Below are 57671 nucleotides of genomic sequence, written 5' to 3'. Positions count from 1 at the left end.
ACTCCAAGCCCTAGGTTCTCCAAGCCCTAGGTTTTAGAGGGAAAAGTCCCACAAAATATTAGGAGGTAAAGTCGAAATGTCTTTTAAAAGTGATGTTGAAATCGCCCAAGAGGCGAAGATGTCTCTAATTGTTGATGTAGCGAAAGAACTAGAAATCCCTGCAGAGGAACTTGAACTCTATGGTAGCTACAAAGCAAAAGTTTCCCTTAAAACCTGGGAACGCATCAAAACCCGCCCAGATGCTAAGTTAATCCTGGTAACCGCCATTAATCCGACTCCGGCGGGCGAAGGTAAAACTACTACTACAGTTGGCTTGGGTGATGCTCTACGGAAAAAAGGTAAAAAAGTAGTTATCGCTTTACGCGAACCATCCCTTGGACCTTGCTTTGGCGTTAAAGGCGGCGCTGCTGGCGGCGGCTATGCCCAAGTAGTTCCAATGGAGGACATCAACCTTCACTTCACTGGTGACTTTCATGCTATTACCACTGCTCATAACCTCCTTGCAGCAATCATTGACAATCACCTTCATCATGGCAATGCTCTTGGTATCGACCCTCGCCGTGTAACTTGGCGCCGGGTGCTTGACCTTAACGAGCGCGCGCTCCGTTTCATCGTTTGCGGCCTTGGCGGCAAAGCCAATGGCGTACCGCGTGAAAACGGCTTCGATATTACCGTTGCTTCTGAAATGATGGCAATTCTCTGTCTGGCTAAAGACCTTGACGATATGAAAGAGCGTATTGGCAAAATTATCGTTGCCTATACCATGGACGGCAAACCGGTAACTCCGAACGATCTAAAAGTAACCGGCGCGTTAACCCTGCTCTTCAAAGATGCCATTAAACCTAACCTTGTTCAAACCCTCGAAAACACTCCGGCCTTCGTACACGGCGGCCCATTCGCTAACATTGCTCATGGCTGCAACAGCGTATCTGCTACCAAATATGCTATGAAACTTGCTGATGTTGTTGTAACAGAAGCTGGTTTCGGTGCTGATCTTGGCGCTGAGAAATTCCTTGATATCAAATGCCGTTTTGCTGGATTCAAGCCTGCAGCAGTTGTTATCGTTGCTACAGTCCGTGCTCTCAAAATGCATGGTGGTGTACCTAAGACCGAGCTTGTTGGTGAGAACATGGCTGCCCTTGAAAAAGGTCTTGCTAACCTTACTAAACATATTGAGAATATGCAAAAATACGGTCTGCCTGCTGTTGTTGCGATCAATGCATTCCCGACTGATACTGCTAACGAACTCAAGTTCGTTGAAGAAAAATGCAATGCTATGGGTGCAGAAGTTGCATTGTCTGAAGTTTGGGCTAAAGGCGGCGAAGGCGGCCTAGTGCTTGCTGACAAAGTTTTGGCAGCTTGTGAAAAACCGAGCAACTTCAAATTCATCTATGATGAAAAGGCTCCTATTAAAGACAAAATTAACGCTATCGCCACAGAGATCTATGGCGCTGATGGCGTAAACTATACTCCTGCTGTTGAAAAGACCATTCAAGAGCTGACTAACCTTGGTTATGACAAAACTCCGATTTGCATGGCCAAAACTCAGTACTCCCTGAGCGATGACATGGCTAAATTAGGTCGCCCAACTGGCTTTAAGATCACTGTTCGTGAACTGCGTGTTGCAGCTGGCGCTGGCTTCCTGGTGGCTATCACTGGCGAAATCATGACCATGCCTGGCCTGCCGAAGGCTCCTGCCGCTGAAAGAATGGATATCGACAATTCCGGTAAAATTGTTGGCTTGTTCTAATTCAGTAAAAATTATTAATATATTGAAAATTTTTCATAATCCTTGCAGGTATTCGCCCACCTAAGGGCGAATACCTGTAGATAGAGTTTGTGAAAAAATCCTCATAATCCCCAATGACCCTGAGTAGCTAAGCTCCTTGTAAGCGAATTCACCTGAAAAACAACTATGATGAACATAGGGAGGAAAAGAAGAATGTCCGAACACAAAACAATCGACATGGCTGCGATTCAAATGCTGGATAGAGCCAAAGAAATTGGTTTCCTGACAACATTTGACCGCGCCAAAGCCCAAGAGCCACGTTGTACCTTCGGCAACACTGGTATTTGCTGCCGTATCTGCCTGCAAGGCCCTTGCCGTATTCTGCCCAAAAAGCCTGGTGGTAATAAAGGTATTTGTGGTGCCGCTGACTACACCATCGTTGCTAGAAATACCGTTCGTTACATTGCAGGCGGCGCTGCTGCCCACTCAGACCATGGACGTGAAATTGCAGAAGTTCTTCTAAGTGTTGCCGAAGGTAGAGTGCATGACTATAAAGTCACTGATGCCGATAAACTCGTAAAGGTTGCGAAAAAAATCGGTATTGAAACCGAAGGCCGCGAAGTAATGGCTATCTGTAAAGATGTAGCTACTGCAGCTCTTGCTGAATTTGGCCGTGTTGATGAAACTAAAGAACTTACCTGGATTAACGCTTATACAAATGAAGAAAGACTTAACATTTGGCGTAAAACCGCAATAATGCCTTCTGGTATTAACTTAAGCCTTGCAAAATTACTTCATCAAACTCATATAGGTGTTGACTCTGACCCTGTTAACATTATCTTTGGTGGTCTGAAAGCTGCTCTGTGCGATATCGACGGTCAGCATCTTGCAACTGACTTATCAGATATTCTCTTCGGTACTGGCGTTCCTGTAGTAACCGAAGCTAACCTTGGAGCCATTAAGGAAGATAAAGTTAACATCGCTCTCCATGGACATAATCCACTTCTTTCCCAAATGGTTGTTAAAGCTGCTAAAGAGTTGCAGGATGAAGCTAAAGCTGCTGGTGCTACAGGCATTAATCTTGTTGGTATCTGCTGCACTGGTAACGAGGTTCTGACTCGTGAAGGCGTTGCTATCGCTACTAACTTTGCTACCCAAGAACTTGCTATTATGACCGGCGCTATGGACGCAATGGTTGTTGACGTTCAGTGTATCATGCCGACCTTACGCTCTGCAGCTGAATGCTTTCACACTAAGATTGTTACTACAATGCCAATCATGAAGATTCCTGGATCATACCATTTCGCATTTGATGAGCACCATGCTGTTGACAGTGCTAAAGAAATTATCCGTTTGGCTATTGATGCATATAAGAATCGTGATAAAGCTAAAGTTTGCATTCCTAATATTAGAAACAAAGTTGTTGCCGGTTTCACATTAGAAGCTATGTACAACATCTTCGCCAAAGTTAATCCGGAAAATCCAATCAGAGTTATTGTTGATGCGATTGAGGCCGGAGAAATTAAAGGTGTTGCAGCACTTATCGGTTGTAACAACCTTAAAGGGACCCATGACCACAATCATACTACCATAGCTAAAGAATTGGCTAAAAACGATGTTCTTCTTATAGCTACTGGCTGCTCAGCTCAGGCTCACGCTTTGGCGGGTATGATGAACGGCGATGCTGTTAAAGAATATGCTGGAGAAGGTCTGAAGAAGTTCTATGCTCGTCTGAATGCCGTTGCTGGCTTAACTGAAGAACTGCCATTGATGTTCCATATGGGTTCTTGCGTTGACAATAGCCGTTGCCAAGACCTAGCAACAGCTCTAGCTACGGAAATGGGCGTAGATTACGCGCAAGTTCCATACGTTGTTAGTGCACCAGAAGCAATGTCTGAAAAGGCAGTTGCGATCGGTTCCTGGAACGTAGCTTATGGTAACCCGACCCATGTTGGTGTAATTGCTCCGACTGTCGGCAGCCAACTTGTTAATGATGTAGTTACCAAAATTGCTGAAGACGTATTTGGCGGCTTCTTCTTCTGGGAAACTGATCCAGTGAAAGCATCTGAAAGAATGGTTGAGATCCTGGAAGAACGTAACTGGAAGAACGCAATGCGCAAAAAAGCTAACGACGCTAAAGAAGCTAACTAATAGAAAGTCTTTAGATCAATCGCAAATAGCTACTCTTATATATTGAGAAATTGACTCTATGAAGGAGGACGAAAAATAATATGTCAATGGAGCTTTTTAAAGGCGCCTACGAAGGTGCTGTTACAGCTACCAGCTACGCGGAAATTCTTCTGGCAAAAGCCATTAAGGAATACGGTGCTGACTGCCCAGTTAAATATCCCGATACTGCCTACAGACTGCCGGTAATTACTGCCCTTAGCGGTGAAGAAGTAAATACTATTGGTGATCTTGCTCCTATTCTTAACCGGGTTCGTACTACTAACATCCGGGAAGAACTGAATTTCGAAAACGCTAAACTGAACGGTGAAGCAACCCTTTATGCTGCAGAAGTTATTGAAGCTTTGCGCTACCTTAAAGGTGCAAAACCTGATAAATACCCGTATTGCGGCTTCATCTCTGACCCTATTCTCCGTAAGTTCGGCGTGCCCTTGGTTGACCAAACCATCCCAGGTGTTGCCGTTATCGTTGGTAAGGGTAAAGACAGCAAGTCAACTGCCAAACTGGTAAAAGACCTCCAGTCCAAAGGCATCATGATCTTCTTGGCCAATGAAGTCATTGAGCAATGTATTGAAGAAAATGTTAAAATCGGTGCTGACTTCATTACCTTCCCTGTTGGTAACTTCACGCAGGTTATCCATGCTGTTAACTTTGCTTTCCGTGCCGGTCTTGCCTTCGGTGGTATCCCGGCCGGTCAACGTCAGCGTGCGATTGAATATCAAGCCAAACGCGTTCTTGCGTTTGTCATTCAGCTTGGACCTAATGACATAGTTAAATTTGCGGCTGAATTTGGTGCCATCTTCATGGGCTTCCCAATTGTTACCGATCAGCCGGTAGCCGAGGAAATTCCTGACTGGTATCAATCTGAACCAGATTATGAAAAAATCGGCAAACTTGGTCTTGAGATGCGCGGCATTAAAATCAAGATCGTTGATATCCCTGTACCTATCACGATTGGACCTGCTTTCGAAGGCGAAACCATCCGTAAAAAAGATGCACACGTTGAGTTCGGCGGCGGTCGTTCCACCAGCTTCGAGCTTGTCCGTATGTGTGAAGCCGATGAGGTTGAAGACGGCAAAATCGAAGTTATTGGACCAGAAATTGATGAAATGCCAGAAGGCAGCGTCTTCCCGCTTGGCATCATGATTGATGTCTATGGCCGTAAGATGCAAGAAGACTTCGAAGGCGTGCTTGAGCGCCGTATCCACTACTTCGTTAACTATGGTGAAGGTCTGTGGCACGTAGCCCAGCGTAATATGATGTGGGTGCGTATTGGCAAAAATGCTAAAGAGCTAGGCTTCAAAATTAAAGACATTGGCGAGATTCTTATTGCCAAATTCAAATCTGACTATCCGGCTATTATTGACCGTGTACAAGTCACTCTTGTCACCGATAAAGACATCATTGAAGAAAAAATCAAACTGGCAATGGCCAAATACTCTGCCCGTGACGCCCGTCTCAAAGGCCTCACTGACGAAGCAGTCGAAACCTGGTACACATGCACACTCTGCCAGTCCTTTGCACCTAACCATGTGTGTATTGTAACGCCAGAGCACGTAGGCTTGTGCGGTGCTGTTAGCTGGCTGGATGCCAAAGCCTCCAATGAAATTACCCCAACCGGCCCCAATCAGCCGGTTTTAAAAGGCGAATGCATAGATCCTGTAAAAGGTCAATGGCAAAACCTTAATGATTTCTTCTATACAGGCTCCAACCGGACGATAGAAAAGGTTAATTTTTATACCATGATGGAAGATCCGATGACTTCCTGCGGATGTTTCGAAGCTATTATGGCGATACTACCGCTGTGTAATGGTGTCATGGTCACCACGCGTGAACATACTGGCGATACCCCTTGCGGTATGACCTTCTCCGGTTTGGCCGGTACTTGCGGCGGTGGTGTTCAAACCCCTGGTTTCATGGGATTGGGCCGTCGTTACCTCTGCAGCGCTAAGTTTATTCCAGCAGACGGTGGTCTCGGACGTGTTGTCTGGATGCCGAAAGAACTCAAAGAATTCTTGGGTCAAGATCTGATAGACGCTGCTGTAGCTGCAGGCCTTGGCGCTGACTTCGTTGATAAAATTGCCGACGAAACTGTTGGCACCGATGAAGAAGCAATTCTACCGTTCCTTGAGGAGAAACAACATCCTGCTCTCGCAATGGATCCAATGATGTAATTAAGCCCAGTTACTTAATTTAAGGATGAATTCGGGACACATCTTGGGACTGTAATTTTGTAAGGTTCGGATGTGTCCCGGTTCTCATATTATTTGAAGTGCTTATATTCGAAAGGAGAAGAGAAAATGGCATTAACAGGTTTGGACATTTTCAAACAACTACCTAAAACAAACTGTAAAGACTGTGGTTCACCTACCTGCTTGGCTTTTGCAATGGCAATGGCCAATGGTAAAGCATCTCTCGACATGTGCCCACATGCAACTGAGGCAGCGAAAGAAAACCTCGGAGCAGCAACTGCACCGCCTGTACGTACTGTAAAAGTAGGCGTAGGCGAACAAGAAATCGTAATGGGTGACGAAACCGTCCTCTTCCGTCATGACAAAACCTTCTATCATCCGACAGCTATTGCTATTCAAATTCCAGACACTCTGTCTGGCGCTGAATTAGATGCTAAGATTGAAAAAGTAAATGGTCTGGTAATGGATCGTGTTGGTCAAAAAATCGCAATTGATATGGTTGCAATTGTTAACGCATCTGGCGATGCTGCTACCTTTAAGGCTGCTGTTGAGGCTGTAGCTGCTAAAGCTAACTTTGCCCTCTTGCTAGCTGCAGATGTTGCTGGTTTGGAAGCTGCTGTTCCTGCTGTAGCTGCCAAGAAGCCGCTGCTGCATGCTGCAACTGCTGAAAACTGGGAAAAGGTTGTAGCTCTTGCAAAAGCTAATAACTGCCCAGTAGTAGTAAAAGGTAATGGACTTGATGACACTGCTGCTTTAGTAGAAAAAGTGGCTGCTCAATATAAAGAACTTGTTATCGACTTCGGCAATACCCAACAGGCTAAAACCTTAGCTGAAATGGTGAATGCCCGTCGTCTGGCAATCAAGAAAAAATTCCGTCCATTCGGCTATCCTATGCTTGCTTGCACAATAGCAACTGATGCGAAAGAGGAGATCGTTGAAGCTGCTACATATGTTGCTAAATATGCCAGCATCGTTTGCATGAAGGTTGATGAGAAGCCCCTATTGCTGCCTCTTATGGCATGGCGCATGAACATCTATACCGACCCACAAAAACCGATGACTGTTGAATCTAAAAATGTATATGAGATTGGTGCTGTTGGCCCGGATTCTCCTGTATACGTTTGTACAAACTTTGCTCTTACTTACTTTGCTGTTGAAGGCGAAGTTGTAGCCAGCAAAATCCCTGGCTATATCGTGGCTGTTGACACCGACGGCGCATCGGTTCTTACTGCTTGGGCCGCAGGTAAATTCGTTGCTGAGCCTATCGCCGAGTTTGTTAAGAACATCGGTATTATGGACAAAGTTAACCACAACACCATCGTTATCCCTGGTTATGTTGCCATTATCAGCGGCAAACTGAAAGAAAAATCCGGTTACGAAGTTGTTGTTGGACCGCAGGAAGCTGCTGGTATTCCGGCTTTTGCTAAAGCTCGTTACCCGCACCTCATGAAATAATTATTGTCTAGAACTTGTTATTTGAAATAAGAATTGACAGCCTTGCTCAACGAATCAGGAGGGTAATTCAGCATGAACAAACGGTTCGTAACATTTCTTCCCGCAGGAGTCAAAGTTGAGGTAGATCCAGGAACTGATTTACTTACTGCCGCAGGTAAAGCTGATATTGAGATAAAAGCCCCTTGCGGTGGTGACGGTACATGCGGTAAATGCGCTGTTCACATTAAGAGCGGTGCTGCAAAGGCTAGACGAGACAGCCATTTGGCAGCAAGGCTTGCTGAGAAGGGATTCAATTTAGCGTGCCAGACATTAGTTCAAGATGAGGATTTAGTGGTAGAGATACCTAAAACCTCGGCCATGAGCAAACATCAGGTGCTGGTTGATCACCATCAGGTAAACAGTGGTATGTCAGAAGCTTTGAGCAACTATTTACTGCACGTATGGCAGCTTAAAGAGCTGTTTCTGGAAAAACAGGAAAGCCCGCTTAACGGTTATCCGCTTAATCCACTCTGTCGGCGTATCAGGCTGACTTTGCCTGTGGCTAATCTGCAGGACAACCGTGATGACCTTAATCGGTTGACTTTGGCTCTTAAGAAAGAAACGAAGTGTACGGACATCAATATTTCCCTCGCGATCATTCGTAATTTGGGAGAAATCCTCAGGGCTGCACATTTTAAAGTGACTGTACTGCTATCTGAGGTTGGTGGTAAGGCTGAAGTAATTGCTGTTGAGCCAGGCCATGGCCATCAGCCTCTATACGGTTTAGCTGTCGATATTGGCACTACTACCGTAGTAGCCTACCTCCTTGACCTGGAAAAAGGTAGAGTTATTGATACTGCAGGAACGCATAACCGTCAGGCTCGTTTTGGCGATGATGTCATTAGTCGCATTGTATATGCCGTTGATGAAACTGACGGCTTGAAGACCATTCATCAGTGTATCATTGATACCATAAACACATTAATCATGGACTTACTGGTGAAACAAAGGCAGATTAAAGAATCGGATATCCGCGTAATCATGACAGCCGGTAACACAACCATGGCGCACTTGTTCCTGGGGATTAACCCCAAGTTCATCCGTCTGGAGCCATATATTCCGACCGCTAACTTCTTTCCCGTTGTTAAGGCTCAGGAAGTAGGGCTGAGAGTGAACCCTGACGCTCTGGTATTTAGCTATCCGTCAGTGGCTAGTTATGTGGGCGGTGATATCGTTTCAGGAACCTTGTTTACTGGCATGGGTAATGCTGATGCGCCAATATCGCTCTTGATTGATATCGGTACAAACGGTGAAATGGTGTTAGGCTCTGGTGATTGGTTAGTAACTTGTTCCTGTTCAGCTGGTCCAGCCTTTGAAGGATCAGGGATAACTTATGGTATGAGGGCTATGCATGGTGCAATCGAGCGCCTGGAAATAGATCCTCAGACATACGAAGTATCTTATACCACCATCAATAACGGTAAGCCGATTGGCATCTGCGGTTCAGGCCTGATCAATTGCCTGGCTAAACTTAGGCGCACCGGAATTATAGACCGGGCTGGAAAATTTCAGACCAGTCTATCAACTGAACGGATGCGCATTGGCGAGACGGGGCCAGAATACGTCTTGGTTTGGCGAGATGACACAGACCTTGACCGGGATATTGTCATAAGTGAAGCCGATGTCAAAAACCTGCTCAGGGCTAAAGGAGCAGTGTTTGCCGGAATTCGCTCGCTCTTAAATGTGGTCGGCTTTGAATTAGAAAGTATCGAAACCATTTATGTGGCAGGTGGATTTGGCAATTACCTCAACATTCCTGATGCGATTACTATTGGTTTGTTGCCTGATATACCTATTGAAAAGTATAAGTATGTCGGTAATACTTCAGCCAAAGGTGCCTGTATGGCGTTGTTATCGCAGGAGGCTTGGATGGAAGCCAATAGTCTGGCAGGAAAAATGACTTATATTGAATTGTCGGTTGGTAACCTGTTTATGGACGAATTTGTCTCATCATTGTTTATCCCACATACTGATTTGACGTTATTCCCCAATGTCAGTCTTTAAGTTGACATTAAAGCTGTAGTTTTGGGTGTATTGAAAGGAGTTTAAGTTATGGCAAAGCAAATAGCAGTGGCAGGTAAAGGCGGAACCGGTAAAACATCTTTTACTGCGTTATTGATAAGGTATCTGGTGAAAAACAACAAGGGCTCCATTCTGGCGGTGGATGCTGATGCTAACGCCAATCTGAACGAAGCCTTGGGTATGGAAGTAGAACAGACTATTTCCGAGTTAATAACCAGTACTAAAAATCCGAAGAACATTCCTGCCGGTATGACACAGGAGACGTATATTGAATATAAACTCCAAGCCTCATTAGTTGAATCAGACAATGTTGATATGCTGGTGATGGGAGGGCCCGAAGGTCCTGGTTGCTACTGCTTTCCTAATAACCTTCTGCGAGGTTATATGGATAAACTTGGCAAGAACTATGGCTATGTACTCATGGATAATGAGGCCGGTTTGGAGCATATTAGCCGCCGGGTAACTCAGGATATTGATTACATGTTTGTAGTTAGTGATGCTTCGGCACGTAGCATTCGTTCAGCCGGTCGTGTCAGGCAGCTTGTTGACACACTGAAATCTGACGTTAAAAACATCTATTTGATTGTTACCAAGACACAAAATGATGAGGACATTGCCGCTTTACAAGGCGAGATTGATAAAACTGGCCTTGAGTTAATCGGTGTAATCCCCTATGATCCGTTGGTAGCCAAATATGATTTATTGAGCCAGCCGCTGTTTGATTTACCTGATAACGCGGTGGCAGTACAAGCGGTTAACGCTATATGTAAAAAAGCAGAAATCTAGAAGTTTGGAAGGAGCGTAACTATGGCAACTAATATGTTGAAAGAAAAATATTCCGGTAAAATCAATACCGTTACCCTTGGTGCAACCAAAGAACAGGGTGGCACTCGTACCAGCACCGTAACTGTTGGCGGAGAATCCACTATGCCGTTCCTTCAGTTCGAAGGCGACATGCCCCTAAAGCCTGTAGTTGCAATGGAAATTCAGGACATTAATCCTGGTTGGCATCCAGTTCTGAATCAAGTGTATGCTGAAGTTATGGACTGCCCTGTTGCTTGGGCTAAAAAGTGTGTAGAATTCGGCGCAGATATGATTTATCTCAAGCTTGCCGGTGCTCATCCTGATAATGGTGACAAGAGCCCTGAAGATTGCGCCAAAATCGTTAAAGACGTACTCGCCGCTGTCGGCGTACCTCTAATTGTCGTTGGTTGTGGCGAAGACGAAAAAGACAATGCTGTTCTGCCTGTTGTTGCAGAAGCTGCTGCTGGTGAAAACCTGCTTATCGGCTGCGCTAAGCAAGACAACTACAAGTCAGTTGCAGCTGCTGCAATGGTTCATAAGCACAAAGTACTTGCTGCTAGCCCACTCGATATCAACATCTGCAAACAGCTGAACATTCTTATCTCTGAGCTAGGCTTGGCTGCTGATAATGTTCTTATTGACCCGAGCACTGCAGCTCTCGGCTACGGTATTGAATATACCTACTCCATCCTTGAGCGCGGCCGTCTGGGCGCTCTCTCAGGTGACAAAATGTTGTCCCAACCGGTAATCTGCCAAGTGGGTTATGAAGCATGGCGCGCTAAAGAAGCTGTTGCTACTGAAGAAGATTTCCCCAACTGGGGTAACCAAGCAGATCGCGCTATCCTTTGGGAAGCAATGACTGCTACTGGTCTCTTACAGGGCGGCGCTCATGTAATGGTTCTTCGTCATCCGGAAGCGGTTCGTCTTGTTAAGAAAAATGCCGAAGAATTAATGGTTAAGGCCGAAATTTAATTCTTAAGCAATTTCGTGTAAATATGGGTATTCCGTTAAACCATCATCATTAACGCAAGGTTTCCTTAAAAAAATATAATAATATCGAGGGGGATTACTAATGATTCTCATTGGCGAAAGAATTAATGGTATGTTCAAAGACATCGGTAAAGCAGTTCGGGAGCATGATCCTAAGCCTCTCCAAGAATGGGCTGTCAAACAAAAAGAGGGCGGCGCTCATTATCTTGACGTTAACACCGGACCTAACTCCGAAGATCAAACAGTAGACCTGCCTTGGATGGTTAAAACCGTTATGGAAGTTAGCGATTTGCCTCTCGCCATTGATACTACTGACTATGACGCTATGGAAGCAGCTCTTATCGCTTATGGCAAGCCCGGCGCACTCATTAACTCCATTGGTTGCGAACAAGAAAAAATTGACCGCGTTTTCCCAATGGCAGCTAAGTATCAAGCCGATGTTGTTTGCCTCTGCATCAGCAAATCCGGTATTCCTAAGAGTGCCGAAGAGCGCGTAGCTCTTGCTATGGAATTCGTTGCCAATGCTGAAGTTTACGGACTTCAACCAGACAACCTTTTCATCGACCCGATTATCCTCCCGGTTAACGTAGCACAAGAGCATGCGGTTGAAGCATTAGAAACCATCCGCCAGATCAAATTACTTTCGAATCCAGCACCGCTGACTACTATTGGTCTTTCTAACGTTTCTCAAAAGACCCCGCATCGTCCGCTTCTTAACCGCACCTTTGCTGTTATGGCTATGACTGCTGGTCTTGATTCCGCTATCCTTGATGCTAATGATGATATGATGGTTGACGCTATCGCTTCGGCTCGCGTTATCCTGAACAAAGATATTTACTGCGACTCCTACGCTAAGGTGTTCAGACAGCGGTAATACCGCTGGGTTTACGCCAGGAAAGGAGGTCAATGATGTCAACGGTGAACCAACCCGCTAAGGGTAAAGCTTCTTTCTGTCAGGAAATCGAGGAGAAATCTCATCAGCCCATTTCATCATGCTATCATTGCATGAAGTGTGCTGGTGGCTGTCCGATAAACTTTGTCATGGAACATAACAATTACGAGATTTTACGGATGATTCAGCTGGGGGAAAAGGATAAGGTCTATCAGTCCAATACTCCATGGCTCTGCGTTGGTTGCAAGACTTGCGCAGTACGTTGTCCGAACGGAATTGACACATCTAAAGTCATGGACACCATTAAAATGGAGACTATTGCTGAAGACAAAATTCCGGCAAGTCATTACAACGTAAAGTTGTTTTACGAGTTGTTTCTTGATTCCATGAAAGGTTTCCCAATTATCGGCGGCGAAGGCCGCGGGTATGAACTTGGACTCATGGGACTTTACAAATTGTGTACAGGAACTTATTTGGCAGACATGGATCTTGGCAAGGAAATGACTAAACGTGGTAAGATGCCATTCTTGCCACATAATGCCCTCAAGCGGCGCAAGGGCGAAGTCAAGAAAATATTCCAGAGAGCAAAGGAGAAAAAGGCGCGATGAAACTAGGATATTATCCAGGATGTTCACTTCACTCCACAGCGGCCGAGTACAATATGGCCACCGAGGCTGTATTTGATGCATTAGGGTTGGAGCTGGCTGAACTTCCCGAGTGGAATTGCTGTGGAGCTACCGCAGGTCACTCCACCGACAGATTTCTCGCACTTGCTTTGCCGCTCAGGAATCTTGTTATTGCTGAAGCCGAACAGCAAAAAGAACTTGTCCTGCCATGTGCCGCCTGCTATAACCTTGTAAAAGGCGCTGACCATTACTGCCGTGAAGGTACTACGGAAGCAAAAGATGCTAACGAAGAACTCAAAAGCATAATGGGCGCGTCATACAATGGTACAGTTCATGTTACACACCCGCTGGAAGTTATCATGAGAAAAGAGTATTTGGGCAAAGTTAATGAGAAGGTTAAAAAGCCGCTTAACGGCCTAAAGCTGGCCCCATATTATGGTTGTCTTCTTACACGGCCTACTTACGTCGCCTTTGATGATGTTGAACAGCCACAAGCTATGGATCAGCTGATGAAGTTGGCCGGAGCTGATGTGAAACGCTGGTCATACAAAACTGACTGTTGTGGCGGTAGCTTAACAGTGCCACGTACTGATGTCGTATATGAGATAACTAAAAACTTGGTAACTGCGGCTCAACGAGCAGGTGCCGATGCGATTGTGACAGCATGTCCGTTATGTCAGATGACTTTAGAAACCCGGCAGAAAGAAATCCAAAATCCTATACCAATCTTTTTCTTCACCGAATTGCTGGGGATTAGTTTTGGACATCCTGAAGCAAAAAAATGGATGAAGAAACATATTGTTGATCCCATACCGCTCTTGACATCATTGCACTTGTTGTAACCTATTCAGAGAAACCGGCAGAACTATTATATAGCTATGTCCGGTTTCTCTGTGGTTATACCACGCCTAATTAGTAATGATGGTGAAGAAAAGATATTTTATCGAAAGGCAGTGAGAGCCATGCAAAAGGATGTGCTCGTTATTGGCGGTGGCATTGCCGGTCTGCAAGCGGCTCTGGAATTAGCTGGGGCAGGATACCCCGTTCATCTGGTAACAGATGAAGCAAATCTTGGCGGGAAGTTAGTAGATTCTTCAGAGCAAAGCGGTCAAGCCGCCTGCCCATGGGGAGATCAAGTAAACATTTCTGCTTTGTATTTAGGCGGTAACCTTCATGCATCCAGTACGGTATTGGGGTCACTCATTACCAGAGCCTGCAACAATCCGCTTGTTCATGTCTACACCAGCAGCAAACTGGTTGAATTACAAGGGGATGTAGGTCATTTCCAGGCTACCGTCAGCGATGTCGCAACAGGCAAGCGCACTCAAAAAGTCGTCGTCGGAGCGGTTATTCTGGCAGCCGGTTTCAGTATGTATGACGTCTCCCAAAAAGGCGAATACGGATATGGTTACTACAAAAATGTTGTTACCAGCTTAGAATTTGAGCATTTATTATCTGAAAGCCGCTATCGCTCAGACTGTATCAGACGCCCGTCAGACGGAAAATGTGCGGAAAAAATTGCTTTCATACAGTGCGTAGGTTCCCGGGATGTAGTATCCAAGGGCGAATATTGCTCGGCTATTTGCTGTATGTTTACTGCCAAAGAAGCTATATTGGCCAAAGAGTTTGCCCCGAAAACCGATGTCACGGTATATTACCTTGACTTAAGAGCGTGCGGCAAAAACTTTGACACCTTTTTGGCACGTGCTCAGGAATTAGGTACTAACTATGTACGTACCATGATTTCTGAGGTTAAAGAAGATCCTGTAACTGAAAAATTGTCAATTAACTATGCGGCTGCTAGCAAACCAGTCAAAGAAGAATTTGATTTGGTAGTGCTTGCCGCAGGTATTCGTCCGTCTACCCGTTTAAAAGAAACTGCCGGAATTTTACAAATTCCTCTGAACCAATTTGGTTTTGTTCAGGTTGATCCCCTTGAACCAGTAACTACCAAGCGCCCGGGTATTTTCTCGGTTGGTGGTAGCCAAGGCCCGCTTGACGTTCCTGAGACCATGTCTCTGGCTAGTGCGGCAGCAGCAGCTACTACTCGCGCGTTGGGAAAAGCGGAAGGTCGTCCAGGCCGGAAACCAACTCCTGAGCGTGACATTAGCCAAGAGCCCGTACGGGTTGGCGTATTCCTCTGTAAAGCCGGCTTAGCTGCTATGGGGGCAGATGTCAATACCGTAACTGCGGCAGCTAAGAATCAAGCTGGTGTAACTGTTGTTGAGTGTGAACAAACGGCTTGTCAACCTGAATCTATTGCTAAGCTTCAAAAGCTTATTGCAACTCAGGGTCTTAACCGTATTGTTGTTTCACCCTGCGTTCTAAAGCATAACCTAAATCTATTTCAGGAAACAGCACAGGCGGCCGGTTTGAACCGGATGCTTGTCGAAATGGCAGCTGTTCCAGCCAAAGTTTGGGACAACAATGCTGATAAGGCCACTAAAGCAGCTGTTGCTGTAACTGCCCGTGCGGTGAGTGATGTAAAAGCATTTAAACCGCTTAGATGGCACGCAGAACCAGTGGTATCGCGTGCCCTTGTAGTTGGCGGCGGTGTTAGCGGTATGGCTACTGCTTTGGCGCTGGCTGATCGCGGTTTTGGCTGTACTATTGTCGACAAAGCCTCTGTACTTGGGGGCTATGTCCGTGACCTTACCGGCAGTTTAGAAACGCAAGACCTCAAGCAGACAGTGGAAGACCTGGAAAAACAGGTGCGGAAAAACGATAAGATTGAGGTTCTGCTTAATTCGGAAGCAGTTGAGTTTAGCGGTCGTCAAGGCCACTTTATCACTACTGTTGCCACCGGACAGGGGCAAGTGAAGACAACTAAAAAGGTTGAGCATGGCGTAGTCATTCTCGCCACTGGTACTACTACCTATGTTCCTTCAGACTATTTATTTGGTCAGGACCAGCGAGTAATTACTGGTGTTGAGGCTATGTATCGTCTGGCTGATGGCCGTTTACCTGCTAAGGGTGCTTCTACATATGTCTTTGTACAATGCGTTGGTTCCCGTAATGAGGAGAATAAATACTGCAGCCGCACCTGCTGTGGCGAAACAGTATACGCTGCTACCAAGATCAAAGAGCAGAACCCTGAAGCTAAGGTGTATGTACTGTCGCGTGATATTCGTACGCCAGGTTATCTTGAACTCAAATACCGTGAAGCACGTAAAGCTGGCGTAGTGTTTGTTCATTACGATGAAGCTGACAAGCCTGTGTTAGCAAAAGATAATGCCGGCAACCTCACTATGGCAGTGGCTGATCCGCAATCAGGTCTTACGCTGAATCTAAAACCTGATCAAGTGATTCTGGCAGTTGCTCAAACAGCATCTTTGGAAGCCAAACAGCTTGCTGACTTGTTTAAGATTCAGGTTAATGCTGACGGTTTCCTTTCAGAAACCCACTCCAACTTCGGTACAATTGCCTTCCCGGGTGGCGGTATCTTTATTTCCGGTGCGGCCCATGGGCCGAAATCAGTCGTAGATTGCCTGACTCAGGCCAAAGGTGTGGCTGGTCGTGCAGCCCGTATTTTGGCTCAGCCTGCGCTTATGATGGGCGGTATGGTGGCTGAGGTAGAATGGGAAAAATGCGCAGCTTGCTTGACTTGTGTACGAACTTGCCCATACACCATTCCACAAATCACCAGAGATAAGAAGGAAATGGGCGCTGCCTATATCCCTCCTGCTGATTGTCGTGGCTGTGGTATGTGCGCCTCCGAATGTCCTAATAAGGCAATTTTTGTACATCATTACCAGGACGATGAGGTGCTCGCACGGGTTGAGACCGCGTTGACGGAGGTGGGTTAATAATGAGTGAAGTTAAAGTAGTAGGATTTGTTTGTCGCTTGTGTGCCTTAATCAGCTCTGACCTTGGCCCTCCAGCCGATGTTAACGTTAAGATCGAGACTGTCGAGTTGCCTTGTGCTGGTAAAGTTGACGGCAGACTGTTGTTAGAGGCCTTTGAGAAAGGCGCTGATGCTGTATTTGTCGCTGGCTGTCCTGAGCATGAGTGCATGAACGTGAAAGGCAGCTCCCGCGCCCGGAAACGTTTGGAGCATATAAAAGAAATACTGGATCAAGTTGGAGTTGGCGGAGAACGTTTAGTGATGTATAACGTATCCGGCACCCATGGTCCACGTTTCGCCCAGATCGCCCGGGATATGGCCGGACTGCTTGAAAAAATGGGTCCGAGTCCGCTTAAGGCCCGGAAGGCCTAGAAAGGAGACGAGTCAAGCGATATGATAGTTGCAGAAATCAAGCCGATTGAAGAAATTGCCGAGGCCATAAAAGGCGCGAAAAAAGTTCTGGTTGCCGGTTGTGGCGGTTGTGTTACTGTATGTCTGTCTGGCGGACAGAAGGAAACCGATATTATGGCCAGTGCTCTTCGGATGAAGATGGAAGTTGACGGTCAGCCTATGCAAATCGAAACGGCTACCTATGAGCGTCAGTGTGATCCTGAATATGTTGTTAGGTTTAAAGAGCATCTCAAAGATGTTGATGCAGTTGTGTCCATGGCCTGCGGTGTTGGTGTGCAGTTTATGGCAGAGAACTATCCTGAGATTATCTTTGTACCTGGTCAAAACACAAAATTTGCAGGTGCTGCGATTGAACATGGCATCTGGGAAGAACGCTGTATGCTGTGCGGCGAGTGTGTACTTGCCAAGACCGGCGGCGTATGCCCAGTTATCCGCTGCTCCAAGAGCCTGATGAACGGACCATGCGGTGGTTCACAAGGTGGAGTGTGCGAAATCAGCAAAGATACTCCCTGCGCATGGCAGCTTATCTATGATCGCCTCAAAGGTCAGGGGCGCCTAGATATGATGACAGAAGTACTGCCGGCTAAGAATTGGTCGAAGAATAGAGACGGCGGTCCCCGCAAAATTGTGAGGGAGGATGTGCGGTTATGAGCGAAGCAGTAGCTATTGATAAACAAGCTGTTTTAAAGACAGAAAGCAAACTAGAGAAACTGTACTCCTTGGGGCATTTTGTGGTAACAGGTGAGCTTGGACCACCCCAACATTCTGACGGTCATGAATTAGAGCATCATGCTCATGAGCTGAAAGATATTGTTGATGGTTTCAACCTTACTGACAACCAAACTGCTATTGTGCGGTTGTCCAGTATTGCTGCCGGTGTTCATGTACTTAAGGGCGGCGGGGTTCCGATTATTCAGATGACTTGCCGGGATCGTAACCGTATTGCCATGCAAAGTGATTTACTGGGTGCCTATAGCCTAGGAATTCGCGATGTATTATGCTTAAGCGGTGACCACCAGTCTTTTGGTAATCATCCGACAAGTAAAAATGTGTATGATGTTGACTCTGTTCAACTGATTGACATGGTCAGAAAAATGCGGGATGAAAAGAAGCTTCTATCTGATGCTGCTATAAAAACCAATGAACCACGGTTTTTTATCGGTGCAGTAGAAAATCCTTTTGGCGACCCGTTTGAATTCCGGGCCATCCGTCTTGAAAAGAAAGTAAATGCCGGTGCTGACTTCATCCAAACGCAGGCAATATTCGATATCGAGAAATTTGCCCGTTTCATGGAGATGGTAGTTGCGCGTGGTATTCACGAAAGAACAAAAATTACTGCTGGTATCTTGCCGGTTCGCTCGGTTAAAGCACTGCAGTATATGAAGAAAGACGTCGCCGGCATGGAAATTCCTGACAGCCTCATTGAGCGCATGAAGAAAACTGAAGATCCGAAAAAAGAGGGTATCCAGATTGCTATCGAAATGTGCAATGAGCTTAAGAAAATCCCAGGCGTAGCCGGTATTCACATCATGCCTGTTGGCTGGGAAGCTGCACTGCCTGAGATTGTAAAAGGCGCAGGTTTCCTGCCACGTCCTAAAGTTTAATATTGATGATATTCCCAATTACCGGATATAAGTGGTAGCTTTATCCGGAGCAAACTCAGGGAGGTATGGGGTCAGCTGGGAATACTGGCTGGCCCTGTATTATTTTTGCAATTTAATATCAGCTTTATTCCCCGTAGCCTTAAACGGTCATAGGAAAGGGTGAGATAAAAAGCATGTGTTCAAAAGTCACAAAAGATCAAGCATTGCAAATTATTGGAAAATACGAACAAGTCTTGGGAATCATTAATAAGTATGGTAAAGCTAAAGAACAACTGTTATCTATTCTCCTAGATATCCAGTGTGCTTCTGGCGAAAACTATGTAGCTGAAGAATGGGCTGAAGTGGTGGCCTGCCAATTAGATCTGCCAATAAGCAAAGTTTATGATGTTCTTACATTCTATGCTATGTTTAATACTAAACCGCATGGTAAATATGTTATTGAGATCTGCAAAAGCACACCCTGCCATGTAACAAAAGCTGACGCCGTAGTAAAAATGTTTGAAGAAGTATTGGGCATCAAACTTGGCGAGACTACTCCTGACAACCTCTTTACCTTGATGCACACTAGCTGTGTTGGCGCCTGTGACATCGGTCCGGTAGCCAAAATCGGTGATGAAGTATATGGTAACCTGACAGCGGCTAAAGTAGCCGAGGTTGTTACTAGTTACCGGGGGGTGTCCTCATGTCAAAAATAAATAAACTTATTTCCAGTAATTGTGGCGTAATTAGCCCTGATTCTGTTGAAGATTATGTAAAAGCTGGCGGTTATGAGGGGTTGAAAAAGGCTTTCACTATGAAGCCCGAAGAAATAATCGGCGAAGTTAAGAAAGCCAAACTATTAGGACGCGGCGGCGCTGCTTATCCGGCTGGTTCCAAGTGGGAACAACTGCTGGAAATCCCCGAGTTCCCGAAATATATCGTTATTAATGCTGACGAGGGCGAGCCAGGTACTTTCAAAGATAAGCTGCTGTTAGGTCAAGATCCGCTGAGAGTAATCGAAGGTATGACCATTTCTGGTCATGTTTTCAATTCCCATGATGGTTACATTTATATTCGCGGCGAATACCGGGCTATCCAAAAAGTGTTCCAGAGCGCCATTGATAATGCTGTGAAAGCAGGATATCTAGGCAAGAACATTATGGGCACTGGTTTTGAATTCAACATTCATATTATGACCGGTGCTGGTGCCTATGTATGCGGTGAAAACTCCGCGCTATTGAATTCTATTGAAGGCAAGGCCGGACGTCCGCGTATTAAACCCCCTCATTTAGCTGAAGTCGGACTATTCCTAATGCCGACACTGGTTAATAACGTTGAATCAATTTCCAATATCCCGACAATTGTTCTGGATGGCGGCGATAAATACCTGAGCTATGGCACTAAAGACAGCGGTGGTACAAAATTGATTTGCCTGTCAGGCAATGTTGTTAATCGTGGCGTATATGAGATTCCTTTTGGTGTAAACCTGCGCGATGCCATTTATGACCCCGAATTGGGCGGTGGTATTCCTAATGGCAAAAAGCTTAAATTTTTCCACCTTGGTGGTCAATCAGGTCCTATAGGGGCTGAAGCACAGTTAGACACCATGTACTGCTACAAAGCGCTTCGTAACGCCGGCTTAAGTGTTGGTTCAGGCGCAATTGTGGTAATGGATGAAGATGTCTGTGTTATTGACTACTTAAAAGGTGTAACCGAATTCTTCATCCACGAGTCCTGCGGTAAATGTACTCCTTGCCGGGAAGGTAACAAGCAAATTTATGCAATACTTTGCAAACTTTCCGAAGGTGAAGCGACCAAGGATGATATGGTAGTCCTCAAGCGCATGATTGATACCATGACTAATGCCTCGTTCTGCGGCTTGGGTCAATCGGCGGCAGTCGCCTTGAATACCTGCTGGAAGCTCTTCAAAGATGAATTTGAAGACCACTTGAATAAGAAGTGTCCGGCACAAGTTTGCTTTACTGAACAGGAAAGAGGTGAGTAGTGATGGGCCATCATGCATCAGATCCAAATAAAATAGTCAACATTACAATTGACGGCATTCCCGTATCGTGTCCTGAGACCACACTTATCCTGGACGCAGCGAAAATGGTTGGTATAGATATTCCTGTGTTATGCTATCATCCTGACCTTAAAGTACGCGCTACCTGCCGTGTGTGCGTAGTAGAGATGAAAGGCCAGAAAAAACTAAAGACTGCTTGTGGTAACGAGGTATGGGACGGTGCTGAGTTTATCACCAATAGCCCGTCAGTACGTCAAGCCAGAAAAGATGTTCTTGAGCTTATCTTGGCTGAACATCCCCAAGATTGCTTAAAATGTGTTAGAAACACTAACTGTGAGCTGCAGCGGCTAGCGAATGACTTTGGGATTAGCAAACCGCTGTTTGAAAATCAGCCTAAACAAATCCCTATCGAAGACTCTAACGGCGTAATTGTTCGCGATATGTCCAAGTGCGTAAAATGCGGACGCTGTGTTGAGATGTGCCAAGAGGTTCAAACCGTTGGTGCCATCAATACTGCTCACCGTTCAGTTGAATTCGAAGTTACCACTGCGTTTGACCGGCCGCTCCAAGACACTACCTGCGTATACTGCGGCCAATGTATTTCGGTCTGCCCGGTAGGAGCATTATATGAAAAAGATGATAGTGAAAAAGTATGGCAGGCAATTACCAATGCTGACAAGCATGTTCTTGTTCAAGTAGCTCCGGCTGTCCGGGTAGCCTTAGGTGAAGAATTTGGTATGGGCTCTGGCAGTATTGCTACAGGAAAAATGGTAGCTGCCCTCCGGCGCTTGGGCTTTGACAAAGTGTTTGATACCGATTTTGCCGCTGACGTCACTATTATGGAAGAAGGCAGCGAGCTGCTAGAGAGAATGAGCCACGGCGGCGCACTGCCGCTTATCACCTCTTGCAGCCCTGGTTGGATCAATTTTGTCGAGGGTTTCTATCCTGAACTCTTACCTAATGTGTCAAGCTGTAAATCGCCACAACAAATGTTTGGCGCGCTGGCCAAGACCTATTATGCAGAAAAAGCAGGCATTGATCCCAGTAAAATAGTATCAGTGTCCATAATGCCTTGCGTTGCTAAGAAAAACGAAAGTGCTCGGCCTGAGATGAACGGCAGCGGTTATCGCGATGTTGACGTTGTGTTGACCACTCGCGAATTGGCTCGTATGATTAAGCAGTCTGGAATTGACTTCAACAAGCTAGCTGATGAAGAATTTGACGCTCCGCTTGGTATTTCTACCGGTGCGGCTGTTATCTTCGGTACTTCAGGCGGTGTTATGGAAGCGGCGCTTCGTACTGTCTACGAAGTTGTGACAGGCAAAGAACTTGCTAACATTGATTTTGAAGGCATTCGGGGTATGACAGGTGTTAAAGAAGCTGAAGTCGATCTTGAGGGCACAAAAGTCAAAGTGGCAATTGCCAACGGCTTGAAAAATGCCCGCGTGATTCTTGATAAAATCAAGGCTGGCGAGTGTGACTATCAATTTGTGGAAATTATGTGTTGCCCTGGCGGCTGTATTGGCGGCGGTGGTCAACCTTGGGGTACCACCAAAGCAACTAAAGAGGCCCGGATGGCTGGTCTCTATCAGGCTGACCGCGAAACTCCAATTCGGCAGTCGCATAAGAACCCGGCAGTTAAAGTCTTGTATGAGGAATTCTTGGGTAAACCGCTTAGTCACAAATCCCATGAACTTCTCCATACTCATTATCATCCCCGCCATAAGTAAGAGATTAAAAGCGAGACTGCTTCACGTGCGCTCGCAATGACATGGGATGAACTAACCTATCTAGCGTCATTGCGAGCATAGTGTGGCAATCCACGTAGCCAATGTTGGTTTGTAAATGAGGACGGCTTCTATCATAGCCGTCCTCATTTATTAAATATAATCCAATCGCAGTTTGTCTATACGAGACAGGCTGTGATAAAATATATATGGGGCTTATTGCCTTTTAACGAGAACATGCTGAGGAGGAACTGAAGCTTGATATTAATGATAGACAACTACGATTCCTTTGTATATAACCTCGTCCAGTACCTTGGCGAAATGGGAGAAGATATCCGGGTTTTTCGAAATAATAAATTGACAGTTGCTCAAATCGAAGACATGCGTCCTGACCATATTATTCTCTCGCCTGGCCCTTGTACTCCCAATGAAGCCGGTATTAGCCTCGAACTCCTCAAGTATTTTAAAGGGAGAATACCCATGCTGGGCGTTTGTCTTGGCCATCAGGCCATCGGCCAGGCGTTTGGCGGTGAGGTTGTGCGTGCTCCACGCTTGATGCACGGCAAGACCTCATTGGTATACCATGACGGTAAAGGTGTTTTTGCCGGTTTAAAAAGCCCATTGGCAGCTACCCGCTATCATTCACTCATTGTCAAAAAAGAAACATTGCCTGACTGCTTCGAAATTACTGCTGAGACTGATCTTGGTGAAATTATGGGTATTCGCCATAAAGAGTACCTAATTGAAGGTGTACAATTTCATCCAGAATCTATTCTGACTGAAGATGGACATGCGATGCTCGAAAACTTCCTTGCTATGAACCCAACATGGACAACCAAGAGGAAAGGGGCCAGCCGGTAAATGAGACCGACACCAATTATTCGAGAGATAAACCTGACATTGCCGCCTGCAGAAGTGTTTGCGTTATTTGCCCAACAGCCATATAGTGTTTTTTTAGATAGCGGCATGGATAAAAATGGTATGGGGCGCTATTCGTTTATTGCCCGTGACCCATTCCTGGTATTTTCCAGCAAAGAAAAAACAATACATATTGAAGATAAGAGTGGCCGCAAGACCTTTGAGGGTAATCCCTTCAATGAGCTTAAACGGCTGCTCAGTATATATAAAACCCAAAAAGTACCTGGGTTACCCCCGTTAACTGGCGGTATTATCGGCTACTTCGGCTATGATATGGGATATCTTTTAGAGATAATTCCCGGTTTGAGTACAGATGACCTGAATAATCCTGACTGTTTTTTCGGTTTTTATGATACGGTGTTGATTTTTGATCACCATACCAATAAGACCTACATTGCCTCTAATGGCTTCCCTGTGCAAAACGAACCGGCCCGGTGCAAACAGGCTGAAGCACGTATTGCTGAACTAGCTGCTTTAGTAGCCGAAGCTAAGCCATTGCCTGAGCCTAAGCCACAGATACCTGAAGGCCAGTATCAATCTAATTTTACCCGTGAAGGGCATTGTAATATGGTGCAGCAAGGCATAGACTACATTGCTGCCGGTGATATTTTCCAGGTAAACCTGACACAGCGGTTTAACGCCAAAGTGACGGTACCTCCCTATGAACTGTACCGCTATCTCCGGCATATTAATCCTGCGCCGTTTGCCTCTTATTTGAATTTTGGCGAAGTCATTGTCGCCAGTGCCTCACCTGAACGTTATCTGCTTGTAACTGATAGAATGGTGGAGACAAGACCGATCAAGGGAACAAGACCGCGTGGGAAAGATCCGGAATCTGATAAGCAGCTCGGTGAAGAACTGTTTGCCAGTGAAAAGGACCGGGCTGAGTTGGTTATGATTATTGACCTTGAACGCAATGACTTAGGCCGGGTGTGTGAGTTCGGCAGTGTCCGTGTGCCTGATCTAATCCGGCTGGAACAATATGCGACAGTATTTCATCTTGTGTCAACTGTAGTGGGAAAACTGGCAGATGGCAAAGATATTATTGATCTGGTAACCGCCTCTTTCCCAGGCGGCTCGATTACGGGCGCTCCTAAAGTACGCGCAATGGAGATCATTGACGAGCTTGAGCCGGTGCGACGGGGCATCTATACCGGTTCCATCGGTTATATTGATTTCAACGGTGACTCCGACCTTAATATTGTTATCCGCACATTTATTATTAAAGGAGATCGTGCCTATTACCAGATGGGGGGCGGGATCATAGCCGACTCTGTACCTGAGCTTGAGTATGAAGAAAGTTTGGATAAAGCGCGTGCACTTATGAAAGCCCTGGGTTACCAGGTGTAAAAGGCTTGGGCGGGTGACATATGATTATTTATTTTAATGGCCGGTTGGTTTCCAGCGAAGAATGTATTGTTTCACCGTTAGATCATGGTTTTCTCTATGGTCACGGTTTGTTTGAGACTATGCGCGCTTATAACGGTAGGATATTTCGGCTCCAAGACCATCTAAAACGCCTTGAAGAGGCTGCTGAATATCTTGGCTGGCCTGAAATCCCCAAAAGAATGGAACTTGGTAAGGCCATCGATAGTGTTCTGAAGGCGAATCATCTGCACGATGCTTCGGTACGTCTGACCTTATCACGGGGCATTGGGACAGCGCGCCCTGACCTTGCCAGCTGCGGTCAGCCGACTGTTGCAGTGTTTGCATCGCCATTGCCGCAACCACTGCCGCCTGAGGGCTGGCAAGTCGCTATAGTCAAATTACGGCGTAACTTATCTTCACCACTTGTCAGAATAAAATCAGCCAACTATCTTGACAATATGTTAGCCAAAGCGGAGGCTAGGCGCCATAATGCCCAGGAGGCCATTATGCTGAATACAGATGGCTTTGTGGCAGAAGGTTCAATGAGCAATATATTCTTTGTTACAGGTAACCAACTAGTTACCCCCGACGATAACAGCGGCATATTGCCAGGGGTCACAAGGCGGATTATTATTGAATTGGCACAATTGGCAGGGATACCTGTTGAGATACGCCAAGTCAACCCGGAAGAACTTGCCGGGGCTGACGAGATATTTTTAACAAGTTCTATTATGGAGGTTATTCCGGTAACGGCAGTTAATGGACAGCCTATTGGCGATAAACCTGCCATAGGGGCGATGACTGCCAAACTGCAGATGCTGTATCGGGAGCTTGCCGAAAAGGAGTGATCAAATGGACGCACTCAAAGGAACGGCCCAATATCAGGTTATCAAGGTTCGAGGGCAGGAGATATTAAAAACTGAAGAACCAGTTGTTGAAGAGATACCGCTTACTATATATTTAAACGGTAAAGAACTTGTAACTATGTTAGCCGCAGCTGGAGAAGAAGAGTACTTAGTAACAGGTTTTTTAGCAACTGAAGGCATTATTCAAGACGTTAAAGATATTGCAACCCTTACCGTGGATATGCAGCAGGGTGTAATACATGCCACAACAGTGTCAGGCGAAACAGCAGCCGAAAAGATGTTTTTGAAGCGTTATCTTACTGCCTGCTGTGGCAAAGGGCGGAGTGCTTTTTACTTTGCCAATGATGTTTTAACAGCTAAAATTGTGAATACCGAGATCAAGCTAACACCGCAGGAAGCTATGGCTTATTCTGAAATGTTGGAAGCAGCATCGGAGACATTCAGGTTAACAGGAGGAGTTCATGGCGGCGCGTTGGCGGCAGAAGGTAAGTTAGTCTGTTGGAGTCAGGATATCGGGCGTCACAATGTGTTCGATAAATTATATGGACGCTGCCTAAAAGAAGGGATCAGTACACAAGATAAAGTGTTGGTTTTTTCCGGCCGGGTCTCATCTGAGATTATTTTGAAGGTCAGCAAAATGAATATATCTGTCATTATTGCTCGTTCAGCGCCAACGAGCTTAGCACTTGATATGGCTGAAGAACTTGGTGTTACAGTAATTGGTTTTGCCAGAGATGAACGGTTGAACGTATATACTCATCCGGAGCGAATTGTAGGCTGATAAAAGTAACTCTTCCGAAGGCAAACCTTCTTCCGGAAGAGTTTTCGTTGTTTCATTTTATATTTTTTAACTGGAATATTTTTTGAAGTGGTTAACGTGCAGAATTGGTTATGCAGGAGGAGAAGCAAGTGGCGTTAAAGAAAGTGCGGGTAAGTGAAGCGGTTGGCATGGTGTTGGGGCATGATATGACCAAGATTGTACCAGGTGAATATAAGGGACCAGCATTTAAAAAGGGGCACATTATTCGCCAGGAAGATATACCTCATTTACTTAATATTGGCAAAGAGCATATATTTTTGCTTGAGTTAGGTGATGACCAAGTCCACGAAAACGATGCCGCCCAGCGAATTGCCTGTTTGGTAGGGGGAGCAAATACTTATTTAACAGGACCGGCCGAAGGAAGGGTAAATATTTTAGCTCAATATGATGGGTTATTAAAGGTAAACCGGGGCGCAGTAACTAGGATTAATTCTGTTGATTACACTGTGTTATCTACTTTGCATGGGAACAGACTTGTTAATGCAGGCGAAATTTTGGCTGGAGTAAAGGTAGTACCATTGATAGTAGCAGGCGAAACAATTGATCATGTAGAGAAGATAGCTGGCGAATATCAAGATATTGTGTCAATAAAACCATTGCAGCCATTGAAAACAGCAATAATTACAACAGGCAACGAGGTTTTTTATGGGCGAATTCAGGACAAGTTCGGCCCTGTACTAGAAGAAAAAATCAAAACCTATAAGGCTGCTTTTAGCGGGTTGAGTTTTCAGCCGGATGATAAAGAGAAAATTACTCAGGCTATTCTGGACTGCGCACATGCGGGTGCTGAGGTAATCGTTATTACCGGAGGGATGTCGGTTGACCCGGACGATGTGACTCCGGATGCTATCCGCGCAACCGGCGCGGAAATTATTACTTACGGGACTCCGGTATTGCCGGGAGCTATGTTTATGCTGGCATATCTTGATAATATAGCTATTTTAGGATTGCCGGCTTGTGGCATGTTTTCAAAAATCACGGTATTTGATTTAGTGTTTCCAAGAATACTTGCTGGTGAAAAGTTAAGCAAGCAGGATTTTGCTGAAATGGGATACGGCGGTCTATGCATGGGCTGCAAAGAATGTTTCTATCCTTGTTGCCCGTTTGGAAAGTGAAGGAGGAATGTCCGATGTCAGTTAAATTAGAGATAGCTCAGGAAATCTTATTGAATTTAGTAACAGTAATGCCTAAGGAAAAAGTAGTGTTGAGTGAGTGCTGGCGTCGAATTTTAGGGGAAACCATCGTTTCTGACATTGATTTTCCGCCTTTTGATAGATCACCGCTTGACGGTTACGCGCTAATTGATGAAGAAGTGGCTGGTGCAACCCCGGAAAACCCGGTAATTCTGCAGCAAACTGACTATATTCCGGCCGGCGGGATTCCAAATAAACCTGTCATTCCTGGAACGGCATGCCGTATTATGACAGGTGCGCCCTTACCTCCGGGAGCTACCGGCGTAATTCGTTTGGAAGATACGATTGTCGATGGCGATAAAGTGACAATTCTGGATGGCAGAGGTGCAGAAAAAAATATATGTCTACGAGGCGAAGAGCTTTTTAGTGGTGAAGAAGTCATTGCGCAAGGGACTGTCATAAATGCCGGAGTAATGGGAATGTTAGCTGTATTAGGCAAGAGCCGGCCGTCTGTTTTCTGTAAACCACGTGTGGCACTCATTGCTACAGGCAGCGAGATTGTGCCTGTCGATTTTCCATTGACACCAGGGAAAATTCGTAACTCCAATAGTTTTATGCTGAGTGCACAAGCGGCCGAGGCTGGGGCACAGACTGTTTTGCTGGGCAATGCATCAGATAATGTTGATGAAATTGCGCATTTATTGGAAACAGCTGCCGATTGTGATGTATTCATCACTACTGGTGGCGCTTCTGTGGGGGATTTTGACTTTATTAGCGAGGTATATAAAAAATTAGGAATTACTTTACTGTTTGATAGAGTGAGTATTAAGCCCGGAATGCCGGTTTTGGCAGGTATTCGCGATGGAAAACTCTATTTTGGCTTATCCGGCAATCCTGCAGCTGCAGCTATTTCTTTTGAACAGTTGGTACGTCCTGTATTGATGAAGCTGGGTGGGCGTAAAGTCTGGTGGAGGCCGCATGTTAAGGCTATATTGGCATCTCCATTTAATAAAAAGACAGGTGCCAAACGTTTTGTGTGGGCACGGTGCTGGCAAACAGATAATGACATCTTAGTTGAGCCGTCACGGGCGCAAGGTAATGGTATGCTTAAATCAGCAATGGGGGCAAATGCTTTGATGGTTATTCCTGAGAATTCACCACCATTGCCGTTAAACGCTGAAGTCGAGGTTATTCTGTTAGCAGATGCCTAGTTTTGATCCACAAATGAATTTAACCCTCAACATTAAAAAGTGAGGCTTATGGCATGAGTAGAACCTGCCATAAGCCTTACTTTTAGGTGAATCTCTAAGAAATATTTTATTAGGTTACTTTTTACCAATGATGTTTTCCACTAGAAAATCAGCCATAGGAGCCGGATCATCTAACGAGAAATGTGGTATATCTTCATAGATAACTGTGTCGGAAGCTATGGCTAATAATTCGTCTTGTAAGCACAGCGGGCTTTCACAAACTTCTTTCCGAAATACTTCAATCCTACGTTTGCTTTCACGTTTATAGCCTTCTGTAAAAATAATATCTACACCATCAATATGGGCGACGACTTCTTCAAGCAAGAGTTCGTTGTCCACTTTTTTTATCATTGCCATTTTTTGTGGCGAAGAGATGCATACAATATCCGCGCCTGCCTGTGCATGACGCCAGGTATCTTTGCCTGGTCTGTCAATATCAAAGCCATGAACGTCATGCTTAATCGTAGCTACCTTATAGCCGCGGTTTTTGATTTCTCGTATTAATTTCTCCAGATAAGTAGTTTTGCCGCAATCGGAACGTCCTACGATTGAAATTACCGGAATCATAGTGCGATTACCTCTTTTCTTTCATTATTTTTTAACATATTATTACTGTTCATTATAAATGTATATTCAACATAAGCGCAAGCAGAGTAAATAGGAAAATACTTTGTGAAATTTTTTTCAAATCATGCAGGAGTTTTCTGAAAAAGATGGAATAATGTCAGAAGATTACAATTTGTATCTTAGAGGCACTAAATCGCTACTGAAATGCATGAAAGGCCTACTCAAGTGCAAACACAAAATTTAATTGGAGGGAGCAATTTGGAGAAAGTTTTAACAGTATGCCCGTATTGTGGCGCTGGCTGCCAAATGTATCTGTTGGTCGAAAACAATAGAGTCATAGGCGCTGAACCTGCAAACGGACACATCAACGAAGGCGAGCTTTGTTTAAAGGGTCACTATGGCTGGGATTTCCTGAACGACACCAAGATTCTGAGCAAACGATTGACAAAACCATTACTCAGGTATGACAGGAACGAGGATTTCCATGAAGTAGAATGGGACGAAGCCTTGGATTATATTGCTGATAAATTGAAGGCCATTAAGGAGAAATATGGCCCAGATGCAATTATGGGTACAGGTTCAGCCCGGGGTATGGGAAACGAACCTAACTATCTCATGCAAAAATTTATGCGCGCCGTGATCGGTACCAACAATATCGACCATTGCGCCCGTGTTTGACACGCTCCCTCTGTAGCCGGTCTGGCTACTACATTTGGCAGTGGAGCGATGACAAACTCCATACCCGAGATTGAAGATGCTACCTGTTTATTGATCTTTGGCTATAATGGCGCAGATTCTCATCCACTGGTTGCCCGTCGTATTCTCAAGGCTAAAGAAAAAGGTGCTAAAATTATTGTTGTTGATCCCCGCAAAACGGAAGCGGCTAGGATTGCCGACATCTGGCTGCCGATCAAAAACGGTTCAAATATGGCGGCGGTTAACAGTTTTGCCAATCTTATTCTAGCCAAAGGTTGGGAAAACAAGGAATATATAGAAAATTATACTGAAGGTTTTGAGGAATACAGAAAAACTGTTGCTAAATATACACCTGAGTATGCACAAAAAATCTCTGGTCTTGACCCTAAGCTTGTGGAACAGGCTATGGGAATTTATGCAAAATCTGAAAGATCGTTCATTCTCTACGGCATGGGCGTGTGCCAATACAATCAGGCGGTGGATGTGGTCAAGGGACTGGGTGGATTGTGCCTGTTGACCGGACAAATTGCCAAACCCAGCTCCGGCATTGGTCCGGTGCGCGGGCAAAACAATGTACAGGGCGCTTGCGATATGGGCGCGCTGCCTAATGTATTCCCCGGCTATCAGCCAGTCACTGACCCTGCTAACCGCAAGAAGTTTGCGGAGGCGTGGGGTGTGGAAAGCTTGCCGGAAAAAGTGGGCTATATGCTGACAGATGTTCCTCATTGCGCCGAAGAAGGAAAATTAAAAGCCTTCTATATTATTGGCGAAGATCCGGTGCAGAGCGACCCAGATGCCGCCGGCGTGAGAAAAGCACTGGATGAACTTGAGTTGGTTGTTCTGCAGGATATATTCATGAACAAAACAGCCCTGCATGCTGATGTCATTTTGCCAGCCACCTCCTGGGGGGAGCATGGCGGCGTATTTAGCGGTGCAGACCGCAGGTTCCAGCGCTTCCGCCAAGCTGTGGATGCTAAAGGAGACGTTAAGGACGACTGGGTAATTATTTGCGAATTAGCGAAACGTTTCGGTTATGAAATGAACTATAATGATACCGAAGAAATCTGGAGTGAAATGATTAGCTTATGCCCGAGCTTTGCCGGCGCTACCTATGCGAGAATTGAAGAGTTAGGCAGTATTCAATGGCCGTGCCGTACCGTGGAAGATACAGGTACTCCGTATCTGTTCAAGGGTAACGTATTCCAAACTCCCAGCAAGAAAGGCAATTTCTTTGCTGCAGAGTGGCGTCCGCCGGTTGAACAGCCTGATGCCGAATATCCGCTGGTATTGTCTACCGTACGAGAAGTAGGTCACTATTCGTCCCGTACAATGACAGGAAACTGCTGGGGTCTTGCCAAACTGGCTGATGAGCCAGGCTTTCTCCAGATTAATCCGGAAGATGCTGATAAACTTGGTATTGTTGATGAGGAGCTTGTACGTGTGACTACACGGCGCGGATCGGTTGTAACCAGGGCTCTGGTGACTGACCGGGTGGGTACAGGTGTTGTATATATGACGTATCAATGGTGGGTTGGGGCTTGCAACGAACTTACTATTCATGTAGTTGACCCCATTTCCAAAACACCTGAGTATAAGTACTGTGCAGTCAAAGTAGAAGCTATCGAAGACCAGAAAAAGGCTGAAGAAGACCTTATCGCAGCATACAATGATCTTAAACGTAAAATGGGTGCTATTGTTTCTTAATAAAACAGGATGAGAAGCGCGGCTTCTTGAAAGGGAGGTAATCATGGAGAAGTTAAGCCCATTTGTTGTTGGCGATGGGACAAAATGCATTGGCTGTAAAGCTTGTGAAGTTGCCTGCCATGTGTCCCATAATGTAAACGGTATTACGGCGGGAAATATTGATACTCCGGTGTTTCCCAAGTTGTTTGTCACGCGAGTAGAAGAAGTGACTATGCCGGTTCAGTGTCACCATTGTGAAGATGCGCCCTGTGCTCAGGCTTGTCTTGAGAAAGCTATTTACTTCGATGGCGACAAAGTGTTGATTAATACGGCCAAATGCAAAGGTTGCAAAGATTGTCTGGTAGCTTGTCCGTTTGGTGCAGTAGAACTTGTTCCAATGTTTGTTAGAGGTGAGGAAGTAATACAAACCAATTTGGAAAAACCACTGATGTATGGCAATAAATGTGATTTGTGCTATTCCAGGAAAAGCGGACCCATTTGCATTGAAGCGTGCCCGGAAAAGGCACTGCGTCTAGTAGAACCACATAAGGAAAAAAAAGAAAAAAATAGAAAAGCTGTTGCCACTATTGTTGGCATGTTTAAAAAATAGGAGGTGAATAATATGCAATATACAATTGAAATTGATCAGGAATTGTGTACCGGATGTCACCGCTGTATTGAGGTTTGCCCAGTCGGAGCTATTGGCGGACCTGAAGGCATGGCGGTAGAAATCAACTATGATAAGTGCTGTTTCTGCGGCCAGTGTGTTCAGATTTGCAGCGCTTATCAGGAGTATAAATCGGAAACTACGGCGCCGCGCGAAACCAAGATGAAGGATCGTGGCTTATTGGCTAGTGTCAAGGAACCGCTATTTGCGGCGCACAACATGGGACACGCGCAGAAGGTATGGGAAGCGCTCAATAATCCTAATGTAGTAACTATGGTCCAATGCGCGCCAGCTGTTAGAGTTGGCTTGGCAGAAGATTTCGGTATGGAATCTGGTGAACTGGTTGCTGGTAAAATGATTAGCGCTCTCAGAAAGCTGGGCTTTGATCGGGTCTATGATACCAACTTTACTGCTGATTTGACCATTATGGAGGAAGGCAGTGAGTTAATCAAACGGATTCAAGAAAACGGTGTTTTGCCCATGTTTACTTCCTGCTGTCCGGCATGGGTTAAATACGTAGAGCAAGAACAGTTTGATCTTCATGAAAACCTATCCACCTGTAAATCTCCCCAGCAAATGGCTGGCGCACTGTTTAAGACTTACGGCGCACAGGTTGACAAACTCGAGCCTAAAAAAATAGTCAGTGTATCAGTGATGCCCTGTACTGCTAAAAAGTTCGAGGCGTCCCGGCCGGAAATGAACTCGAGCGGCAGTCAGGATGTTGATATTGTTTTGACAACCAGAGAACTGGCTAATCTAATTAAACACGCAGGTATTGATTTTAAAAATCTTGAGCCAAGTCAGCCTGACTCTGTGCTGGGCGCTTATACTGGCGCTGGTCATATATTCGGGGTTACCGGCGGGGTAATGGAAGCTGCTCTGCGAACAGGTTATGAATTGATTACTGGCAAAGCGCTTGACGATATTAATATTTTAGATGTACGGTACAGCCAAGGAGTAAAACGCGCTACTATTCAGGTGGGCGATTTGGCTGTAAAAACGGTAGTGGTGGCCGGACTGGCCAATGTAGCGCCTATTATTGAAGAAATTAAAAATGGTACTGCCGATTTCCATTTTGTCGAAGTTATGGCTTGTCCTCAAGGCTGTATCAGTGGCGGTGGCCAACCCAAGGTTCTGTTAGAAACTGAACGAAAAGAGGTTTATGCCAGCCGGATGGCTTCCATGTACAAACATGACGAGGAACTGCCGCTTAGAAAATCGCATGACAACCCCGAGGTAACAAAGATTTATCAAGAATTTTTAGGCAAGCCACTGGGACATAAATCTCATGAATTATTGCACACTCATTACATACGGAGGGGATAAGATAATGATGAATACTGCTTTTGTTATCGGAAACCCTGACTTATGCATTGGCTGTCGGACCTGTGAAATTGCATGTGTTCTGGCCCATACCAAAAAAGAGCTAGGCACAGAAGAAATTAAGGATGTGCCATTTGTACCCCGCTTGTCTGTGGTAAAAACCGAAGATATCAGTGTTCCTGTGCAGTGTCGTCAATGTGAAGACGCGCCTTGTGCTGAAGCCTGCCCGGAAAAGGCAATCGTGCAGCGCGGCCAAACAATTTACGTGCTTGCCGACAAATGCGTCGGCTGCAAAAACTGTCTAATGGCTTGTCCGATCGGTGCTGTCTATTTAACCCGAATTGAGGATAAGCCGTGTCAAAAAACTGCCTATAAATGTGATTTGTGTATTGAAGTTACCGATGGACCACAATGTGTTAAAAAATGTCCAACAAAAGCGTTGGCAGTAGTTTTACCCGAAGATATTGAAACAAGTATTAAACAAAAGCGCACAAGTGCGGTAAGAGCTGGGTAAAGACTGCCTGTGGTAATGTGTCAGTAATAATTGAGTAGAGTCCTTTTTTAATAAAGAAAACACGGCTTGCGCCGAGCCTCTGGCGAAAGCGGAAGCCGATGTTGCCCTTATCCAGACGGAAAGTTATACTTTCTAACAAGACAAGAAATCTGTGGCGCTCCGGAGAGTGCCACAGATTTCTTTTAATACTACTTATTATTAATTAGCGGTTACTATTTTTTCAACTTTTATAGCACATACTTTATACTCATAGGTTTTTGTTACCTTGTCAACAGCGCTGCTGGTAATTTCGTTAGTCGGACATGCTGCAAAGTGGAAGGACATCCAAATTACTCCCGGTGGGACGCGGTCTGTTACCCAAGATTTAGCTTGTACCTGGCCCCGGCGGGATGATATTTTTATGGTTTCCATGTCCTCAATATTTAGCCGTTTAGCATCGTCCGGATGGATCATAACCCGTTCTTCTGAACGATAATCAGTGAGAGTTTTCGAGTAGCCTGGCGTAGTAATATTATAATGATAGAGAATACGCCCAGTGCTCAGCAAGAAGGGATATTCAGCATCAGGTGATTCACCAGGAGGCTGATGCTCTATAGCTTTAAACACGCCTAATCCGCAGGCGAATTTACCGCCATCATGAAGGTATTTTGTACCTGGATGTTCTTTGTGAGGAACAGGCCATTGCAAGCCCTGCTCATCGATACGTTCATAAGAAACACCGGCATATATTGGACTTAATGACGCCATTTCATCCATAATTTCACTTGGATGGTTGTAAGTCATGGAATAGCCCATCTTGTTTGACAAATCTCTAATAATCTGCCAGTCAGGGCGGCTATTGCCGATCGGATTAATGGCTTGGCGGACACGTTGCACCCGGCGTTCGGTATTAGTGAAAGTACCGTCTTTTTCGGCAAATGAAGCACCTGGAAGTACGACATCAGCCAATTTAGCTGTTTCTGTCATAAATAGATTTTGTACTACTAAAAATTCGAGATGTTTAAGGCCTTTTACTACATGGTGAGCATCAGAATCCGTCAATACCGGATCTTCGCCCATGACGTACATGGCTTTTAGTTTTCCGCTAATAGCCGCATCAAACATATCAGGAATCATCATACCGACTTTCTCTGATAGCTTTACGCCCCAGGCTTTTTCAAATTTTTCATGGGCAGCTGGATCGTTAACTTTTTGATAACCAGAGAAAACATTCGGCAACGCGCCCTGATCACAGGCTCCCTGTACGTTATTCTGACCGCGCATGGGGTTAATGCCAGCATTAAGCTTGCCAATATTACCTGTCATCATAGTTAAGTTAGCCAAACTCATAACATTATCAGTACCGCAAACATGTTCGGTAATACCCAAGGTATAGAATATTTGAGCCCGTTCAGCAGTGCCATAGATTCTTGCTGCTTCTCTTAATAAATGCTGAGGTACACCTGTGATATTTTCTACATATTCAGGCGTGTATTTTTCCACAGTTTCGGCTACTTTATCAAAGTCAACAGTGCAGGACTCAATAAACTTTTGATTGTGCCAGCCGGACTTAAGAATAATGTGCATTATACCGTTAATTAGCGCAATATCGGTACCTGGCTTCAGCCGCAGCCATACGTGGGCTTTACCGGCAAGTTCGGTTTTGCGCGGATCAACGACAATCAATTGAGCTCCTCGGCGGAGCGCCTGACGCATTTTTGCTCCGATGACGGGATGCGCTTCTGTTGGGTTGGCACCAATAACAAATAAAACCTTACTATCAGGTATTTCATTAATCGAGTTAGTCATTGCTCCGGAACCGAATGAAGTGGCCAGACCGGCCACAGTGGGGGCGTGTCAGGTACGGGCGCAGTGATCAACATTGTTGGTACCAATCACTGCGCGCATAAATTTTTGCATCAGATAGTTTTCTTCATTAACGCAACGGGCCGAACTGAGTGCAGCCAGCGCATCGCCACCATGGGTATCTTTAATCTCGGTAAACTTGGTTGCGATTAAATCCAGCGCTTCATCCCAAGTTGCTTCCACAAACTCACCATTTTTCTTGATTAACGGTGTGGTCAAACGCTCTGGACTATGGATATAATCAATGCCAAAGCGACCTTTCACACAAGTTAGGCGGCCGTTGACTACACTGGTCAGATTAGAAGTTACACCAATTACTTTATCTTCTTTTACATTGAGGTCGAAGTTGCAACCAACACCGCAGAAGGGGCAAGTGGTTTTGACTTTTTTATCTGGCAAACCAGTATTTCTCATGGGTTTTTCCGTTAAAGCACCTACTGGACAAGCTGATACGCAAGTCCCGCAAAAAACACAGCTGGATTCGGGCATTGTCTCGTCAAAAGCTGGCGCTATCTTGGTATCAAAGCCTCGATTAGTCCATTCAAGGACATCGCAGCATTGTACTTCCTGGCAAACCCGGACACACCGCCCGCAGAGGATGCATTTATTGTTGTCCCGAATGATGAAGGGGTTGCTGCTATCTTCGATAGCATATTTTCGACGCTCACCATCGAAACGGATTTCGCGAATACCCAGAGTGTTTGCCAGTGTTTGCAACTCACAGTCCAGGTTGCGTTGACAGGAAAGACAATCCTGCGGATGGTTAGCTAACATGAGTTCAACTACACTTTTGCGTGCTTCGCGGATAACTGCTGATTGGGTGCGGACAACCAGTCCTTCCGAAGCTGGGTAGGTACAGGCTGTGACTAGCCCGCGCGCGCCTTGTACTTCAACAACACAGACACGGCAGGATCCTTCTGGGGTTAGGTCAGCAAGGTGGCACAAAGTGGGAATCTTTACGCCAGCCTTATGGGCAGCCTCTAATACTGTAGTTCCTTCAACGGTTTCAATAACTTGCCCGTCAATTGTTAATCTGATCATTGACTTGTATTCACACTCCTTATGATAGAATAATAATGCTAAGCTGAACATTTAGAAAATTAAGGGTTGTTGTTAAAACTTTTGTGTTGTCTCAATGCCAATTGATTTTACTTTAATAAAATATTGCGGCTTATTATTGCAAGAGTAGAAAGTTGGATTTTTTAACAGATGACTATAGTTTTTGTGATTTGTAGTCTGACTAAGTTTGTTTCTGTTTTTTCGGCGCATAATCTACACTCAAGGGGGTAGGGACATAATAATTACTCATTTTCAGTCCACCTTTTATATATTTGACTTTACCTTGTAGTTTTCCTCCTTTCTCTGCATTTTTGGCATTATTTATAATTTTATCAACTGCTTCACGTAAATGATATTGAATTATTCTGAATGGCAAGAATATTACACCGAAACGATGCGGGTAGTAGCTGATTTGTAACAGGACTTCATGTTGCTAATTGAAAAAAGATACTGGATAATGAGACATCAAGACAGGGGAGTATATAGGAATCTTGACTTTACTAGTACCAATTATTATAATAATACAAAATGTCTACATATGGGATGGAGCGCTGGTTTAATTGAATCAATTAAAGGATGACCCCAGGTGGTGGAATATGATTACTCCGTTTATATTGTCTGGAGGGAAAAGCCGGCGAATGGGGACAAATAAATCTTTTGTAAGATTAGGTGGCAGGCCGTTAATTGAAATTGTTAAGGAAAAAGTAATCGAAATCTTTGATAAGACTCCGATTATCATTACCAATCATTTTGCCGATTATGAATATTTAGGTTGTGATATGGTCGCTGATATTGTCAAAGATAAAGGCCCATTGGGTGGCATTCATGCAGGACTGGTTAGTTCACCAACGCCCTATATATTTGTTTTTGCCTGCGATATGCCCTTTATTGAAAAAGCCTTCGTCCATTATATGTTAAATCGTTTGGGGCAAGAAGATATTCTAATTCCACACAACGGGGAAAGCGTGGAACCCTTGCATGCCATTTATTCGAAGCAGTGCTTGGGAGCAATTAAGGCGCATCTGCATGAAGACAGACGTTGTGTTCAGTCTTTTTTTCAAGATGTAAATATTGCCTATGTTAATCAAAACGAAATGCACAGGCTAAATCTTTTAGATTGCTACTTTTTGAATGTTAATACAGTGGAAGATCTGCAGAGGGCTGAGAATTGCCTTAAAAGGGTAAACTTATAAGGAGCGCTTGCTAATCGTTGTCCTGACAGAAAGTATAACTTTTTCTGGATAAGGCAGCATCGACTTCCGCTGTCGCCAAAGGCTCGGCGCAAGCCGTGCTTTCTTTATTAATTATCTGGTAGTGTGGACAAAATCTTGACACTGTCCACGAGCATAGGTATAATAAAACCAATCGTATACAATAACGGCTAAGAATGGAAAAGTATGCTTGTCTGCTGTTTAGAGATGGAGCCCTCGGCTGAAAGGCTTCTCTGCGTGCAAGCTGAAGGTCATCCAGGAGCCGCCTCGCTGAATTGTAGTAGGCGCGGCCGAATTTGCCTCGTTACGGCATGTCAAGTGTCTGGCTCAAGTGTGAGCCGGAAATAAAGGTGGTACCGCGGAAGCTAAGCCCTTTCGTCCTTATAGGGATGAGAGAGCTTTTTTTATTTATCTAGCACTACATATTCAAGGAGGCTATATGGAACAAGAACAGTCAAGCTCAATCTCAACTGTCTATGACCCGCAGGCAGTTGAAGCCAAATGGTATAAATTTTGGGAAGAAAACCACTTATTTCATGCTGAGGTAGATAAGGATAAACAGCCATTTAGTATTGTCATTCCACCGCCTAATGTAACCGGGCAGCTTCATATGGGACATGCCCTTGACAACACTCTGCAAGATATTCTTATCCGGTTCAAGCGTCTGCAAGGATATAACACGCTGTGGATGCCAGGCACCGATCATGCCGGTATTGCTACTCAGATCAAAGTGGAAGAGGTTCTTGCTCAAGATGGCAAAACCCGCTATGACCTCGGGCGTGAAAAATTTATTGAGCAAGTCTGGGATTGGAAGGCTCAGTATGGCAGCCGCATAATCAATCAGCTCAAACGCCTAGGCGCCTCATGCGATTGGGAACGTGAGCGCTTTACTATGGATGAAGGCTGCTCCAATGCTGTGCGCGAAGTATTTGTCAGTTTATATGAGCAGGGTCTTATCTACCAGGGTAACCGAATCACTAACTGGTGCCCTCGCTGCAATACCGCACTTAGCGACATTGAAGTTGAACACGAAGAAAAGCCGGGCAATCTGTATCATGTCCGCTACCCGGTAGAAGGTGTTGACGGTGAGTATGTCACAGTAGCTACTACTCGCCCGGAAACCATTTTGGGCGATAGTGGAGTAGCCGTACACCCGGAAGATGCCCGCTATAAGCATTTAATAGGTAAGTATCTCATCCTGCCAATGCTTGGGCGCCGTCTGCCTATTGTAGCTGACGAATATGTTGATCCAACATTTGGTACAGGTGCAGTAAAGGTTACTCCTGCCCATGATCCCAACGACTTTGATATGGGCCTCAGACATAAGCTACCTCAGATTGTAGTAATAAATCCTGATGGTACTATGGCGGCCGATACCGGTAAATACGCTGGTATGGATCGCTATGAATGCCGTAAAACATTGGTAAACGACCTTAAAGACCAGGGATATCTTGTTAAAATTGACGAGCATAGCCATGCTGTCGGCCATTGCCAGCGTTGCACTACTGTTGTTGAACCATTGGTGTCTAAGCAATGGTTTGTCAAGATGGAACCGTTGGCCAAACCGGCTATTGAAGCAGTTACCTCTGGCAGAACTCAATTTGTGCCTGAACGGTTTACTAAGATTTATACCAACTGGCTGGATAATATCCGCGATTGGTGTATTTCCCGTCAAATCTGGTGGGGGCATCGTATTCCGGCTTGGTATTGCCCATGTGGTGAAGTTACCGTGTCACGTGAGGACATTACCGTGTGTCCCAAGTGCGGCAGTAGCGTTGAACAAGACCCTGACGTTCTTGATACTTGGTTCAGTTCGGCACTGTGGCCGTTTTCCACTATGGGCTGGCCGCAAGATACAGATGAGTTAAAACAGTTTTATCCGACCAGTGTATTGGTTACGGGTTATGATATCATCTTCTTCTGGGTAGCACGGATGATTATGATGGGCCTTAAATTTCAAGAGGACATACCATTTAACCATGTATTTATCCACGGCTTGGTGAGGGACAGTCAAGGCCGGAAGATGAGTAAATCACTGGGCAACGGGATTGACCCGCTGGAAGTCATCGAAAAATACGGCGCAGATACACTGCGTTTTATGCTGGTTACTGGTAACACACCTGGCAACGATATGCGTTTTTATTGGGAACGTGTAGAGTCCAGCCGTAATTTTGCCAATAAAATTTGGAATGCTTCGCGGTTTGTGCTTATGAATCTTGAAGGATTTGATCCAGCATTTACGCCAGACGACAAAGCATTTACAATGGCAGACCGCTGGATTTTAAGCCGGTATAACACTACAGTTGCTGACGTAACCCGAAACCTGGAGCGGTTTGAGTTAGGAGAAGCTGCCCGAATGGTATACGAATTCATTTGGGACGAATTCTGCGACTGGTATATTGAGCTAGCCAAAGGTCGGCTCTATAACAAGGAAGACGTAGAAAGCCGCAAAGTGGCTCAATATGTTCTTCATTATGTTCTTAGTAACACACTTAAGTTGCTGCATCCGTTTATGCCGTTTATTACCGAAGCTATTTGGCAAAGCCTGCCACATCAAGGAATTAGCATTATGACTGCCGCTTGGCCGCATGAAGAGGCCAAATTGGAAAGCGCCCAAGACGAGCAGCTGATGGGTATTATTATGGAGATAATCAAGTCAGTGCGGAACATGCGGGCCGAAGTCAATGTCCATCCAGGCAAAAAAAGTGAAGTAATCCTTAAGATCGCATCCGGTGAGCTAAAAACCCAGATTGAGGCCAATATCGGTTATATAAAGACATTAGCAGCTGCTGAACCGGTAAGTATTCTCGCCACTGATGCCACCACACCCGAAAATGCTATGACTGCCGTAGCCAGTGGTGTTGAGATTTACCTGCCACTTAAAGGACTCATTGATGTTGAGAAGGAAACTGCTCGTCTCAATAAGGAGCTTGATGGTCTTGACAAAGAAGTGGCCCGTATTGCCGGTAAACTTAATAACCCTGGTTTTACTGCCAAAGCTCCGGCCGAAGTTATTGAGAAGGAAAAAGCCAAACAAGCCGAGTATGTGGAAAAGCAGACAGCTATCAAGGAACGTTTGGCATACTTAGCCCGCCTGTAGTAGTTGCGTTATCCCAAAAAAACGGAGGTGCAGCAATATGACCTATGAACAAACATTGGCATACCTCGAGAACCTAAGTAAGTTCGGTATCAACCTGGGCATGTCCCGTATTGAGCGGCTGCTTGAACTTATGCAACAGCCTCAGCGCCGCTTTAAGTCCATCCATGTCACCGGTACGAATGGTAAAGGCTCAACTACGGCCATGCTGTCGGCTATTCTGACTGCCAGCGGAATAAAAACAGGCATGTATATTTCACCACATCTGGTTGACTACCCTGAACGGATGGTTGTTAACGGTCAGGAGATTACGAAAGAAGAATTTTCTCAAGCAATCCATTATACCAGCAAATTTGTGGAGCAAATGCTGGCAGAGGGGTTTGAACAGCCGACAGAGTTTGAAGTCATAACAGCAGCAGCCTTCTATTACTTTGCTGCTGTGGGGGTAGAATATGCTGTTATCGAAGTGGGGCTAGGTGGTCTTTTAGATTCAACCAATGTCATTATCCCCGAAATATCAGTAATTACCAATGTCACCCTTGAGCACACAGACCGCTGCGGCTCAACCATTGCTGATATTGCTCGCCACAAAGCTGGCATCATTAAAGACGGTGTACCGGTAATAACTGCTGCCAAAGGTGAGGCGCTTGAGCTTATTAAGCGAACCGCATCAGAAAAAGATGCAAAAGTTTATAGTAAAGATGAGCATTTTACCAGCCAATTTAGAGGTTTGGCAAATGGCAAACAGCAAGTAGCCATTGATGCCGGTGTCTTAGGACAGATCGAGGCAGACCTCAATCTTATTGGCTGTCATCAGTTGGAAAATAGCGCAGTTGCAGTTACCGCCGCACTTATTCTGGGAGCAATTGATCCGCGCATTACTTTCAAGGCAATCAAGAATGCTCTTGACATAGTGCGTTGGCCAGGCCGGTTTGAAATAATACCTGGTGAACCAGTCATTATTATCGACGGCGCTCATAATCCTGATGGTGCCCGGGTGCTTCGCCATAACCTTGATCTGGTATTCCCTGGGCGGGAAATAACCTTTGCCTTAGGGATTTTGCGTGATAAAGACGTAGCTGGAATTATTCGTGAACTTATTCGCTCAACAGACACGGTTGTTACTGTTCAACCGTTGTCATACCGGGCGGCGACGCCTGAGGAGATTGCCCGGGAAATAGAGGCACATCATGTGGAGGCGGCTTCCGCTATCGACCGCGGCATAGACCGTGCCAAGGAGCTGGCTGGTCCAAACGGTGTTGTATGTGTAGCCGGTTCACTATACTTAATTGGTGAAGCCAGGCAGATTATCCTCAATAAGTAGACAAATTAACGATAATTGTATATAATAAATACTGGCGCTTGGGGCATAATTCAAGCGCCAGTACTGTTTTATATTTGTGCCATCTCCGAAAAGCATATCATTAAATCGCAATATTCAAATAAACTATAAAGAAAACACGAAAGAAAACACGGCTTGCGCCGAGCCTTTGGCGAAAGCGGAAGCCGATGTTGCCCTTATCCAGGAGAAAGTTATACTTTCTATCAGGATAATAAATTCAGTAAAATCTTGAACCGTAGGTGAAACTGTGCATATTGCATATACATGTAAGAGCCAACCCCAGTATCGGCTTGATTATCTAATTGAGTACTGCATTTTGGCTGTAGCTTTCTTTTTACCACTGTCGCTAGATATCGCCACATTGTTTTTAGGGGCAGGCACTTTGTTATGGACAGGCAAGATGATATTATCAAAAAAACTGTTCTTGAAACGAACCCCGTTTGATGAAATTATCGTTCTTCTCGTTATTTTGTCGGCAGCGTCAATTGGCGTGTCACCTGACAGAGATGTTAGCTTTTATAATTTCTATCATCTAATGGGACGATACATATTAATCTACTATCTTGTCATTAATAACTTGACCTCAATACACCAGTTGCAGCGACTCATATGGTCTGTGCTGGCTTCAGCTATAGTAGTTACCATTTATGGCTTTTATCAGTATGTTCACGGTGTGGATATATCGGCTTTTCAATGGGTCGATGGCGAACAGTTTCCTGAGCTTAAAGTCCGGGTTTTTTCGACACTGCAGAATCCTAATTTGCTGGCTGGATTCTTGGTAGTAATTATGTCGCTGGCTGTCGGTATCGGGTTGCATACTGAAAATATGCAGTGGAAATTGCTGCTTTTTGCGTTTGTCGCTGTGCTTGGGATTTGCTTGGTGCTCACCTACTCGCGTGGTGCGTGGCTCAGTATTGTGGCAGTTACCGCAATATGCGGACATTTGTATAACCGTAAGGTGTTATGGGTCTTTTTGGTGATACCGTTAATTGCGCTTTTTTGTCATGATGGAGTGATGGAACGATTAATGTCAATTTTTAATCCGACAGATACTTCATCAACATTACGAATTGCGCTTTGGGAAAGTACAATTGCTATGATTTTAGACAAGCCGCTCTTAGGTATTGGCTGGGGCTCGTATTGGCTAGTATATCCGGAGTATGACTTTTTTTTAAACAATCCGGCCACCACTATCGTTCATGCCCATAACATGTATTTGCATATTGCGGCCGAAATTGGCATTCCAGGATTGATTGTCTTTTTGTCAATTATTTATGGTCATACCAAAAAGGCAATTGATGTTTTAGCGCAGACCAAAAATCGCTGGGTAGCTGGAGTGATGCTTGGTGTAGTCGCTGCAGTTCTAAGTTTGGCGGTAAATGGCTTTACTGACTATGTTATGTTCAATGTGCAGATGTCTATGCTGTTCTGGCTCTTAAATGCTGTCATTATAGCTATTTGGGATGCAAACTGCCGATATAACCGATAGCTATCACAAGAGTATGCCTGAAGTGTTTAACAAAATCGTTGCTAACATGCCAGGCATTATTTTTTTAAAAAAGGGTAATTTAACAATATGTGGGTATGTAATTTTTGGTAAAAAATTAATTTATTTTACAATTAGCAGCAGGATTTATAATAAGTAACGCGAATATATCAGAAATATTAGACCATTCAGGTGCTGCCATAGGGGATTATACCCCCTTAATTTTTTATACCTAGTTTTGTGAAATTTCACACAAGCTCAAATTTTGACTCATGGAGGTGCCGTAGTGAAGCTGGCCCAGATAAGAGAAGTGCTAAATGCCGAGGTGCTCTGTGGGTTAGAGTGGCTTGACAGGGAAGCAAGAGGTGCTTGTGGCTCAGATCTTATGAGTGATGTATTGGCTTTTACAAAAGAGCACGCGCTTTTATTAACAGGCCTGACAAACATTCAGGTAGTTCGGACCGCTGAAATGAGCGATTTAGCCGGCATATTATTTGTGCGCGGCAAACGTCCAGGTCCGGATGTAATTGAAATGGCTAAAGACATGGGAATACCCTTGCTTTTAACACATCGGCAAATGTATGAAGCCTGTGGCATGCTGTACAAAGATGGGTTGATGGGGTGCCCACCAAAGGAGGAAACTCTTTGCTGCAGGAACATGGAATAACACTGGAATTCATATTAGAAGGCGGAAATTTTGATAGCGCTGGCGAAGCGTCAAGCAAAATTAAGCGTACTTTGCAGCAACTAGGTGTGCGACCTGATATCATTAGGCGAATTGCCATCAGTGCCTATGAAGCTGAAATGAATGTGATTATCCATGCCTATAGCGGTACTATCCGCGCGGAAATTTTTTCTGAACGCACTGAACTGAGTGTAAATGATGAAGGTCCGGGGATTCCTGATGTAGAGCTTGCAATGCGGGAAGGTTATTCAACCGCTCCTGACCATATTCGGGAAATGGGATTTGGCGCCGGAATGGGTTTACCTAACATGGTGCGTTGCACAGATAAATTTGATATAAAAACTACCAGGGGAATTGGAACAAATCTTAGCTTGATCATCTACCACTAAACTAAAGTGATATATGTATAAGATTGAGTGGTGAAAGTGATGGAAGAGCGTTATCACTCAGTACGATTAGTGACTGAACGGTGTCAGGGTTGTGTGAACTGCACGAAGCGGTGTCCAACTGAAGCTATCCGGATTCGCGGCGGCAAGGCCCACATAACATCGTCCAGGTGTATCGATTGCGGTGAGTGTATTCGCCACTGTCCTAGTCACGCTAAAGCAGCGGTGACTGATGAGTTTACGGACCTAGAAAAATATAAGCATAATATTGCACTACCTGCACCATCGCTCTATGGTCAGTTTAATGTTGACATTCCAGTTAGGGCTATTTTGTCTGGTCTGTTAAAGCTGGGATTTGACGAAGTATTTGAAGTGGCTCACGGAGCGGAAATTGTTTCACTAGCAATCAGAGATTACCTCAAACGCAGTGATATTGTCCGTCCAGCTATTTCATCGGCTTGTCCTGCTGTCGTCAGGCTTATTCAAGTGAAGTTTCCTGAACTAATCGACCACTTGGTGCCGTTTGATGCTCCGGTTGAGGTAGCTGCCAGGTTGGCCAGGGCTGAGGCTGAGAGCTTGTTCGGTTTTGCCCCTGAAAACATAGGTGTGTGGTTTATCACGCCATGCCCGGCAAAGATGACAGCGGTGAACCAGCCTTTGGGCACAGAAAAGTCCAATATTACTGGTGCGATTGCAATTAGTAAAATTTATCCTGATTTATTCAAAGTAGTTACCGCCGATATTCAAGATGCTCGCCGCCAAGCTTCCTGGGTAGGTGTTGGTTGGGCGGTCCCGGGTGGTGAGACATCAGCTGTCGGCGTCGAGAACGTCTTGGTGGTACATGATATCCATCATGTTACTAACGTGTTGGAACAAGTTGCTTTGGGTAAACTCAAGGGTGTTGACTATATTGAGGTATTGGCTTGTGCTGGCGGTTGTATCGGTGGTGCGCTTACGGTTGAAAATCGCTATGTAGCTGAGCACCGTATGAAAACGCGAATTGAAAGGAAAAAAGTGCAAGACCCGAAACTTGGAAGACTGCCACGCACTGATTACTCTGAATTTGAACTAGGGATAGCTGGGCGGCGGGCTATTGAGCCTAAGCCGGCGCTCAGGCTTGATGCTGACATTACCAAGGCTATGTCTAAAATTGAAATGATGGACGTAACCCTAAAAACTTTACCAGGTCTTGATTGTGGCTCCTGCGGTTCCCCCAACTGTAAAGCGTTGGCTGAAGACATTGCCCAAGGGCGAGCCAGTATGACCGACTGCGTATTTATCTTACGCAAAAAGGTCCGGGACTTAGCTTATGAAATGGTTAACCTGGCTGATAAGCTGCCCCCGCCGCTTGATAGGGAAGAAGAATAAAATATATATTTAATTTTATAATTTAGTATTGGGAGGAGTAAGTGTGACGGTTCAAGAACTAGTGAAGGCTTTGCCGCTGCAAGTGGTATCAGGTCAGTCCAACCTCAGTCAGGAAATAAGTGGTGGTTATGCTTCCGATTTGCTGAGTAACGTGATGGGGCAGGCTCGTGCGGGTAACATATGGGTAACAATGCAGGGGCACCAAAACATTGTTGCGGTAGCATCGCTGGCTGGCCTGACTGCCATTATTGTTGCCGGTGGTGTCGAACCTGATAAGGATGCCGTTCGCAAGGCTGTAACTGAAGAGATTATCATCCTAACTACAACACTTTCTACTTTTGAAGTAGTTGGCCGTTTATACCAGTTGGGTATTGCGGGGGAATGATGCGCCGGTTTGTGGCTGATCTTCATGTGCACACATTGTTGTCGCCCTGTGCGGCGGTTGAAATGACGCCGCGTAACATTATTTGGCACGCAGTGCAGCATAAAGTCGATATCATTGCCATTACCGATCATAACGCCTGCGACAATGTCGCTGCCGCTTTAGAAGCGGCAAAAGGGACTGATGTCACCGTACTCCTTGGCATGGAAGTTGAAAGTAAGGAAGAAGTTCATCTTATTGTTTTATTTGAAAAAATGCGGCAACTTAAAGCCTGGGAAAATTTTACCCAGCGTCATATGTCCGGGCGGCTTAATAATGCTGAACGGTTTGGCGCTCAGTTTATTGTTGATGCTGAGGACAATTTTATTGCTGAAAAACCAGAGCTTTTGCTGGCATCGTTGACTGTTGGTATTGCAGAAATTTCTGAACAAGTCAAAAATATTGGTGGAATATGTATTGCCAGCCACATTGACCGGCCTACCTACAGCATTATTTCACAACTGGGATTTATCCCGCCTGATGTGGAACTGGCAGCTGTGGAAATATCAAGAAATATGAGTGTAGAGCATGCGCTACAGCGTATTCCAGCTATTGGCAGCCTGCCTATAATAACAGCCTCGGATGCCCATGTAATGGACGATTTTGTTGATGGTCCGAAAACCAGCTTTTACCTCGAGCAACCGACATTAGGGGAAATCCGACAGGCACTATTAGCACAAAACTTGCGAAAGGTGGTGGTTTAACCACTATTTAATCATAGCGTTACTAGAACAATTGCGATTTTTTCATAAGGAGGAGTTAACATGAACAGCGACAAGGAAACTAAATGCTGCTGCTGTGGTGGCGGCGAAGCGGGTAAGCTGGCTCTGGATCAAGTGGAAGCAATTCTGGCTAAATACCAGGGTGTAAAAGGAGCTCTTATCCCGGTGCTGCAGGAAGCACAAAATGCTTATGGCTACCTGCCTAGAGAAGTCATCAAGTGTATTGCCGAAAAAACGGGGATTCCAGTTAGCCAAATTTACGGTGTGGTAACCTTCTACTCCCAATTCCATCTTAATCCCCGAGGGAAAAACATTGTCCGTGTTTGCCAAGGCACTGCATGTCATGTGCGTGGTGCTAAAGCTATTCTTAAAGCACTGGAAGACGGCCTGCAAGTTAAGGCTGGCGGTACTACTCCTGATCTTAAATTCACATTGGAAACAGTGGCCTGTATCGGTGCCTGTGGTTTAGCTCCGGTACTTATGGTCAATGACGATACCCATGGTCGCCTGACTCCGGAAGTAATCCCTGAATTATTAGCTAAATACGCTTAATGTTGTAGACGATGCGTGAAATTTCTCTTCATATACTTGACCTAGTTCAGAATTCAATCGAAGCAGGGGCGACTTCAGTTACGTTAGAAATTAGTGAATGTTTAGTTGATGATGAGATGACTATCAAAGTTTCTGATAACGGTAGGGGTATGAACGAACAACTACGCCAGCTAGTAATCGACCCCTTTATTACCACCCGGACTACCCGGCGCATAGGATTGGGATTACCGTTAATGGATATGTCTACTAAACGTTGCGGTGGATATTTGAAAATTGACTCGACGCCTGGAAAGGGTACTGTGGTTCAAGCTATGTACAAACACAGCCATTTTGACAGGCCGCCAATAGGAAATCTGGTAGAAACAATTAAAAGTATACTTGTTGCTAACTCGGAATTGCACTTTTTATACCATCATACCGTAAATGACAAGTTTTTTTCGGTTTCTTCCCAGGAGTTAGCCATTACTTTAGATGGTATTCCACTGACGCAGCCAGACGTTTTAGTTTGGTTGCATGAGTATTTGTCAGATAACATAGCCAATTTGTACGGAGGTGCTAAAGATGAAAACAATTGAAGATTTGAAACGCCTGCGGGAAGAGCTTAAGACTAAGAATAACCTGCGCCATGAAGGCGGTACCCAGGTAATTGTTGGAATGGGTACTTGCGGTATTGCCGCTGGTGCTCGACAAGTCATGACTGCTGTTTTGGAAGAAGTTGCCAAGCGCAAGCTTGAAGATGTTAAGATCTGTCAGACTGGTTGTATCGGTATGTGTGAAAAAGAAGTGCTTGTCGATGTTGTCCGTCCTGGTGAACCTCGGATAACTTACGGCAGAGTCACACCGGCAGATGTCCCCAAAATTTTTGCCGAGCATGTAGTTAACGGACGGATTGTAGCAGAGCTTGCTGTCGGTAAGATTGACTGAATAATTTGGTAGAGTAACAGGAGGGGATATTATGGAACATATCAGAGCGCATGTGCTCATTTGCGCCGGTACTGGCTGCGTGTCTTCAGGTGCAAAAAAGGTTGAAGCCGCTTTCCAAGAAGAACTGGCCAAAAAGGGTTTAGATAAAGAAATTAAAATTATTGAAACCGGTTGTCACGGCTTTTGTGAAATGGGTCCGCTGGTCATTATCTATCCAGAGGGTACCTTCTATGTTCGTGTTCAAGAGTCGGACGTGCCTGAACTGGTTGAGAACCACCTTTTCAAAGGTCGTATCGTTGAGCGTTTATTATTTAAAGAGCCCATTACTCATGAGAAAATCCCGAGCTATAAAGATCTTGATTTCTATAAAAAGCAGATGCGGATGGTGTTGGCTAACTGCGGTCACATCAATCCCGAAGATATTAATGAATACATTGCCGAGGGCGGTTATGAAGCGTTAGGCAAAGCTCTGACAGAAATGAAGCCTGAAGAGGTAGTGGATGAAGTTAAAAAGTCTGGCCTGAGGGGCCGGGGCGGCGGTGGTTTCCCGACTGGTATGAAATGGGGATTCACACGTAATGCACCTGGCACGAAAAAGTATGTTGTCTGTAACGCTGATGAAGGTGACCCCGGTGCATTTATGGACCGTAGCGTTCTTGAAGGCGACCCCCATCGCATAATCGAAGGTATGGCTATCTGCGGCTATGCTATTGGCGCTGATGAAGGCTATGTCTATGTCCGGGCTGAATACCCATTGGCTATCAAGCGCCTGAGAATAGCTATTCAGCAGGCTGAAGAGATGGGCCTCTTAGGCGAGAATATTTTAAATTCGGGCTTTAGTTTTAAACTTAAGATTAAAGAAGGTGCTGGTGCCTTTGTATGTGGCGAAGAAACAGCGCTCTTAGCCTCAATTGAAGGCAAACGCGGTATGCCGCGTCCTCGCCCACCGTTCCCAGCTATATCTGGTCTGTGGGGCAAACCGACCAATATTAATAATGTCGAAACCTTTGGTAATGTACCTCAAATTATCACCAAGGGTGCTGACTGGTATGCGTCAATCGGAACTGAAAAGAGTAAAGGTACCAAGGTATTTGCGCTTACTGGCCGTATTAATAATACTGGTCTGGCCGAAGTTCCTATGGGCATTACCATGCGCGAAATTATTTATGACATAGGCGGCGGTATTCAAGGCGGTAAAAAATTCAAGGCAGTTCAAATCGGCGGTCCGTCAGGCGGATGTCTGCCTGAAAACCTCCTTGATTTACCGGTAGATTATGATTCTCTTATTCAAGCTGGGGCAATGATGGGCTCAGGCGGTCTGGTAGTAATGGATGAGACCACTTGTATGGTTGATGTTGCTAAGTTCTTTTTGAACTTTACCCAATCCGAGTCTTGTGGTAAATGTACTCCATGCCGTGAAGGCACCAAACGTATGCTGGAAATTCTCACCCGGATTACTGAAGGTCAAGGCCGTGCAGGAGATATTGCCCTGTTAGAGAACATGGCTAAAAACATTAAGACCACTGCTCTTTGTGGTCTGGGTCAGACTGCTCCCAATCCGGTATTGTCTACATTGCACTATTTCCGTGCAGAATATGAAGCCCACATCAACGAGAAACGCTGTCCGGCTGGTGCCTGCACCAACCTGCTGCAGTATGGCATTACTGATACCTGCAAAGGCTGCGGCTTGTGCAAAAAAGCATGCCCGGTTGAAGCTATTAGCGGTGAGAAAAAGGCTGTACACGAAATTGACACAGCTAAGTGCATCAAGTGCGGCGCCTGCTTTGACAAATGTCCGTTTAAATCAATCGTTAGAGGTTAAGCTTGCCGGTTAATTGGAACCGGAGATATACCCAACGAAAGACAGAATGATTGGGAGAAGAGAGGGTGACAACTACGATGGAAATGGTTAATATAACAATCGATGGACAGAAAGTAGCCGTACCGAAAACATCGACTGTTCTGGAAGCAGCAATTTCGCTCGGAATTAAAATTCCGACTTTGTGCTATCATCCTGAGCTGCGTGTAGAAGGGGCCTGTCGTGTGTGTATGGTAGAAGTGGAGGGTGCCCGCAGTTTGGTAGCATCTTGCGTATATCCGGTAAATGAAGGTATGATTGTTCGTACCAATACAGCCAATGTACGCGAAGCTCGCAAAACGGTAGTTGAGCTTTTATTGGCCAACCACCCAACAGACTGCTTATCTTGCCAACGCAACTTAAGCTGCGAATTGCAAACTATTGCTTCAGACCTGGGCGTCAGGGAAGTACGTTTTGACGGAGAAAAGAAAAACTATCCACTTGATGCAAATAATCCTTCCTTGGTTCGCGACCAAAGCAAATGTATTTTGTGCGGTCGTTGCATCCGCGCCTGCAGCGAGCGCCAGGGCGTACATGTCTACAGCTTTGCTAACAGGGGCTTTGATACAACTGTTGTTCCTGCCTTTGACTTAGGCTTGGACGAAGTAGCCTGTACTTACTGCGGTCAATGTGCTGCCGTATGTCCGACAGGTGCTATTGTCGAAAAAGATGATACAGAGAAAGTTTGGAATGCCATCAGTGATCCATCTAAACATGTAATTGTTCAGACTGCTCCTGCTGTGCGCGTTGCTTTGGGCGAAGCTCTTGATCTGCCTAATGGTACAATTGTTACTGGTAAGATGGTAACTGCACTCAAGCGCTTAGGTTTTGATAAAGTATTTGACACAAATTTTACTGCTGACCTTACTATCTGGGAAGAAGGTTCAGAGCTTATTGACCGGCTGACTAACGGCGGCAAGCTGCCCATGATCACCTCTTGCAGCCCAGGCTGGGTTAATTTTATTGAATTGAAATATCCTGACCTCTTAGACCATCTGTCTTCTGCTAAGTCGCCACAGCAGATGTTTGGTGCTCTGGCTAAGACCTACTATGCAGAGAAGGCAGGGATTGATCCTAAGGATATCGTTTCAGTCTCCATTATGCCGTGTACTGCTAAAAAGGCAGAGGCCGCGCGCCCAGAGATGAATTCAAGCGGTTACCAAGATGTTGACTATGTTCTGACAACTCGCGAATTGGCCCGTATGATCCGCGAAGCTGGCTTAACCTTCGGAAAATTGGAAGAGGCCGATTTTGACGCTCCGCTTGGTGTCGGCTCAGGCGCTGGCGTAATCTTTGGTGCTACTGGCGGTGTAACGGAAGCAGCTCTCCGGACCGTTGTCAAACTGGTAACCGGAAATGAGCTCGACAACATTGAGTTCCAAGCTGTTCGTGGTATGACCGGCATCAAAGAAGCTGCTGTACCTATTAAAGATGGTTTGACAGCTAAAGTTGCTATAGCTCATACTTTAGCAAATGCCCGTATTCTTTTAGATAAAATACGTGCAGGCGAAGCTGATTATCACTTTATTGAAATCATGGCTTGTCCTGGCGGCTGCTCAGGCGGCGGCGGGCAGCCAATCATTACGTCAGCTGAACATCGTCAAAAACGTATGGATGCTATCTATGAATGCGATACGTGCTCAGATATTCGGAAGTCGCATGATAACCCGGCAGTTGCCGAGCTTTACGAAACGTGGTTGGGTAAGCCGCTGGGTGAAAAGTCTCACCACCTACTGCATACTCACTATCATCCGCAAAAGAAATGTTAAATTATCGAGGGATGTCCGCTGGACATCCCTTTTTTTTATTGGCTTTTTATAGTATAAATATTTAGTAAATGTGAAATTGTATAACAAATATGCCTATTTAAGTTTACGTAGCAGGAATTTACAGGTATGAGTGAGAATAAATTACAAATAATATAGAAAGATAAGCCGCTTATATGAGCGCTGACTATTGCTAGGGAGAGTTGTTTCGATGAAAGAACACAAAGAAAATGCAGTAATCTCTAAGGCAACGATTGATAGGTTGCCGCTTTATTACCGTACGCTTAAACTAAGTCAACAAGAAGGTATTGAAATTATATCTTCTGATGAACTAGGGCGGAAAATCGGGGTAACACCTGAACAAATACGCAAGGATTTGTCAGCTTTTGGTGAGTTTGGCAAAAAAGGCGTCGGCTACTATGTGCGAGAGCTTATGCGGAATATTGGTGAAATTCTCGGGCTCAATCGTAAGTGGAATATTGCTATTGCTGGCGTAGGCCACTTAGGGTGGGCGTTGGCTAACTATGCCAATTTTTCCCCGCAGGGATTTGATCTTCAGGCAATTTTTGATGTAGACACCGACAAAATAGGGCGCTATATTAATGAAGTGGAGATTTTCAGCATTGAACGAATGAAAGAAATCGTGAGCGATCGCGATATTCAGATTGGGATTATTACTGTACCTGCCGAATACGCACAGGATATTGCTACGCGTTTTGTTGAGGCTGGGATCAAGGGCATATGGAACTTTGCCCCCGTTAAGCTAAACGTACCTGCCAGCATCCATGTAGTAAGTGAGGACTTGTCTGTAGGGTTAAGTAGTATGTCCTATTATCTTTCTCGCCAAATCTGACAAATTCCAACAAAAAAATATTTTTTTGCCTATAAAGTAGCAGGAATTTCATTTTGGGCGTAGAATACCTATAGTATAAAGCAATAATGTTATAGCTGAAACCTATAACTATACGGACAGACGCCCAGTCGGTCGTTCTGGAAGTACACTCTGCAAACTACGCCCTTATGGTCTGTTGCCTAACCGGTAATGGATAACTAGTAAGTGCGCACCTGGGTTTGTTTTGTTCATGCAAAATAAACCAATAGGTGCTTTTTTGTTGTCCCTGTAATTGTGTGTTAGAATATTTTTGGCGGTTTTCCTAACAATAACTGTGATATCTCTAAAATTATAATAAAATTACCGATTCGAATGGAGAGTGCACAATGATTGACATCAAAGACCGAGTCAGAAACCAAGCTCTGCATGCTAAGATTGCCAGCGCAGAGCAAGCAGCTGCCAGTATTAAACCAGGGATGAACATTGGTGCCAGTGGTTTTACGCCTGCGGGATATCCCAAGGCAGTGCCGCTCGCGCTGGCAGAGAGAATGAAACAAGAGAATTTCCAAGTAAACCTGTGGACTGGTGCTTCAGTAGGTAAGGAGCTTGATGGCGCCTTAGCTGAAGCCAAGGGTATCGGCAAACGGCTTCCGTATCAAACTAATGATGCTCTCAGGAAAGCTATTAACAATGGTGGTGTCCAGTATACCGACCTCCACTTAAGCCATGTGGCACAAATGTCACGCTATGGGTTTCTTGGTGGAAAAGTTGATGTGGCTATAATTGAAGCTTGTGCCATTACTGAAGAAGGTCATATTGTGCCGACAACTTCGCTTGGTAACTCTGCTTCATTTGTTCAAAGTGCTGATTTTGTTATTGTTGAAATCAATACAAGCCAGCCGCTTGAACTTGAAGGTATGCATGATGTGTATGTGCCGCTTGACCCCCCGAATCGTCAACCGATACCGCTTGTGAAAGCTGATGACCGTATTGGTACGCCATATATTCCTTGTGATCCAAATAAAATCGCGTACATAGTTCCTTGTGATATCAAAGACGATGTACGTCCTTTGGCTGCTATTGATGATGATGCCCGAGCTATGACTGGTCATCTGATTGAATTCCTGAAGAAAGAAATCAAAGCTGGTCGTATGCCAGAGAACCTGTTGCCGCTGCAATCTGGTGTAGGTTCAGTCGCCAATGCGGTTGTCGCTGGCTTGGCTAATTCTGAATTTGAAAACCTTACTGTCTATACCGAGGTTATTCAGGATGGTATGTTTGATCTAATTGATGCCGGCAAGCTTACTTTTGCCTCGGGAACTTCTATTACCCCTTCGCCAGATGGTTTAAAACGGTTATATGATAATATAGGCGAATATCGCAAAAAAATCATTCTCCGGCCGCAAGAAGTTGCTAATAGCCCGGAAATTGCCCGTCGAATTGGTGTAATTGCCATGAACACTGCCATTGAGTTCGATATCTATGGTCATGTTAACTCTACTCATATCATGGGCACAAAAATGATGAACGGGATTGGCGGCTCAGGTGACTTTGCCCGTAACGCCTACCTGACCTTCTTCTTCACGAATTCGATTGCTAAAAAAGGCGATATTTCCTCTGTTGTTCCTATGTGCTCACACTTTGATCATACCGAACATGATATTGATGTCTTTATCACCGAACGTGGTGTTGCTGACGTCCGTGGTTTAAGCCCTAAAGAACGGGCTCGCGTTATTATCGAAAATTGTGCTCACCCTGATTATCAGCCAATGCTTAGAGATTATCTTGAACGGGCTGAGAAGGCCACTGGTAATGCGCACACTCCACATATAATGAATGAAGCTCTTTCCTGGCATACTCGCTTCCTGGAAACAGGCAGTATGAAAATAAAGTAGAAAGGCCGGCCATTAAGGCTAGTCTTTCAGATTCACCAAGGAATACATACTTAAAGGAGGAATTAGAAAATGTGCACAGCTAACAACGATAGCTTAAAACAAAAAATGGCTGAGTACACCGGCAAGGTGGAAAAATCACTCGCCAAATTTCCAGAACGTAAAAACCTGTCTCACAACAGGCTTTATACTCCACTTGATATTGAAGGTCTTGACTACGAAAAAGATCTTAGCTTCCCCGGTCAATATCCATTTACCCGCGGTGTACAGCCCACTATGTACCGTGGACGTTTCTGGACCATGCGTATGTATGCTGGCTTCTCAACTGCCGAAGAGTCCAATAAACGTTACCGTTATCTCTTAGAGTCAGGCGGTACTGGTTTATCTTGCGCTTTTGATCTGCCGACCCAAATTGGTTATGACTCTGATGATGCCATCTCAGAAGGTGAGGTTGGCAAAGTAGGTGTAGCCATTGACTCGCTGGCTGACATGGAAATTCTTTTTGATAGCATTGATCTTGGTAAAGTATCGACTTCTATGACCATCAATGCTCCTGCTTCGGTACTTCTTGCTATGTACATTGCTGTTGCTGAAAAGCAAGGTGTTAGCCCTGATAAATTGAACGGTACTATTCAAAACGATATTCTTAAAGAATATGCTGCCCGTGGTACCTACATATTCCCGCCTAAGCCTTCCATGCGTCTTATTACCAACATCTTCGAATATTGCTCCAAGAATGTTCCTAACTGGAACACCATCTCAATCTCTGGTTACCATATCCGTGAAGCTGGTTCCACCGCTTCCCAGGAAATTGCCTTCACTATTGCTGATGGTATTGCCTATGTTGACGCTGCGATCAAAGCTGGCTTAAATGTTGACGACTTTGCTGGACGTCTGTCCTTCTTCTGGAATGCACACAATAACGTACTTGAAGAAGTAGCCAAGTTCCGCGCCTCCCGTCGTGTATGGGCCAAAGTAATGAAAGAGCGTTTCGGCGCTACCAACCCCAAGTCCTGGATGCTTCGTGTGCATACCCAGACTGCCGGTTCCATGCTGACTGCCCAACAGCCTGACAACAATGTTGTTCGTGTTGCTCTTCAAACTGCTGCAGCTGTACTTGGTGGAACTCAGTCTCTTCATACTAACTCCAAAGACGAAGCTCTGGCACTGCCTACCGAAGATTCGGTACGCGTAGCGCTTCGCACCCAACAAATTGTGGCCTACGAAAGCGGCTTAGCTGACGTTGTTGACCCGCTTGCTGGTTCTTACTATATCGAAGCTCTTACCAATCAGATTGAAAAAGAAGCTTGGGAATATATCGGAAAAATTGACGATATGGGCGGCGCAGTCGTGGCTATTGAAAAAGGCTACATCCAGCGCGAAATTCAAGAAAGTGCTTACAAATGGCAAATGGAAGTGGAAAGCAAACAACGCATTATCGTTGGTGTTAACCAGTTCCAAGTTGCAGAAAAGCCAGTTGAAGGTTTGCTTCGTGTTGACTCTTCTGTTGGCGAATTGCAAAAGAAAAAGCTGGCTGACCTTAGAGCTCGTCGTGATAATGGCGCAGTGCAAGCAACACTTGCTGCACTTGAAGCAGGTTGCCAAGATGAAAACACTAATCTTATGCCGCTTATTCTTGAAGCTGTTAAAGCCTATGCAACCCTTGGAGAAATCTGTGGCGTAATGCGCAAAGTGTTCGGTGAATACGAAGCGCATGTAAGCCTATAAGCTGAGTAGGAGGGACAACGATGGAAAAACGTATTAGAGTATTGGTAGCAAAACCTGGTCTGGACGGTCATGACCGTGGTGCCAAAGTCGTAGCCCGCGCTCTCCGCGATGCCGGCTTTGAGGTAATTTATACTGGTCTTCGGCAGACTCCTGAGCAAATTGTTGAAG

Annotated in this window: 49 protein-coding genes and 1 other annotated feature (2 of these 50 only partly in view); of the genes, 46 read left to right on the top strand and 3 right to left on the bottom strand. The window is 45.2% G+C overall.

Features of this window, described 5'->3' with window-relative positions; translation table 11 throughout:
• The 24 genes from B9A22_RS13430 to B9A22_RS13315 form a co-directional block, all read left to right on the top strand.
• Nucleotides 1–14, top strand: partial view of an ATP-binding protein gene (locus B9A22_RS13430; protein WP_245823983.1) — the 3' portion only. Its footprint begins 754 nt before the window's first position; the window shows 14 of its 768 coding nt (coding positions 755–768); its start codon lies off the left edge, out of view; it ends in the stop codon at nt 12–14.
• Nucleotides 15–76: 62 nt separating this feature from the next.
• Complete coding sequence (locus tag B9A22_RS13425; RefSeq protein ID WP_084576240.1) at nt 77–1750, top strand: formate--tetrahydrofolate ligase; 1674 nt, start codon at nt 77–79, stop codon at nt 1748–1750.
• Between the two features lie 192 nt (nt 1751–1942).
• The gene (gene cooS / locus B9A22_RS13420) at nt 1943–3880 is read left to right on the top strand and encodes an anaerobic carbon-monoxide dehydrogenase catalytic subunit (protein ID WP_084576239.1); all 1938 of its coding nucleotides are present in this window, start codon (nt 1943–1945) and stop codon (nt 3878–3880) included.
• 80 nt (nt 3881–3960) lie between these two features.
• The gene (acsB, locus tag B9A22_RS13415; RefSeq protein WP_084576238.1) at nt 3961–6090 is read left to right on the top strand and encodes an acetyl-CoA decarbonylase/synthase complex subunit alpha/beta; all 2130 of its coding nucleotides are present in this window, start codon (nt 3961–3963) and stop codon (nt 6088–6090) included.
• 126 nt (nt 6091–6216) lie between these two features.
• Complete coding sequence (gene acsC / locus B9A22_RS13410) at nt 6217–7563, top strand: acetyl-CoA decarbonylase/synthase complex subunit gamma (RefSeq protein ID WP_084576237.1); 1347 nt, start codon at nt 6217–6219, stop codon at nt 7561–7563.
• Between the two features lie 72 nt (nt 7564–7635).
• A complete protein-coding gene (locus B9A22_RS13405) occupies nt 7636–9606 on the top strand; it encodes an ASKHA domain-containing protein (RefSeq protein ID WP_084576236.1) in 1971 nt (656 codons plus the stop codon).
• A gap of 48 nt (nt 9607–9654) precedes the next feature.
• Nucleotides 9655–10410: an ATP-binding protein gene (locus B9A22_RS13400; protein ID WP_084576235.1), complete on the top strand. Its 756-nt coding sequence runs from the start codon at nt 9655–9657 to the stop codon at nt 10408–10410.
• 21 nt (nt 10411–10431) lie between these two features.
• On the top strand, nt 10432–11400 hold the full coding sequence (gene cdhD, locus B9A22_RS13395) for a CO dehydrogenase/acetyl-CoA synthase subunit delta (protein ID WP_084576234.1): 969 nt from the start codon (nt 10432–10434) through the stop codon (nt 11398–11400).
• Nucleotides 11401–11500: 100 nt separating this feature from the next.
• Nucleotides 11501–12292 carry a methyltetrahydrofolate cobalamin methyltransferase gene (locus B9A22_RS13390; protein ID WP_084576233.1) on the top strand — a complete coding sequence of 264 codons (792 nt, stop codon included), beginning with the start codon at nt 11501–11503 and terminating at the stop codon, nt 12290–12292.
• A 32-nt stretch (nt 12293–12324) separates the two neighbouring features.
• Nucleotides 12325–12918, top strand: coding sequence for a 4Fe-4S dicluster domain-containing protein (locus B9A22_RS13385; RefSeq protein ID WP_084576232.1), 594 nt, complete (start codon nt 12325–12327; stop codon nt 12916–12918).
• Entirely contained in the window at nt 12915–13778 is an 864-nt protein-coding gene (locus B9A22_RS13380; RefSeq protein ID WP_084576231.1) for a CoB--CoM heterodisulfide reductase iron-sulfur subunit B family protein, read from the top strand. Before B9A22_RS13385 ends, B9A22_RS13380 begins: the two co-directional genes overlap by 4 nt.
• Before the next feature lie 51 nt (nt 13779–13829).
• Nucleotides 13830–16742, top strand: coding sequence for an FAD-dependent oxidoreductase (locus tag B9A22_RS13375; protein WP_176215508.1), 2913 nt, complete (start codon nt 13830–13832; stop codon nt 16740–16742).
• Between the two features lie 2 nt (nt 16743–16744).
• Entirely contained in the window at nt 16745–17152 is a 408-nt protein-coding gene (locus B9A22_RS13370; protein ID WP_084576229.1) for a hydrogenase iron-sulfur subunit, read from the top strand.
• Between the two features lie 21 nt (nt 17153–17173).
• Entirely contained in the window at nt 17174–17842 is a 669-nt protein-coding gene (locus B9A22_RS13365) for a methylenetetrahydrofolate reductase C-terminal domain-containing protein (protein WP_084576228.1), read from the top strand.
• Nucleotides 17839–18795, top strand: coding sequence for a methylenetetrahydrofolate reductase (locus B9A22_RS13360; protein WP_084576227.1), 957 nt, complete (start codon nt 17839–17841; stop codon nt 18793–18795). The genes B9A22_RS13365 and B9A22_RS13360 overlap by 4 nt, the downstream gene beginning before the upstream one ends.
• A 173-nt stretch (nt 18796–18968) precedes the next feature.
• Entirely contained in the window at nt 18969–19490 is a 522-nt protein-coding gene (locus B9A22_RS13355) for an NADH-quinone oxidoreductase subunit NuoE family protein (RefSeq protein WP_084576226.1), read from the top strand.
• The gene (locus B9A22_RS13350) at nt 19478–20779 is read left to right on the top strand and encodes a complex I 51 kDa subunit family protein (protein ID WP_139796246.1); all 1302 of its coding nucleotides are present in this window, start codon (nt 19478–19480) and stop codon (nt 20777–20779) included. Before B9A22_RS13355 ends, B9A22_RS13350 begins: the two co-directional genes overlap by 13 nt.
• A 2-nt stretch (nt 20780–20781) precedes the next feature.
• Entirely contained in the window at nt 20782–22527 is a 1746-nt protein-coding gene (locus B9A22_RS13345) for an NADH-dependent [FeFe] hydrogenase, group A6 (protein ID WP_084576225.1), read from the top strand.
• Between the two features lie 255 nt (nt 22528–22782).
• A complete protein-coding gene (locus B9A22_RS13340; RefSeq protein WP_084576224.1) occupies nt 22783–23385 on the top strand; it encodes an anthranilate synthase component II in 603 nt (200 codons plus the stop codon).
• Complete coding sequence (gene pabB / locus B9A22_RS13335) at nt 23386–24792, top strand: aminodeoxychorismate synthase component I (protein ID WP_084576223.1); 1407 nt, start codon at nt 23386–23388, stop codon at nt 24790–24792. It begins immediately after the preceding gene.
• A gap of 20 nt (nt 24793–24812) precedes the next feature.
• Nucleotides 24813–25658, top strand: a complete 846-nt coding sequence (locus B9A22_RS13330) for an aminotransferase class IV (RefSeq protein ID WP_084576222.1) — start codon at nt 24813–24815, stop codon at nt 25656–25658.
• 4 nt (nt 25659–25662) lie between these two features.
• Nucleotides 25663–26457, top strand: a complete 795-nt coding sequence (gene fdhD / locus B9A22_RS13325) for a formate dehydrogenase accessory sulfurtransferase FdhD (protein WP_084576221.1) — start codon at nt 25663–25665, stop codon at nt 26455–26457.
• A gap of 128 nt (nt 26458–26585) precedes the next feature.
• Nucleotides 26586–27611, top strand: a complete 1026-nt coding sequence (locus B9A22_RS13320; RefSeq protein WP_217805953.1) for a molybdopterin-binding protein — start codon at nt 26586–26588, stop codon at nt 27609–27611.
• Nucleotides 27612–27625: 14 nt separating this feature from the next.
• Entirely contained in the window at nt 27626–28840 is a 1215-nt protein-coding gene (locus B9A22_RS13315) for a molybdopterin molybdotransferase MoeA (protein WP_084576219.1), read from the top strand.
• A gap of 114 nt (nt 28841–28954) precedes the next feature.
• On the opposite strand, the gene mobB is transcribed toward B9A22_RS13315, so the two are convergent.
• Entirely contained in the window at nt 28955–29446 is a 492-nt protein-coding gene (gene mobB / locus B9A22_RS13310) for a molybdopterin-guanine dinucleotide biosynthesis protein B (protein ID WP_084576218.1), read from the bottom strand.
• 204 nt (nt 29447–29650) lie between these two features.
• Here mobB and fdhF (B9A22_RS13305) point away from each other — a divergent pair, with 204 nt between their 5' ends.
• From fdhF (B9A22_RS13305) to B9A22_RS13290, 4 genes are read left to right on the top strand one after another with little or no spacing between them, the layout of a single operon-like run.
• Nucleotides 29651–31846: a formate dehydrogenase subunit alpha gene (fdhF, locus tag B9A22_RS13305; RefSeq protein WP_084576217.1), complete on the top strand. Its 2196-nt coding sequence runs from the start codon at nt 29651–29653 to the stop codon at nt 31844–31846.
• Between the two features lie 43 nt (nt 31847–31889).
• On the top strand, nt 31890–32435 hold the full coding sequence (locus B9A22_RS13300) for a 4Fe-4S dicluster domain-containing protein (protein ID WP_084576216.1): 546 nt from the start codon (nt 31890–31892) through the stop codon (nt 32433–32435).
• A 12-nt stretch (nt 32436–32447) separates the two neighbouring features.
• Nucleotides 32448–33818 carry a [FeFe] hydrogenase, group A gene (locus tag B9A22_RS13295; protein WP_084576215.1) on the top strand — a complete coding sequence of 457 codons (1371 nt, stop codon included), beginning with the start codon at nt 32448–32450 and terminating at the stop codon, nt 33816–33818.
• 4 nt (nt 33819–33822) lie between these two features.
• Nucleotides 33823–34329 (top strand): 4Fe-4S dicluster domain-containing protein, encoded by a 507-nt coding sequence (locus B9A22_RS13290; RefSeq protein WP_217805952.1) that lies wholly within the window; start codon nt 33823–33825, stop codon nt 34327–34329.
• Nucleotides 34330–34527: 198 nt separating this feature from the next.
• Here B9A22_RS13290 and fdhF (B9A22_RS26060) read toward each other — a convergent pair whose 3' ends face one another.
• Both fdhF (B9A22_RS26060) and B9A22_RS13280 read right to left on the bottom strand, forming a co-directional pair.
• Nucleotides 34528–37215 (bottom strand): formate dehydrogenase subunit alpha, encoded by a 2688-nt coding sequence (fdhF, locus tag B9A22_RS26060; protein ID WP_084576214.1) that lies wholly within the window; start codon nt 37213–37215, stop codon nt 34528–34530.
• Between the two features lie 199 nt (nt 37216–37414).
• The gene (locus B9A22_RS13280) at nt 37415–37609 is read right to left on the bottom strand and encodes a hypothetical protein (RefSeq protein ID WP_084576213.1); all 195 of its coding nucleotides are present in this window, start codon (nt 37607–37609) and stop codon (nt 37415–37417) included.
• Between the two features lie 220 nt (nt 37610–37829).
• On the opposite strand from B9A22_RS13280, the gene mobA reads away from it, so the two are divergent.
• From mobA to B9A22_RS13190, 18 genes are all read left to right on the top strand, one after another.
• Nucleotides 37830–38426 carry a molybdenum cofactor guanylyltransferase gene (gene mobA, locus B9A22_RS13275; RefSeq protein ID WP_084576212.1) on the top strand — a complete coding sequence of 199 codons (597 nt, stop codon included), beginning with the start codon at nt 37830–37832 and terminating at the stop codon, nt 38424–38426.
• Nucleotides 38427–38607: 181 nt separating this feature from the next.
• Nucleotides 38608–38830: a binding site (T-box leader), on the top strand.
• Nucleotides 38831–38883: 53 nt separating this feature from the next.
• Entirely contained in the window at nt 38884–41544 is a 2661-nt protein-coding gene (locus tag B9A22_RS13270) for a valine--tRNA ligase (RefSeq protein WP_084576211.1), read from the top strand.
• 37 nt (nt 41545–41581) lie between these two features.
• Nucleotides 41582–42865, top strand: coding sequence for a bifunctional folylpolyglutamate synthase/dihydrofolate synthase (locus B9A22_RS13265; RefSeq protein WP_084576210.1), 1284 nt, complete (start codon nt 41582–41584; stop codon nt 42863–42865).
• A gap of 265 nt (nt 42866–43130) precedes the next feature.
• Entirely contained in the window at nt 43131–44372 is a 1242-nt protein-coding gene (locus tag B9A22_RS13260; protein ID WP_084576209.1) for an O-antigen ligase family protein, read from the top strand.
• A 283-nt stretch (nt 44373–44655) separates the two neighbouring features.
• Nucleotides 44656–45036 (top strand): DRTGG domain-containing protein, encoded by a 381-nt coding sequence (locus B9A22_RS13255; RefSeq protein WP_084576208.1) that lies wholly within the window; start codon nt 44656–44658, stop codon nt 45034–45036.
• Nucleotides 45015–45443, top strand: a complete 429-nt coding sequence (locus B9A22_RS13250) for an ATP-binding protein (protein ID WP_139796244.1) — start codon at nt 45015–45017, stop codon at nt 45441–45443. The genes B9A22_RS13255 and B9A22_RS13250 overlap by 22 nt, the downstream gene beginning before the upstream one ends.
• A gap of 39 nt (nt 45444–45482) precedes the next feature.
• Complete coding sequence (locus tag B9A22_RS13245; RefSeq protein WP_084576207.1) at nt 45483–46808, top strand: [Fe-Fe] hydrogenase large subunit C-terminal domain-containing protein; 1326 nt, start codon at nt 45483–45485, stop codon at nt 46806–46808.
• Nucleotides 46809–46851: 43 nt separating this feature from the next.
• Nucleotides 46852–47193 (top strand): DRTGG domain-containing protein, encoded by a 342-nt coding sequence (locus B9A22_RS13240; RefSeq protein ID WP_084576206.1) that lies wholly within the window; start codon nt 46852–46854, stop codon nt 47191–47193.
• Nucleotides 47190–47933, top strand: coding sequence for a PHP domain-containing protein (locus B9A22_RS13235; protein WP_245823982.1), 744 nt, complete (start codon nt 47190–47192; stop codon nt 47931–47933). Before B9A22_RS13240 ends, B9A22_RS13235 begins: the two co-directional genes overlap by 4 nt.
• Nucleotides 47934–47993: 60 nt before the next feature.
• A complete protein-coding gene (nuoE, locus tag B9A22_RS13230) occupies nt 47994–48503 on the top strand; it encodes an NADH-quinone oxidoreductase subunit NuoE (RefSeq protein ID WP_084576204.1) in 510 nt (169 codons plus the stop codon).
• Nucleotides 48504–48514: 11 nt separating this feature from the next.
• Complete coding sequence (locus B9A22_RS13225) at nt 48515–49078, top strand: ATP-binding protein (RefSeq protein WP_084576203.1); 564 nt, start codon at nt 48515–48517, stop codon at nt 49076–49078.
• The gene (locus B9A22_RS13220) at nt 49065–49427 is read left to right on the top strand and encodes a (2Fe-2S) ferredoxin domain-containing protein (RefSeq protein ID WP_084576202.1); all 363 of its coding nucleotides are present in this window, start codon (nt 49065–49067) and stop codon (nt 49425–49427) included. The genes B9A22_RS13225 and B9A22_RS13220 overlap by 14 nt, the downstream gene beginning before the upstream one ends.
• A gap of 31 nt (nt 49428–49458) precedes the next feature.
• On the top strand, nt 49459–51249 hold the full coding sequence (gene nuoF / locus B9A22_RS13215) for an NADH-quinone oxidoreductase subunit NuoF (RefSeq protein ID WP_084576201.1): 1791 nt from the start codon (nt 49459–49461) through the stop codon (nt 51247–51249).
• Nucleotides 51250–51326: 77 nt separating this feature from the next.
• A complete protein-coding gene (locus B9A22_RS13210) occupies nt 51327–53054 on the top strand; it encodes an NADH-dependent [FeFe] hydrogenase, group A6 (protein WP_084576252.1) in 1728 nt (575 codons plus the stop codon).
• Between the two features lie 208 nt (nt 53055–53262).
• Complete coding sequence (locus B9A22_RS13205; protein ID WP_084576200.1) at nt 53263–53904, top strand: redox-sensing transcriptional repressor Rex; 642 nt, start codon at nt 53263–53265, stop codon at nt 53902–53904.
• A gap of 365 nt (nt 53905–54269) precedes the next feature.
• Nucleotides 54270–55778 carry a succinyl-CoA:acetate CoA-transferase ScpC gene (scpC, locus tag B9A22_RS13200; RefSeq protein ID WP_084576199.1) on the top strand — a complete coding sequence of 503 codons (1509 nt, stop codon included), beginning with the start codon at nt 54270–54272 and terminating at the stop codon, nt 55776–55778.
• A gap of 105 nt (nt 55779–55883) precedes the next feature.
• Complete coding sequence (locus B9A22_RS13195) at nt 55884–57503, top strand: acyl-CoA mutase large subunit family protein (RefSeq protein ID WP_371361020.1); 1620 nt, start codon at nt 55884–55886, stop codon at nt 57501–57503.
• Between the two features lie 20 nt (nt 57504–57523).
• Nucleotides 57524–57671: the 5' end (the start) of a cobalamin B12-binding domain-containing protein gene (locus B9A22_RS13190; protein ID WP_084576197.1), read on the top strand. 245 nt of this gene lie beyond the right edge of the window; the window shows 148 of its 393 coding nt (coding positions 1–148); the start codon lies at nt 57524–57526; its stop codon lies beyond the right edge, outside the window.

Origin of the sequence: Sporomusa malonica, from assembly GCF_900176355.1 — a bacterium.
Taxonomy (GTDB): Bacteria; Bacillota; Negativicutes; order Sporomusales; family Sporomusaceae; genus Sporomusa; species Sporomusa malonica.
Note: the sequence above shows the minus strand (reverse complement) of the source record. Positions and strands in the feature narration are given on the sequence as shown.

What these genes read in the sequence shown, in the direction of transcription:
- B9A22_RS13425 (WP_084576240.1), top strand. Translation starts at nt 77, where the DNA reads ATGTCTTTTAAAAGTGATGTTGAAATCGCCCAAGAGGCGAAGATGTCT.
- cooS (WP_084576239.1), top strand. Translation starts at nt 1,943, where the DNA reads ATGTCCGAACACAAAACAATCGACATGGCTGCGATTCAAATGCTGGAT.
- acsB (WP_084576238.1), top strand. Translation starts at nt 3,961, where the DNA reads ATGTCAATGGAGCTTTTTAAAGGCGCCTACGAAGGTGCTGTTACAGCT.
- acsC (WP_084576237.1), top strand. Translation starts at nt 6,217, where the DNA reads ATGGCATTAACAGGTTTGGACATTTTCAAACAACTACCTAAAACAAAC.
- B9A22_RS13405 (WP_084576236.1), top strand. Translation starts at nt 7,636, where the DNA reads ATGAACAAACGGTTCGTAACATTTCTTCCCGCAGGAGTCAAAGTTGAG.
- B9A22_RS13400 (WP_084576235.1), top strand. Translation starts at nt 9,655, where the DNA reads ATGGCAAAGCAAATAGCAGTGGCAGGTAAAGGCGGAACCGGTAAAACA.
- cdhD (WP_084576234.1), top strand. Translation starts at nt 10,432, where the DNA reads ATGGCAACTAATATGTTGAAAGAAAAATATTCCGGTAAAATCAATACC.
- B9A22_RS13390 (WP_084576233.1), top strand. Translation starts at nt 11,501, where the DNA reads ATGATTCTCATTGGCGAAAGAATTAATGGTATGTTCAAAGACATCGGT.
- B9A22_RS13385 (WP_084576232.1), top strand. Translation starts at nt 12,325, where the DNA reads ATGATGTCAACGGTGAACCAACCCGCTAAGGGTAAAGCTTCTTTCTGT.
- B9A22_RS13380 (WP_084576231.1), top strand. Translation starts at nt 12,915, where the DNA reads ATGAAACTAGGATATTATCCAGGATGTTCACTTCACTCCACAGCGGCC.
- B9A22_RS13370 (WP_084576229.1), top strand. Translation starts at nt 16,745, where the DNA reads ATGAGTGAAGTTAAAGTAGTAGGATTTGTTTGTCGCTTGTGTGCCTTA.
- B9A22_RS13365 (WP_084576228.1), top strand. Translation starts at nt 17,174, where the DNA reads ATGATAGTTGCAGAAATCAAGCCGATTGAAGAAATTGCCGAGGCCATA.
- B9A22_RS13360 (WP_084576227.1), top strand. Translation starts at nt 17,839, where the DNA reads ATGAGCGAAGCAGTAGCTATTGATAAACAAGCTGTTTTAAAGACAGAA.
- B9A22_RS13355 (WP_084576226.1), top strand. Translation starts at nt 18,969, where the DNA reads ATGTGTTCAAAAGTCACAAAAGATCAAGCATTGCAAATTATTGGAAAA.
- B9A22_RS13350 (WP_139796246.1), top strand. Translation starts at nt 19,478, where the DNA reads ATGTCAAAAATAAATAAACTTATTTCCAGTAATTGTGGCGTAATTAGC.
- B9A22_RS13345 (WP_084576225.1), top strand. Translation starts at nt 20,782, where the DNA reads ATGGGCCATCATGCATCAGATCCAAATAAAATAGTCAACATTACAATT.
- pabB (WP_084576223.1), top strand. Translation starts at nt 23,386, where the DNA reads ATGAGACCGACACCAATTATTCGAGAGATAAACCTGACATTGCCGCCT.
- B9A22_RS13330 (WP_084576222.1), top strand. Translation starts at nt 24,813, where the DNA reads ATGATTATTTATTTTAATGGCCGGTTGGTTTCCAGCGAAGAATGTATT.
- fdhD (WP_084576221.1), top strand. Translation starts at nt 25,663, where the DNA reads ATGGACGCACTCAAAGGAACGGCCCAATATCAGGTTATCAAGGTTCGA.
- B9A22_RS13315 (WP_084576219.1), top strand. Translation starts at nt 27,626, where the DNA reads ATGTCAGTTAAATTAGAGATAGCTCAGGAAATCTTATTGAATTTAGTA.
- mobB (WP_084576218.1), bottom strand. Translation starts at nt 29,446, where the DNA reads ATGATTCCGGTAATTTCAATCGTAGGACGTTCCGATTGCGGCAAAACT.
- B9A22_RS13300 (WP_084576216.1), top strand. Translation starts at nt 31,890, where the DNA reads ATGGAGAAGTTAAGCCCATTTGTTGTTGGCGATGGGACAAAATGCATT.
- B9A22_RS13295 (WP_084576215.1), top strand. Translation starts at nt 32,448, where the DNA reads ATGCAATATACAATTGAAATTGATCAGGAATTGTGTACCGGATGTCAC.
- B9A22_RS13290 (WP_217805952.1), top strand. Translation starts at nt 33,823, where the DNA reads ATGATGAATACTGCTTTTGTTATCGGAAACCCTGACTTATGCATTGGC.
- mobA (WP_084576212.1), top strand. Translation starts at nt 37,830, where the DNA reads ATGATTACTCCGTTTATATTGTCTGGAGGGAAAAGCCGGCGAATGGGG.
- B9A22_RS13270 (WP_084576211.1), top strand. Translation starts at nt 38,884, where the DNA reads ATGGAACAAGAACAGTCAAGCTCAATCTCAACTGTCTATGACCCGCAG.
- B9A22_RS13265 (WP_084576210.1), top strand. Translation starts at nt 41,582, where the DNA reads ATGACCTATGAACAAACATTGGCATACCTCGAGAACCTAAGTAAGTTC.
- B9A22_RS13245 (WP_084576207.1), top strand. Translation starts at nt 45,483, where the DNA reads ATGGAAGAGCGTTATCACTCAGTACGATTAGTGACTGAACGGTGTCAG.
- B9A22_RS13235 (WP_245823982.1), top strand. Translation starts at nt 47,190, where the DNA reads ATGATGCGCCGGTTTGTGGCTGATCTTCATGTGCACACATTGTTGTCG.
- nuoE (WP_084576204.1), top strand. Translation starts at nt 47,994, where the DNA reads ATGAACAGCGACAAGGAAACTAAATGCTGCTGCTGTGGTGGCGGCGAA.
- B9A22_RS13225 (WP_084576203.1), top strand. Translation starts at nt 48,515, where the DNA reads ATGCGTGAAATTTCTCTTCATATACTTGACCTAGTTCAGAATTCAATC.
- B9A22_RS13220 (WP_084576202.1), top strand. Translation starts at nt 49,065, where the DNA reads ATGAAAACAATTGAAGATTTGAAACGCCTGCGGGAAGAGCTTAAGACT.
- nuoF (WP_084576201.1), top strand. Translation starts at nt 49,459, where the DNA reads ATGGAACATATCAGAGCGCATGTGCTCATTTGCGCCGGTACTGGCTGC.
- B9A22_RS13210 (WP_084576252.1), top strand. Translation starts at nt 51,327, where the DNA reads ATGGAAATGGTTAATATAACAATCGATGGACAGAAAGTAGCCGTACCG.
- B9A22_RS13205 (WP_084576200.1), top strand. Translation starts at nt 53,263, where the DNA reads ATGAAAGAACACAAAGAAAATGCAGTAATCTCTAAGGCAACGATTGAT.
- scpC (WP_084576199.1), top strand. Translation starts at nt 54,270, where the DNA reads ATGATTGACATCAAAGACCGAGTCAGAAACCAAGCTCTGCATGCTAAG.
- B9A22_RS13195 (WP_371361020.1), top strand. Translation starts at nt 55,884, where the DNA reads ATGGCTGAGTACACCGGCAAGGTGGAAAAATCACTCGCCAAATTTCCA.